The 55,250-nt window shown below is 59.2% G+C and carries 57 protein-coding genes, 2 tRNA genes and 1 pseudogene (1 of these 60 running past the window's edge); 24 read left to right on the plus strand and 36 right to left on the minus strand.

The features are described from left to right. Positions 1-586, plus strand: a 586-nt coding sequence (locus tag ACYYKW_RS14545) for an MFS transporter (RefSeq protein ID WP_464990424.1), incomplete at its 5' end; no start/stop codon positions are given. A 176-nt stretch (positions 587-762) separates the two neighbouring features. Then, positions 763-1,698, plus strand: coding sequence for a LysR family transcriptional regulator (locus ACYYKW_RS14550; protein WP_093103759.1), 936 nt, complete (start codon positions 763-765; stop codon positions 1,696-1,698). A 3-nt stretch (positions 1,699-1,701) separates the two neighbouring features. On the opposite strand, the gene ACYYKW_RS14555 is transcribed toward ACYYKW_RS14550, so the two are convergent. From ACYYKW_RS14555 to ACYYKW_RS14580, 6 genes are all read right to left on the minus strand, one after another. Beyond that, complete coding sequence (locus ACYYKW_RS14555; RefSeq protein ID WP_093103762.1) at positions 1,702-2,064, minus strand: 5-carboxymethyl-2-hydroxymuconate Delta-isomerase; 363 nt, start codon at positions 2,062-2,064, stop codon at positions 1,702-1,704. A gap of 164 nt (positions 2,065-2,228) precedes the next feature. Continuing rightward, a complete protein-coding gene (locus tag ACYYKW_RS14560; protein ID WP_093103766.1) occupies positions 2,229-3,149 on the minus strand; it encodes a LysR substrate-binding domain-containing protein in 921 nt (306 codons plus the stop codon). 86 nt (positions 3,150-3,235) lie between these two features. After that, a complete protein-coding gene (locus ACYYKW_RS14565; protein ID WP_464990425.1) occupies positions 3,236-5,332 on the minus strand; it encodes a DUF6311 domain-containing protein in 2,097 nt (698 codons plus the stop codon). Next, a complete protein-coding gene (locus ACYYKW_RS14570; RefSeq protein ID WP_093103772.1) occupies positions 5,329-5,715 on the minus strand; it encodes a GtrA family protein in 387 nt (128 codons plus the stop codon). The genes ACYYKW_RS14565 and ACYYKW_RS14570 overlap by 4 nt, the downstream gene beginning before the upstream one ends. Continuing rightward, on the minus strand, positions 5,712-6,422 hold the full coding sequence (locus ACYYKW_RS14575) for a class I SAM-dependent methyltransferase (RefSeq protein ID WP_464990426.1): 711 nt from the start codon (positions 6,420-6,422) through the stop codon (positions 5,712-5,714). Before ACYYKW_RS14575 ends, ACYYKW_RS14570 begins: the two co-directional genes overlap by 4 nt. 3 nt (positions 6,423-6,425) lie before the next feature. Then, positions 6,426-7,391: a glycosyltransferase family 2 protein gene (locus ACYYKW_RS14580; RefSeq protein ID WP_464990427.1), complete on the minus strand. Its 966-nt coding sequence runs from the start codon at positions 7,389-7,391 to the stop codon at positions 6,426-6,428. Positions 7,392-7,669: 278 nt separating this feature from the next. On the opposite strand from ACYYKW_RS14580, the gene ACYYKW_RS14585 reads away from it, so the two are divergent. Further along, positions 7,670-7,861 carry a YegP family protein gene (locus ACYYKW_RS14585; RefSeq protein ID WP_090282215.1) on the plus strand — a complete coding sequence of 64 codons (192 nt, stop codon included), beginning with the start codon at positions 7,670-7,672 and terminating at the stop codon, positions 7,859-7,861. Positions 7,862-8,299: 438 nt separating this feature from the next. Here ACYYKW_RS14585 and ACYYKW_RS14590 read toward each other — a convergent pair whose 3' ends face one another. From ACYYKW_RS14590 to dapA, 8 genes and pseudogenes are all read right to left on the minus strand, one after another. After that, positions 8,300-8,662: a response regulator gene (locus ACYYKW_RS14590; RefSeq protein ID WP_093103781.1), complete on the minus strand. Its 363-nt coding sequence runs from the start codon at positions 8,660-8,662 to the stop codon at positions 8,300-8,302. Then, positions 8,659-10,842, minus strand: coding sequence for a PAS domain-containing sensor histidine kinase (locus tag ACYYKW_RS14595; RefSeq protein ID WP_464990428.1), 2,184 nt, complete (start codon positions 10,840-10,842; stop codon positions 8,659-8,661). The genes ACYYKW_RS14590 and ACYYKW_RS14595 overlap by 4 nt, the downstream gene beginning before the upstream one ends. Before the next feature lie 399 nt (positions 10,843-11,241). Next, positions 11,242-11,758 (minus strand): annotated as a pseudogene (locus tag ACYYKW_RS14600) (DNA adenine methylase); the annotation flags it as partial. Between the two features lie 377 nt (positions 11,759-12,135). Then, a tRNA-Ser gene (locus ACYYKW_RS14605) sits at positions 12,136-12,225 on the minus strand. Positions 12,226-12,308: 83 nt separating this feature from the next. Continuing rightward, positions 12,309-13,022: a phosphoribosylaminoimidazolesuccinocarboxamide synthase gene (purC, locus tag ACYYKW_RS14610; protein WP_093103787.1), complete on the minus strand. Its 714-nt coding sequence runs from the start codon at positions 13,020-13,022 to the stop codon at positions 12,309-12,311. 28 nt (positions 13,023-13,050) lie between these two features. Continuing rightward, entirely contained in the window at positions 13,051-13,812 is a 762-nt protein-coding gene (locus ACYYKW_RS14615) for an MBL fold metallo-hydrolase (protein WP_090282212.1), read from the minus strand. A gap of 6 nt (positions 13,813-13,818) precedes the next feature. Then, on the minus strand, positions 13,819-14,934 hold the full coding sequence (gene bamC, locus ACYYKW_RS14620; RefSeq protein WP_090282211.1) for an outer membrane protein assembly factor BamC: 1,116 nt from the start codon (positions 14,932-14,934) through the stop codon (positions 13,819-13,821). 17 nt (positions 14,935-14,951) lie between these two features. Further along, positions 14,952-15,830, minus strand: coding sequence for a 4-hydroxy-tetrahydrodipicolinate synthase (gene dapA / locus ACYYKW_RS14625; RefSeq protein WP_464990429.1), 879 nt, complete (start codon positions 15,828-15,830; stop codon positions 14,952-14,954). Between the two features lie 328 nt (positions 15,831-16,158). Here dapA and ACYYKW_RS14630 point away from each other — a divergent pair, with 328 nt between their 5' ends. Both ACYYKW_RS14630 and ACYYKW_RS14635 read left to right on the plus strand, forming a co-directional pair. Beyond that, positions 16,159-16,719, plus strand: a complete 561-nt coding sequence (locus tag ACYYKW_RS14630; RefSeq protein WP_090282208.1) for a glycine cleavage system transcriptional repressor — start codon at positions 16,159-16,161, stop codon at positions 16,717-16,719. A 10-nt stretch (positions 16,720-16,729) separates the two neighbouring features. Further along, positions 16,730-17,203: a peroxiredoxin gene (locus ACYYKW_RS14635; protein WP_464990430.1), complete on the plus strand. Its 474-nt coding sequence runs from the start codon at positions 16,730-16,732 to the stop codon at positions 17,201-17,203. 129 nt (positions 17,204-17,332) lie between these two features. Here the strand turns inward: ACYYKW_RS14635 and ACYYKW_RS14640 are convergent, their stop codons facing one another. Both ACYYKW_RS14640 and ACYYKW_RS14645 read right to left on the minus strand, forming a co-directional pair. Further along, entirely contained in the window at positions 17,333-18,403 is a 1,071-nt protein-coding gene (locus tag ACYYKW_RS14640) for an AI-2E family transporter (RefSeq protein WP_090282206.1), read from the minus strand. A gap of 31 nt (positions 18,404-18,434) precedes the next feature. Further along, on the minus strand, positions 18,435-18,674 hold the full coding sequence (locus ACYYKW_RS14645; RefSeq protein ID WP_464990431.1) for a sulfurtransferase TusA family protein: 240 nt from the start codon (positions 18,672-18,674) through the stop codon (positions 18,435-18,437). Positions 18,675-18,771: 97 nt separating this feature from the next. Here ACYYKW_RS14645 and ACYYKW_RS14650 point away from each other — a divergent pair, with 97 nt between their 5' ends. Further along, positions 18,772-20,205 carry a M48 family metalloprotease gene (locus ACYYKW_RS14650; protein WP_090282204.1) on the plus strand — a complete coding sequence of 478 codons (1,434 nt, stop codon included), beginning with the start codon at positions 18,772-18,774 and terminating at the stop codon, positions 20,203-20,205. A gap of 81 nt (positions 20,206-20,286) precedes the next feature. Here ACYYKW_RS14650 and ACYYKW_RS14655 read toward each other — a convergent pair whose 3' ends face one another. The 4 genes from ACYYKW_RS14655 to rpoE form a co-directional block, all read right to left on the minus strand. Next, complete coding sequence (locus ACYYKW_RS14655) at positions 20,287-21,717, minus strand: DegQ family serine endoprotease (RefSeq protein WP_464990432.1); 1,431 nt, start codon at positions 21,715-21,717, stop codon at positions 20,287-20,289. 207 nt (positions 21,718-21,924) lie between these two features. Continuing rightward, the gene (locus ACYYKW_RS14660; protein WP_464990433.1) at positions 21,925-22,890 is read right to left on the minus strand and encodes a MucB/RseB C-terminal domain-containing protein; all 966 of its coding nucleotides are present in this window, start codon (positions 22,888-22,890) and stop codon (positions 21,925-21,927) included. 8 nt (positions 22,891-22,898) lie between these two features. Continuing rightward, positions 22,899-23,486: a sigma-E factor negative regulatory protein gene (locus tag ACYYKW_RS14665; protein WP_090282201.1), complete on the minus strand. Its 588-nt coding sequence runs from the start codon at positions 23,484-23,486 to the stop codon at positions 22,899-22,901. Positions 23,487-23,516: 30 nt separating this feature from the next. Then, complete coding sequence (gene rpoE, locus ACYYKW_RS14670; RefSeq protein ID WP_003172477.1) at positions 23,517-24,098, minus strand: RNA polymerase sigma factor RpoE/AlgU; 582 nt, start codon at positions 24,096-24,098, stop codon at positions 23,517-23,519. 557 nt (positions 24,099-24,655) lie between these two features. Between rpoE and nadB the strand changes: the two genes are divergently transcribed. Beyond that, positions 24,656-26,272: an L-aspartate oxidase gene (nadB, locus tag ACYYKW_RS14675; protein ID WP_093103802.1), complete on the plus strand. Its 1,617-nt coding sequence runs from the start codon at positions 24,656-24,658 to the stop codon at positions 26,270-26,272. On the opposite strand, the gene ACYYKW_RS14680 is transcribed toward nadB, so the two are convergent. Both ACYYKW_RS14680 and ACYYKW_RS14685 read right to left on the minus strand, forming a co-directional pair. After that, the gene (locus ACYYKW_RS14680) at positions 26,241-26,693 is read right to left on the minus strand and encodes a protein YgfX (RefSeq protein WP_464990434.1); all 453 of its coding nucleotides are present in this window, start codon (positions 26,691-26,693) and stop codon (positions 26,241-26,243) included. The two genes, nadB and ACYYKW_RS14680, sit on opposite strands and share 32 nt — an antisense overlap. Next, positions 26,677-26,931, minus strand: coding sequence for an FAD assembly factor SdhE (locus ACYYKW_RS14685; RefSeq protein WP_007911418.1), 255 nt, complete (start codon positions 26,929-26,931; stop codon positions 26,677-26,679). Before ACYYKW_RS14685 ends, ACYYKW_RS14680 begins: the two co-directional genes overlap by 17 nt. Before the next feature lie 150 nt (positions 26,932-27,081). On the opposite strand from ACYYKW_RS14685, the gene ygfZ reads away from it, so the two are divergent. Together ygfZ and ACYYKW_RS14695 are read left to right on the plus strand one after the other, a co-directional pair. Continuing rightward, positions 27,082-28,026, plus strand: a complete 945-nt coding sequence (gene ygfZ, locus ACYYKW_RS14690) for a CAF17-like 4Fe-4S cluster assembly/insertion protein YgfZ (protein WP_464990435.1) — start codon at positions 27,082-27,084, stop codon at positions 28,024-28,026. A 35-nt stretch (positions 28,027-28,061) separates the two neighbouring features. Further along, positions 28,062-28,883 carry an HDOD domain-containing protein gene (locus tag ACYYKW_RS14695; protein ID WP_093103811.1) on the plus strand — a complete coding sequence of 274 codons (822 nt, stop codon included), beginning with the start codon at positions 28,062-28,064 and terminating at the stop codon, positions 28,881-28,883. Between the two features lie 119 nt (positions 28,884-29,002). Here the strand turns inward: ACYYKW_RS14695 and ACYYKW_RS14700 are convergent, their stop codons facing one another. Beyond that, the gene (locus ACYYKW_RS14700) at positions 29,003-30,388 is read right to left on the minus strand and encodes a sensor histidine kinase (protein ID WP_093103814.1); all 1,386 of its coding nucleotides are present in this window, start codon (positions 30,386-30,388) and stop codon (positions 29,003-29,005) included. After that, a complete protein-coding gene (locus ACYYKW_RS14705) occupies positions 30,381-31,052 on the minus strand; it encodes a response regulator (RefSeq protein ID WP_090282195.1) in 672 nt (223 codons plus the stop codon). Before ACYYKW_RS14705 ends, ACYYKW_RS14700 begins: the two co-directional genes overlap by 8 nt. Positions 31,053-31,485: 433 nt before the next feature. Between ACYYKW_RS14705 and ACYYKW_RS14710 the strand changes: the two genes are divergently transcribed. From ACYYKW_RS14710 to ACYYKW_RS14725, 4 genes are read left to right on the plus strand one after another with little or no spacing between them, the layout of a single operon-like run. Continuing rightward, positions 31,486-32,463 carry a Bug family tripartite tricarboxylate transporter substrate binding protein gene (locus ACYYKW_RS14710; RefSeq protein ID WP_093103817.1) on the plus strand — a complete coding sequence of 326 codons (978 nt, stop codon included), beginning with the start codon at positions 31,486-31,488 and terminating at the stop codon, positions 32,461-32,463. 55 nt (positions 32,464-32,518) lie between these two features. After that, positions 32,519-32,977 (plus strand): tripartite tricarboxylate transporter TctB family protein, encoded by a 459-nt coding sequence (locus ACYYKW_RS14715; RefSeq protein WP_093103820.1) that lies wholly within the window; start codon positions 32,519-32,521, stop codon positions 32,975-32,977. 1 nt (position 32,978) lies between these two features. Continuing rightward, positions 32,979-34,493: a tripartite tricarboxylate transporter permease gene (locus ACYYKW_RS14720; protein ID WP_093103823.1), complete on the plus strand. Its 1,515-nt coding sequence runs from the start codon at positions 32,979-32,981 to the stop codon at positions 34,491-34,493. After that, positions 34,486-35,520: an AbrB family transcriptional regulator gene (locus ACYYKW_RS14725; protein WP_093103826.1), complete on the plus strand. Its 1,035-nt coding sequence runs from the start codon at positions 34,486-34,488 to the stop codon at positions 35,518-35,520. Before ACYYKW_RS14720 ends, ACYYKW_RS14725 begins: the two co-directional genes overlap by 8 nt. Positions 35,521-35,645: 125 nt before the next feature. On the opposite strand, the gene ung is transcribed toward ACYYKW_RS14725, so the two are convergent. Next, positions 35,646-36,338, minus strand: coding sequence for a uracil-DNA glycosylase (ung, locus tag ACYYKW_RS14730; RefSeq protein WP_093103829.1), 693 nt, complete (start codon positions 36,336-36,338; stop codon positions 35,646-35,648). A gap of 132 nt (positions 36,339-36,470) precedes the next feature. Between ung and ACYYKW_RS14735 the strand changes: the two genes are divergently transcribed. Beyond that, the gene (locus ACYYKW_RS14735; RefSeq protein WP_464990436.1) at positions 36,471-37,583 is read left to right on the plus strand and encodes an enoyl-CoA hydratase/isomerase family protein; all 1,113 of its coding nucleotides are present in this window, start codon (positions 36,471-36,473) and stop codon (positions 37,581-37,583) included. A 64-nt stretch (positions 37,584-37,647) separates the two neighbouring features. Here the strand turns inward: ACYYKW_RS14735 and ACYYKW_RS14740 are convergent, their stop codons facing one another. After that, the gene (locus tag ACYYKW_RS14740; protein ID WP_093103835.1) at positions 37,648-38,049 is read right to left on the minus strand and encodes a hypothetical protein; all 402 of its coding nucleotides are present in this window, start codon (positions 38,047-38,049) and stop codon (positions 37,648-37,650) included. 371 nt (positions 38,050-38,420) lie between these two features. Between ACYYKW_RS14740 and ACYYKW_RS14745 the strand changes: the two genes are divergently transcribed. From ACYYKW_RS14745 to ACYYKW_RS14775, 7 genes are all read left to right on the plus strand, one after another. Further along, a complete protein-coding gene (locus tag ACYYKW_RS14745) occupies positions 38,421-39,908 on the plus strand; it encodes a sensor domain-containing diguanylate cyclase (protein WP_093103838.1) in 1,488 nt (495 codons plus the stop codon). A gap of 4 nt (positions 39,909-39,912) precedes the next feature. Next, a complete protein-coding gene (locus ACYYKW_RS14750; protein ID WP_275407429.1) occupies positions 39,913-40,131 on the plus strand; it encodes a cysteine-rich CWC family protein in 219 nt (72 codons plus the stop codon). A 33-nt stretch (positions 40,132-40,164) separates the two neighbouring features. Further along, positions 40,165-40,857 carry a pseudouridine synthase gene (locus tag ACYYKW_RS14755; RefSeq protein ID WP_336355077.1) on the plus strand — a complete coding sequence of 231 codons (693 nt, stop codon included), beginning with the start codon at positions 40,165-40,167 and terminating at the stop codon, positions 40,855-40,857. Positions 40,858-41,172: 315 nt separating this feature from the next. After that, positions 41,173-42,057 carry an alpha/beta fold hydrolase gene (locus ACYYKW_RS14760; protein ID WP_464990437.1) on the plus strand — a complete coding sequence of 295 codons (885 nt, stop codon included), beginning with the start codon at positions 41,173-41,175 and terminating at the stop codon, positions 42,055-42,057. A 156-nt stretch (positions 42,058-42,213) separates the two neighbouring features. Beyond that, positions 42,214-42,287: transfer RNA gene (locus ACYYKW_RS14765), tRNA-Gly, on the plus strand. Between the two features lie 254 nt (positions 42,288-42,541). Beyond that, the gene (locus tag ACYYKW_RS14770) at positions 42,542-42,859 is read left to right on the plus strand and encodes a helix-turn-helix domain-containing protein (RefSeq protein ID WP_464990438.1); all 318 of its coding nucleotides are present in this window, start codon (positions 42,542-42,544) and stop codon (positions 42,857-42,859) included. Continuing rightward, positions 42,852-44,111 carry a type II toxin-antitoxin system HipA family toxin gene (locus tag ACYYKW_RS14775; RefSeq protein WP_464990439.1) on the plus strand — a complete coding sequence of 420 codons (1,260 nt, stop codon included), beginning with the start codon at positions 42,852-42,854 and terminating at the stop codon, positions 44,109-44,111. The genes ACYYKW_RS14770 and ACYYKW_RS14775 overlap by 8 nt, the downstream gene beginning before the upstream one ends. A 73-nt stretch (positions 44,112-44,184) precedes the next feature. Here the strand turns inward: ACYYKW_RS14775 and tam are convergent, their stop codons facing one another. Next, the gene (tam, locus tag ACYYKW_RS14780; protein ID WP_464990440.1) at positions 44,185-44,955 is read right to left on the minus strand and encodes a trans-aconitate 2-methyltransferase; all 771 of its coding nucleotides are present in this window, start codon (positions 44,953-44,955) and stop codon (positions 44,185-44,187) included. A gap of 120 nt (positions 44,956-45,075) precedes the next feature. Then, positions 45,076-46,161, minus strand: coding sequence for a type I restriction endonuclease (locus ACYYKW_RS14785; protein ID WP_090282182.1), 1,086 nt, complete (start codon positions 46,159-46,161; stop codon positions 45,076-45,078). A gap of 219 nt (positions 46,162-46,380) precedes the next feature. Between ACYYKW_RS14785 and ACYYKW_RS14790 the strand changes: the two genes are divergently transcribed. Next, on the plus strand, positions 46,381-46,791 hold the full coding sequence (locus ACYYKW_RS14790; RefSeq protein ID WP_090282181.1) for a low affinity iron permease family protein: 411 nt from the start codon (positions 46,381-46,383) through the stop codon (positions 46,789-46,791). Between the two features lie 117 nt (positions 46,792-46,908). Here the strand turns inward: ACYYKW_RS14790 and ACYYKW_RS14795 are convergent, their stop codons facing one another. The 5 genes from ACYYKW_RS14795 to yiaY form a co-directional block, all read right to left on the minus strand. Continuing rightward, positions 46,909-47,412: a DUF4142 domain-containing protein gene (locus ACYYKW_RS14795; protein WP_093103858.1), complete on the minus strand. Its 504-nt coding sequence runs from the start codon at positions 47,410-47,412 to the stop codon at positions 46,909-46,911. Between the two features lie 165 nt (positions 47,413-47,577). After that, on the minus strand, positions 47,578-48,216 hold the full coding sequence (locus tag ACYYKW_RS14800; RefSeq protein WP_464990441.1) for a LysE family translocator: 639 nt from the start codon (positions 48,214-48,216) through the stop codon (positions 47,578-47,580). 84 nt (positions 48,217-48,300) lie between these two features. Next, entirely contained in the window at positions 48,301-49,014 is a 714-nt protein-coding gene (locus ACYYKW_RS14805; RefSeq protein ID WP_464990442.1) for a PA3715 family protein, read from the minus strand. Positions 49,015-49,052: 38 nt separating this feature from the next. Continuing rightward, positions 49,053-49,778 carry a PA3715 family protein gene (locus tag ACYYKW_RS14810; RefSeq protein WP_464990443.1) on the minus strand — a complete coding sequence of 242 codons (726 nt, stop codon included), beginning with the start codon at positions 49,776-49,778 and terminating at the stop codon, positions 49,053-49,055. A 117-nt stretch (positions 49,779-49,895) separates the two neighbouring features. Continuing rightward, on the minus strand, positions 49,896-51,044 hold the full coding sequence (gene yiaY, locus ACYYKW_RS14815) for an L-threonine dehydrogenase (protein WP_464990444.1): 1,149 nt from the start codon (positions 51,042-51,044) through the stop codon (positions 49,896-49,898). A 154-nt stretch (positions 51,045-51,198) separates the two neighbouring features. On the opposite strand from yiaY, the gene ACYYKW_RS14820 reads away from it, so the two are divergent. Continuing rightward, positions 51,199-52,218 carry a DUF4917 family protein gene (locus ACYYKW_RS14820; protein ID WP_464990445.1) on the plus strand — a complete coding sequence of 340 codons (1,020 nt, stop codon included), beginning with the start codon at positions 51,199-51,201 and terminating at the stop codon, positions 52,216-52,218. A 162-nt stretch (positions 52,219-52,380) separates the two neighbouring features. Here the strand turns inward: ACYYKW_RS14820 and ACYYKW_RS14825 are convergent, their stop codons facing one another. Further along, positions 52,381-52,725: a YegP family protein gene (locus tag ACYYKW_RS14825; RefSeq protein ID WP_093103876.1), complete on the minus strand. Its 345-nt coding sequence runs from the start codon at positions 52,723-52,725 to the stop codon at positions 52,381-52,383. Positions 52,726-52,885: 160 nt separating this feature from the next. After that, positions 52,886-53,467 carry a DJ-1/PfpI family protein gene (locus tag ACYYKW_RS14830; RefSeq protein WP_464990446.1) on the minus strand — a complete coding sequence of 194 codons (582 nt, stop codon included), beginning with the start codon at positions 53,465-53,467 and terminating at the stop codon, positions 52,886-52,888. Positions 53,468-53,734: 267 nt separating this feature from the next. Here ACYYKW_RS14830 and ACYYKW_RS14835 point away from each other — a divergent pair, with 267 nt between their 5' ends. Beyond that, a complete protein-coding gene (locus ACYYKW_RS14835; protein WP_336355069.1) occupies positions 53,735-54,640 on the plus strand; it encodes a DMT family transporter in 906 nt (301 codons plus the stop codon). Positions 54,641-54,703: 63 nt separating this feature from the next. Here ACYYKW_RS14835 and ACYYKW_RS14840 read toward each other — a convergent pair whose 3' ends face one another. Further along, positions 54,704-55,250, minus strand: partial view of a class I SAM-dependent methyltransferase gene (locus ACYYKW_RS14840; protein WP_464990447.1) — the end only. The gene runs 680 nt beyond the window's last position; 547 of the gene's 1,227 nt are visible here — the last part of the coding sequence; its start codon lies beyond the right edge, outside the window; its stop codon occupies positions 54,704-54,706.

The raw sequence follows: 55,250 nt of genomic DNA on the forward strand, positions 1-55,250 counted from the left end.
TTTCGCCAGTAACGGTCGTGCCTGGTTACTGGCGATTTTCTTCGGACTAGGGACTGCGTCCTACACCTGTGTGCTCGCCTGGCTCGCTCCGTACTACGTTGAACAAGGCTGGAGCGAAGAAAATGCCGGGCTGGTTTTGGGTTTTCTGACAGCGATGGAGGTCATTTCCGGCCTGCTCGTTCCCGCTATCGCCAACCGCAGCCGCGATCGACGCGCAATCCTGGTGGCCTTGCTGGCGCTGATCATTGCCGGGTTCTGCGGACTGGTCCTCAGTCCGCAGCATTTGAGCCTGCTCTGGCCGTGCCTGCTGGGTCTGGGCATCGGTGGCTTGTTTCCGATGAGCCTGATCGTCGCGCTCGATCACCTCGACGACCCGCAGCGAGCCGGTGGCCTGACGGCGTTCGTGCAGGGCATTGGATATCTGATTGCCGGGCTCTCGCCAATGCTGGCCGGGTTGATCCGCGACCGCCTGGGCAGCTTCGAATGGGCGTGGTGGTCGCTGACGGCAGTCATGGCGCTGATGCTGCTGATGGTGTTGCGCTTCGACCCGCGGCACTACCGCCGACACTTTTCAGCAGCGAGCTGAAGGCCTCTGGCCAGCTTTATCCGCTTTGATCGATAACGTCGTGTTGCTAAAAGTTTCTGTCCCACATGTGACCGTGAAATGTCTTACAGGGCTTTCTCCTGGCACCATCGTTCCGCTAGGATCGTTCGCACACGTTTGCGCGGTTTCAGCGCAAGGAGCACAGCGAGACAGAACGGATGCTGAACAGTAACTTGCTTCGAAAGCTCGACATGCAGGACCTCATGGTATTTGTCGCCGTGTATGAGCAGAGCAGCGTCACCGATGTGTCGGAAACCCTGTTCGTCAGCCAGTCCACCGTCAGTTACTGCCTGAAAAAACTGCGCACCAGTTTTGAAGACGAACTGTTCATCAACACCCGCACCGGCATGCGCCCGACCTACAAGGCCAGCAGCATGTACGGCCATGTGCAGAAGATCATCGAAAGCATCAACCTCTGTCATGCCGGCGCCCCGACGTTCGACCCGAGCCAGCAAGCCGTCACCTTCAACATCTGCGCGCCGGAATATTTCGAGCAACTGATCCTGCCGCGGCTGTTGAAGCGCTTCGACTTCGACGATTTGCCGGTGATGGTCAACATGCACAAATTCGAGACCGACGTCCCGGCAGAGGAACTGCGAGACGGCAGCCTCGATCTGGTGATCAGCTTCGGCCCCAACTTCCATCGCCAGCACAACGACCTGAAATCACGCCTGCTGCTGGAAGATGATCTGGTTTGCGTGTTCGACAAACGCGCTACACCGCTGGAACCGCGCTTGAGCCTGCAAGCCTTCACCGAGCGCCGCCACGTTTTCCCGACCCCCTGGACTTCATCCACCAACATGGTCGATGGCTGGCTGGCGCGGCAGGCGCAGAAACGCCAGATCGTCGCGCGCTCGAACAGCTACAGCGCGGCGTTGAAGATGATTACCGGCACCGATTTCATCCTCACCCTGCCCCGCCGTATCCAGCGCCTACTGACCAACGAGGCAGTGTTCAATCACTGCGAGGCGCCGAACGGCTTGCCCGGCTTCACCCTCGACATGCAGTGGTGCCAGAGCGTCGATCAGGACAGCGCCAACGTCTGGCTGCGCGAGCAGGTGGTCAACGTGTGCAGCGAACTCGATGCAAGCTGAGTCCTACACGCCCACCACAGCTTTGCTGTAGGACTCGCGATCGATGTCGAGCAGTTCGACGCACAATTGCACTTCGACACCGGCCGGCCATTCGCAGATGTCCTGCAACGCCGCCAGCAGACTTTGCGACAACTGCTTCTTGATCTCCGGCGAACGCCCACTGAGCAATGCCAGTTTGACGTGAACGAAAGCACGCTCGGCGAGCGCGGTACCGACCTTGAATGTCGCGACCTTGACCGCACGGCCCTTGATATCGAACTCGGCAGCAAACTGACCGGAGCCCACCAAAGTGTTGTTGAGCCGGATCAATGCAACATCGGCGTTCAGCGGCAGGTTGGCGGTGTATTCCATGTGCAGATGGGGCATTGAAAGTCTCCGGTCAGTGGGGCGTAGGGCGGTACATATACCACAGTCGCACCCAGGCTTTTTGTAGGAGTGAGCCTGCTCGCGATAGCGGTGTGTCAGGCAACACTTATGCTGAATGACACACCGCAATCGCGAGCAGGCTCACTCGTAAAGGGATATGTTTATCAGAGCGGGTTTTGTGGCCGTTCGCTCATGAAGGCTTCCAGCCGCGAACGCAACCAGCGCTCGGCCGGATCGCTGTCGACGTGGCTGAGCCAGACCATCGACAGGTCCAGCATCGGCGTCTTGAACGGAAACGGTTCCTGGAACAGCAATCCAGACGCAGCCATCGCCGCCGCAGTGTAATCCGGCAGGCTGGCGATCAGGTCCGTGCCGGCCAGCAGCGCCGGCAACGCACTGTATTGCGGCACCGACAATACGACCTGGCGCGTGCGACCCAGCTCCGCCAGCCACTCATCGGCGTAGCCACTGACATTGGCCGTGTGCGAAACCAGTACATGCGGACGCGCGCAATATTCATCCAGAGTCAGCGGTGTATCGCTGGCGTCGGCGCGCAGAATGCTCGGCTGAATGTGCCGCAGCAATTTGCGCTTGGCATTGGCTGGCAGGCCGCGGGTCTGGCTGATGCCAACGGTGATATCGCCCGCCGCGAGCAGATCGGGAATCCGCCAGTAATCGGCATGTTGCACCACAAACACCACGTTCGGCGCTTCCTGGCGCAGCGCGCGCAACAGCGGTGGCAGCAGGCCGAACTCGACGTCATCGGACAGGCCGATGCGAAAGGTCATGGTGCTCACGGCCGGGTCAAAATCGCGGGTCAGGCTCAGCGCCACCGACAGCGAATCCAGCGCCGGTTTCAAATGACGAAAGATATCTTCGGCGCGGGCCGTCGGTTCCATGCGGTGGCCGACGCGGATGAACAGCGGGTCGTTGAGCATCGTGCGCAGGCGGTTGAGTGCCGAACTGATGGTCGGCTGGCCGAGAAACAGTTTTTCCGCCGCCCGGGTCACGTTGCGTTCGAGCATCAAGGTCTCGAACACCACCATGAGGTTGATATCGGCCTTGCGAAGTTCATTGCGGTTCATCCCTTGCCCCCTGCTCCCCGGAATGCGGGCAGTGTAGAAAGACGCCGAGCCCGACGTCCATCAACGTTTGCGCAGTTACCGCAGATTCAACGAACGCTCAGCGATTTCAGGCCCAGCCCCATCACGCGCGCGTCATCGTTCAAGCCGAGCTTTCGCGGGCTGGTCGCATCCGGCAAGTGGATTTGCAGGATTAACGGCTGGCCGTCCTTCACCTTGTCCTGGACCACCGCGCTGAGCGGAATTTCCAACACGTTGTCTTGCACCTGAGTCAGGCGCGTCGACAAGGCCTCGACCCCGTCGATGCTGACGATCACCCGTTGAGTCAACCGGGGCGGCATGACGAACGCCAGCACGTCCATGACGATCGCAGTACTCTGTGGCGCGACACGCACAGCGATTTGCGCCTCCTGCCCTTCACTCCAGGTCCCCCAGCTTTCCGGCGCGGCCCAGCCGTTGAGCAACTGTCGGCTCTTGCGATTGAACAGTTGCACCAGTCCCGGTTGGCTCAAGGGCAGCGCCGACATCGAGCGCCCCTCATCGACCATTGGCAGGCATTGCTCGCAACGCTTCCAGCCCGGTGCCAGCACGACAAAGTCGTCGACGCGGGTCAGCAGGTCGGTCTCGCTGCGCACACTCTTCACCGCCAGATCCAGCGCGTCATCGTCGAGGATGTACAGCGAATCGGCCGCATATTCTCCGGACGTCAGCCGGCGTTGTGCATCGCGTTGAGCGTGGTCGAGTGCGTTGGGGCTCATGCGTCCCATATACACGGCATCGGTGCTCAAGCCATGCGTTGCGGCAAACCAGGCAATTGGCTGCCATTGGTCTGACTGGTTTTTCGGCATCAGGGCGCGGATGTATTTGTAGTGGGCTGCGGCGCTTTCCCAGAACGGGTCGCGCATCGGGCTGGTCCACACCGAGGACGCTGGCAACATTTTGCTCGCGCGCAGCCCCTGCCAGGCAATGCTCGTGTCGGCGATTTGCACGGCCAGCGCCACGGCGAGCAAGCCGATGGCAATGGGCGCTCGATAGCCGCGCACTACCAGATAGATCACCAGCAATACCAAGGTGTAGAAGACCGGCCAGAACATCCGTCCCGAAGCGCGGAAAATGCTCGCCAACCCCTCGATGGTTTTCGGCAGCGGATAACTGAAGGTGTATGCGCCAACGCCGATTTGATTGGACAGCGCAAACACGGTCAGCCCGACCATTGCCAACAGCAGCCATGGCCAACGCAGCAGTATCGACTTCAGCCTGATCTTGCTTCGCCACAGTGCAATCGTTGCCAACGGCAACAGCATCAACACACCGAGGCCCAGATAGTTGAAACCTTCATAGTCGCCACCACGCTTGGCGAAGCCCGGCAACACGTACGACCAGCTGTCCGCATCGAACAGGGCCAGCAGGTTCATCCGATACCAGCCGAAACCACCGCCGCCCGCCCCATCGACGATGCTGAAATAACCCGCCTGCCAGCAACACACGCTGACCAGCGCAAACACGCCACCGAACTCGATCAGCCCCCGACGCCGACTCAGCTTGCCGGCCATGACTTTACCGAACAGGTCAGCCACCCAGATCAACGCCACCATCACTAATAAATAGGCATGCACCAACGCCGTCGCGCCGAGCAAGGTCCCCCAGGCCAGGCGACGCCGCTCAAGTGCCGGATGCAAAGCCAGATACAACGCGGCGAGAATCAGAAAGTGCGCGACAAGGGAAAGATGCCCCCCGGCTCGCAGAAACATCGGCGGCGAAAACACCAATAATCCGCAACCCAACAGGCGCAGCGCGGCGTTATCGGTGATGAGGCCGAGCAGTTTCCAGCCGAACCAGGCCTGCAAGACAAAACAGGCCAGCAACCATAAGCCGAAATACTGAAACGTCTCGGGCAACCAGCCATCGACAGTTTTGAACAGTATTGCCAGTAGCGGATTGGAATCGGAAAAAATCACCGCACTGCCCAGCTCCAGTCCATAAGACGGATTGAGCCCGAGCGGAAATGTCCACGGGCCATGACGGAAATTTACCCAGCCCAGGTAATGCGTTGCCGGGTCGCCGTCCTTGAGCCAGGCGATGTTCTGCGGGTCCAGCACATGCGGGCCGATCACCAGCAAAAACGCCAGCACACCCAGCAATACAGGCAAAAGCGCGAGGGCCGGATGCTTGTTCAATTCCCTCATCGGTACGTCCAGAAGTTATGCAGCACAAACGTGAAAGCCGGAATCGTCAGCGCTACCGCTACGATGCCCAGCAAATAATGCAGCCCCGCCATTTGCGCCGCCCAGGCGACCAACATGGCGAGGAAAAATCCGCCGACCGACACCAGCAGAAACCGCAGCAGCGTTCGGCCATGTAACCGCGCCGAAAAGCTCCAGGTGGTGTTGATCACATACGACATGACCGTTGCCACGGCGAACGCCACGCCGTTGGCCAAGGGCGGCAAAGGACTGATGAAGTTGATGAACCCGATCGCGACCAACGCATGCAACGCCGTGACGAACAAACCGGTCACGGCAAAGCGCACGCCACGCTGGATAAACGCGGCTCTTTCGCTTGGGGTCACGGTTTCTGCGCCAGTACAAATACGCTCAGACCCGCCAGACGATTCATGCCCATCAGCGGCAACTCAAGGCTGCAAAGCGTCTTGAGCACGGTATTGACCAGCGGGTGGTGACGCTTGAGTTGCGAGCGCGGCGGTTGCGCCTGAGCGCCCTGCGGCAGCAAACGCAACGCTGCAGCAATCGGGAACACCGCGCCGAAATAATAGGCACCGCGCTGCATGGTCAACCCGGCATCGCGCGCCAGGGTTTCGAACTGCGCCAGGGTGTAGCGGCGCTTGTGTTCGAGAAAGTCGTCGTGACCGCTCCACAAGAACTGGAATGCCGGCACGGTCATCAGAAAGCGGCTGCCTGACGGCACTTTGTCGACGTACATCTTGAGCAGGCCGAGGTCGTCGTCGACATGTTCGAGCACGTCCATCAGCAGCACCAGATCGGCGTCGACGTGGTCGATGTCGCGGCGATAATGCACCGGTTTGCCAGCGGCAGTACCGCTGGAATCGGCAGGGTAACTGATGTCGACGCACCACGCCTCGCGCGCCAGGGTGTGGGTCAACAGGTGGTGCGAGAAGAAACCCGAGCCGGCGCCCACATCGAGAATTCGCTGGATCGGCCCGTCGCCAAGCAAGCGTCGGGTGGCCGCGGCCTTGGAGCTGTAATACCAATGCTCATCGATGCTGTCGCCGAGGATGTCGGTTTCCTTGAGATCCATGTGTCAGTCCTTGGGGTCGTAGACGCGACGCACCAGAAAAACCGGCCGGCGTTTGGATTCGATATAGGTGCGGCCCAGGTACTCACCGAGCACGCCGATGCCGATCAATTGCAAGCCGCCGAGAAACGTCACCGCAACCATCAGCGAGGCGTAACCAGGCATGTCGACGCCATGAATCAACGTGCGTAAAACAATGAAAATGGCGAAGGCAAACGATACGAGCGACACCGCCGCGCCCACATACGTCCAGACGCGCAGCGGTTCGGTGCTGAAGCTGGTGATGCCTTCAAGCGCGAAATTCCATAGCCGCCAGCCATTGAATTTGCTCTGCCCCGCCACGCGCTCGGGGCGTTCGTAATCGACGTGCGTAGTGCGAAAACCGACCCAGGCGAACAAGCCCTTCATGAAGCGCCGGGATTCGGGCAGCGTCAGCAAGGCATCGACCACGCAGCGATCCATCAGACGAAAATCGCCGACATTTTCGGGTAATGGCTGCTCAGCGATCCGGTTGTGCAGGCGATAGAACCAATGCGCCGAGGTCTGTTTGGCCCAGGTGTCGCTGCGGCGACTGACCCGATGCCCCAGCACGACTTCATAACCTTCGCGCCAACGCTCGATCATTGGCAGGATGACTTCCGGCGGATCCTGCAAATCTGCATCGATCGGCACGACAATCTGCCCGCCCGCGATCTGCAGACCGGCAGACAACGCCGCCTCTTTACCGAAGTTGCGACTCAAATCAACGATGCGCAGGCGCGGGTCCTGTCGCTGATGCCCGAGCAGACGCTCAAGGGTGGCATCGGTGCTGCCGTCATTGACGAAGACCAGCTCGAGGTCGATCAACGGTTGCCGCTGGAAGACTTCATTGATCCGCCGCAGAAAGGTGTCGAGGCTGTCCTCTTCGTTGAAAACCGGGACCACCAGCGATAACGTCACCTGCCCGGCCTGTTGCGTTCCGTGCTCAGTCAAAGGGAGTGCTCTTTTTTTATAGTGTTTGTCGGTCGCCGATCAGTTTCGACGCCATGAGCCGTCCCGTATTAAGCAGTAGCGCTTGCAGCGTTGCAACAAGCAAACAGCGGCATATCGGCCAATCCGGACGCCTATCTCCCGCTCTATTCCGCGCCCCTCGGAAACATCCGCCAACGATTGGAAACAAATGTCCGATAGCCAAAAAAACCGTCTGCGCTAGGCTTGCGACGATGCGCCACACCCACTGACGCACATCTAAATCGCATGGAGCGAACTGAATGTATTTCGAGATTTACAGGCAATCCAGAGGCACCCCCCGCACCGGCCAGGGACAATGGCGCTGGAGGCTGAGAGCAGGCAACCACGAGACCATCGCCAGCGGCGAGTCTTATGTGAACAAGGCGGATTGTCTTCACGTGATCGGGTTGATCAAGGCGGTACAGGGAGAGACGCCGGTGAAGGAGATTTGAAGCCTCGGCCTGACAGGAATTCGTTCTCGTAAAACCAGGAAGCCCTGCAGACACATAATCGTCTGCAGGGCTTTTATCCGTATCGGGTAACGGAGCGAATCCTTGCGTAATGGCAGACAAGGTCACAGGATTTTTACGGGACGACCGGTTCCCAGGCTCTCGATGACCAATGGATTGCGCCAGAAAAAAGCGAGTTCAATGCGGAGTGTCGACCGGAATCATCGTCTATCGGTTTGTATAGGTCAGATGTGCGGACGCCGCGTACGGCCGATACCGGCTTTTGTCATCCAATGAAGGCATTCACGACCGATACTGCGCGCCTGGCTCTCACTTTCGTCTATGCGTATGCGGGTCTCACCCAGTGTCGAATTAAACATCTCCTCTTGCTGCCGCCCCCCCCTTCCAATGATCAGACACAAGCAAAAGAGCTTTACTGAACTAATATTTCAGCGTTAGTGCAATTCTTGACCGAAGATCGATGTCCGAAAACGGCTTATGCAGGACCGGACAATCCGCAAACTCTTCCGGCAGGCCGCTAGCGCCGTAGCCCGTACTGAACAAGAAAGGGATGTTGCGCGCACGCAGAGTCCGAGCTGCCGGGAAAACGCGCTCTCCAGCCAGGTTTACGTCGAGAATCGCCAAATCTACATCCACCACACTTGCCGCCTGCAGAGCCTCCGCTAGTCGGGCCACGGAGGCGACCACCGTGCACTCCCATTCCTCGAGCATCTCCTCGATCAACATGGCAATGGCGCCTTCGTCTTCAACCAGAAGCACCTTTATTCCTTTGATAGAGATCATGATGAATCCCCAGCGAGTGTGAACGAGAACCGGCAGCGAACGCCCTCACGGGAGAAGTCGAGTTCAAAAGAACCGCCTAGATCACGCTCGATGCAACGCTTCATCAACCGCGAACCCAATCCTTCTCGCTCAGGCGTGAACACGGGGGGACCACCCTGTTCACGCCAGTCCAGGCTGAGTAGAGCTCCGTTCGGTTTGGGTTGCACGCTCCACCTCACCGAAAGTGTCCCCCTCTCGGTGGACATCGCTCCGTATTTAAGGGCGTTGATTGCCAGCTCATTGAGCGTCATGGTGAGGTTCAGTGCGACGCGACTGTCAACGTTGAAGGCATCACCAGTGATCACGACGCGGCCGGGCTCTTGGCCAAATATCGGCATCAACACTTCATGGGCTAGCAGATCCAGCGGGGTAAGGCCCCAATGCCGCTTAGTCAGCAGATCGTGAGCACGCGACAATGCGAGCAACCGGGCTTCGAACCGTGTGTACCCATCATTGGCATCCTTCGCGTTGCGCGCTGTTTGCGCCGCTAGGGACTGAACCGTAGTCAGCGTGTTCTTGACTCGATGATTCAGCTCGTCGATCAGGTTTTTTTGTCGGTCTTCTGCTTGCTTACGCTCGGTGATATCCACAAGCATGTTAATGGCACCGACAAGGTTTCCGTCGGCATCATGGAGGGGGGTCGGATAAGGCGTAAATGGCACACGTGTGCCATCCGGACGCTCTGCTATGGCCTCAACGCCCCGAATCGGCCGATTTTCCTTAAGAGCTACGGCCATGGGGCATTGGTCGTGAGGAAGATAGGAGCCATCGGTGTTGAACAATTTCCAGGTTACGCACCATAATTCGCCCAGTTGCGGCGTTCGCCCCGACAACTCGACTGCCGCACGGTTATAGAATGTGATGCGCCCCTCAGCGTCAGTAGTGTAGGTGGCCGCCGGCAGCGCTTCTAGTAAATTGCGCATGTGACGCTCGCTTTCTCGCAACCGGTTTTCCGTTTTTCGGGCCAGCGTCACATCCTGGATGACGCGCACACCATAGCGGAACCTGCCGTCAGGAGCCCTTACCGACGAGCTATGAATATCGAGATAAAGCGGCTGGCCATCGAGCTTCATGGCCCTTTTGCGCAACACGTAGTTGTCCAGGTTACCTGCCACCTGCCGTGCATATAACTCTCTATCCTGCTCAACACTGTCCGGATGGGTATAGTCAAAAAAGGTCATCGCCAGCAGCTGCTCGCGAGAGCGACCTAGCATGGTACAAAGGGCATCGTTCACCCGGAGCAGGCGGCCATCCTCTCCCGCCTCAGCAATTCCGATGGTCGCCGCCTCGTAGGTAGCCGCAAGCCGATCATCGCTCTCCTGGCGCTCAACTTCAGCCTCATGCACGCGCGTCACATCAACAGTGAAGCAACGTGTGTTGAAGAACTTACCGTCTTCAAATCGCCCGTTAGAGGTAATCGCGACATGTTTGATGGTGCCGTCCTTAGCCCTCAGACGCGCCGGATAACTTTTCAGGCAATCACCGCTACTGAGTTTATTGAGGATGTCTCCGATTACCGGCTCGTCAACATGAAAATCGGTGATGTGACGGCCAATGTACTCGTTCGGGGAATAACCCAGCAGCGACAACTCCGCTTTATTGGCCCGCAGGATAATGCCCTCGCCGCTGACAATATGAAGGCCGACGGCGCTGTTTTCGAAAAAGTCTTCAAGATCGGAGCCTTGGCGTCGCAGTTCTTCGGCTATTGCGTGGTGCGCCGAGACGTCCTGAAAGCAATTGATCGCACCTTGGATTTCCCCACGCTGGTCTCTAAGGGTGCGGATGTTCATGAGCGCTACAAAGCGTGATCCGTCCGGGCGCTCGATCAAAACCTCCTGGTTACGCGAATTTAGGCCTTTGATGAGGGTGGAAGCCATGGGACATTCGTCAACAGCTAATGGCGTGCCGTTTGTCGTGTAGAGCCGGTACGAGCCGCAAAAACGGTCCCCATTCTCACCTAGGGCAGGTGTTCTTCCCCACAGATTGACCGCTTCGCTGTTGAAGCTGACGAGCCATCCGTTGCGGTCACACAAGTAGATTGCCCCCGGAATGGCATCGAGCGAATGGGGCCCCCTGGTGATCAGACTCTCGTACTCAGTGGGTTGCCCACTGTCCGCGGGGAACTCGTCAACATTCAACATGCTTCTTCCTCAATGCCTGTATTCCTAAACGCGCCATCTATCGACGTCTTGGCTTTCTCTGAGAGTATCTCCTGAGGTCGTATTCCACCTCAGATAAATTTCATGAGCACAGCAAGCTTTTTCTTGGGGCAGCAAGGGACGGATCGCTACTTGTTGCGCTAGTTCAGTAATTGGCACAAAGCCCACTGCACGTTTTGACGACGTTAAGAGCGTAGCCCTGCTGGGCGGCGTGACGAGGCCACAATGAATATGATCGCCTCCAAGAGGCACTGTCGACCAAGCGAATAGCCCGTGATATCCACCATATGAATTTCCAGATTAAGAAAGCAGCCTCACCCTGTTCATCGAAAATACCACTTGGATAACCAGGCCATCGGAATGCCATTCGCGTCATGATGATCAGAACAAGCCGCCCAACGATTCTGGCGCCCAGTTCATGATCACCCGCTCACCGCTCATCTCTGCTTTGCCTTGCCGCTGGTTGGTTGGTTGGTTGGTTGGTTGGTTGGTTGGTTGTGGTGTAGCGGATGTCTAAGGTTTCGAAATGGAAACCATCGAACACAAGGCGGATATCCGGATGGTCGTTGATGCTGATCATCACCTTGCCTTTGCAGCGGCGCATGAAGTCGGCCATCCGCTTGTAGTTCTCGAACGGAAAGTCCACGCCGTAACTGGCTGTCTGCCAGTAAGGCGGGTCCATGTAGTGGAAGGTGTGGACGCGGTCGTAACGTTCAGCGCATTCAAGCCAAGGGAGATTTTCGACGTAGGTGCCGGACAGTCGTTACCAAGCGACTGAGAGGTTTTCCTCGATCCGCAGCAGGTTAATGGCTGGGGCAGTCGTCGCCGTGCCGAACGCCTGCCCCGAGACCTTGCCGGCGAAGACATGGTGCTGCAGGTAGAAGAATCGGCATATGCGGATATGAGTCCGACAAGCAGATCGCTGGTGACACTGATCGTTGCGTCTGCACATAGAAATGCGGCAATAGCTCCGCCTTCCAAAAACTGCCACAAAGGCAACCTGAGGTTTATACCACTGCCACCAGCAGCCAACGCTCTCGTGCTTCCTGCCAAACCCACATACTTAACTCCCTGATAGGCTCCAATATCTCGCGCGCGCCCTCGCCATTAGCGCAAACCCAACAGCACACTTTCGAAATTGGCTGAAGCATACACAGGCCTAGAGCACCCTCATGATGTCATTTTTTTGCCCTTAAAATGCCCTAAACGAAAGTCCGGAAACGAAAAAGCCCCCGTAATCATCAATGATTACGGGGGCTTCGTCTTGTTCAATAATGGCGGAGAGATAGGGATTCGAACCCTAGGTACCGGTGAAGGTACAACGGATTTCGAATCCGTCCCATTCGGCCACTCTGGCATCTCTCCAACGGCGCGCATCATAACAACACTTTTACCGAAAGCAAACCCTCTTTCGAAATTTTCTTCGTGCTATCAGATGCTTGCGTCGATTAAAGCGGTACACCCAGACGATTGGCGACTTCTTCGTAGGCTTCGATGACATCACCGAGGCCCTGGCGGAAGCGGTCCTTGTCCATCTTCTTCATAGTGTCCTTGTCCCACAGACGGCAGCCGTCCGGGCTGAACTCGTCGCCGAGGACGATGGAGCCGTCGCTGAACACGCCGAATTCAAGCTTGAAGTCGACCAGCAGCAGACCTGCGTCGTCGAACAGCTTGGTCAGTACTTCGTTGACCTTCAGCGACAATTCTTTCATGCGCGCCAGTTGCTCGGCGGTGCCCCAACCGAATGCCACGACGTGGGATTCGTTGATGAACGGGTCGCCCTTGGCGTCGTCCTTGAGGAACAGTTCGAAGGTGTATGGATTGAGCTTCATGCCTTCTTCGACGCCCAGACGCTTGACCAGGCTACCAGCGGCGTAGTTACGCACGACGCACTCGACCGGGATCATGTCGAGTTTTTTCACCAGGACTTCGTTGTCAGCCAGCAGTTTGTCGAATTGGGTCGGGATGCCGGCCGCTTCGAGTTTCTGCATGATGAAGGCGTTGAACTTGTTGTTGACCATGCCTTTGCGGTCGAGTTGCTCGATGCGCTTGCCGTCGAACGCCGAGGTGTCGTTGCGAAACAGCAGGATCAAGCGGTCAGCGTCGTCGGTCTTGTAAACCGATTTGGCTTTGCCGCGGTAGAGTTCTTCACGTTTTTCCATGATGGGCTCCGCTTGCTAAGTAGGTGGGCTAGGCGATGTGGCGCCAGTCGAGCCCTGAATCTTGATCGGCCAGTTGCAGCCAGTCCGGGTCGCACCCGAGGGTGTCGACAAAACATTGCCGGGCCAGCTGCGGCAGGTTGTTCTTGCTGCTCAGATGGGCCAGGACCAGGTGTTGCAAGCCCTGCCAGCCCAACTCGGCCACCAGGAATGCCGCCTGATGGTTGTTCAAATGTCCCAGCTCACCGCCCACCCGTTGCTTGAGAAAGTACGGATAATGACCGCGCGCCAGCATGTCGCGGCAATGGTTGGACTCGATCATCAATGCATCGAGGTCCCGGTAATTGTCCAGCACCCGCTCGCAGTACGATCCCAGGTCGGTGAGCAAGCCGAAGCGCCGCTGTTCCTGATCGCTGAAGACATACTGGGTCGGCTCCTGCGCATCATGGGCCACGGCAATGACCCCGACGTTCAGCGCACCGATTTGCAGCTGCTCGCCACCGGCCAGAAAGCCTGCCGGCTCGAGCGGTTTGCGCATCCCGCGCAGTGTGCCGCGACTGAGGTAGACCGGCAGATTGTAGCGCCGAGACAGCAAACCCACGCCATGCACGTGGTCGGCATGTTCGTGGGTCACGAGTATCGCGCTCAGTTGCGCCGGGTGAACACCCAGGCGCAACAGGCGTTTTTCGGTTTCCCGCAGGGAAAAACCACAATCCACCAGCACGTACGTATCAGCACTGGCGATCAGCGTGCCGTTCCCTTGGCTACCGCTGCCGAGAACGGCAAAACGCATGATTGATCAGCCCAGATTGTCCTGAATCACGCTCAGCACTTTACGCGCCACATCAGCTGGCGCGACGGTGTTGATGTTTTTCTCGACGGTCACCTGAATGTTCTCGCCGACCTTGCTCAGGCGCACCTGATAACGCTCGGCACGGGCTTCCACTTCTTCCTTGCTCGGCGCGCTGCCGAACAGGCTGCTGAAGAAGCCAGGCTTGTCGTCTTTCTTCTCGGCTTTTTCGGCCAGGTTGATGTAGTACAGGCCCAGGCTGCGGTTGATGTCTTCAACACGCCATTCGCCCTGTTCCAATGCACGACCAACGCTCGACCAGGCACGGTCCAGGTCGGTGCCGACGTTCAATACCGGGTTGCCGCTGCCATCTTCGCTGAGGCTGACACGGCTTGGCGCGTCGAAATCACGCGAAGCCAGCATCGATACCGAACCGCCCTTCTCGGAGGTACGGCTCATGCTCGCGAGCATGTCGTCGACCAGCGCAGCGTCCAGGCCGGTGTTGACCGAACGGTTGGTGAAGGCGACATCGGCGGTGCTGCCGGCAGGACGCTCGGCGCTGACCACGTAGATCTCACTGGTGTTGCGCTGCACGCCAGGCTCGATGCGTACACGCACGCGGGTTTCGCTGTCGCTGGCGATGCCGGCCGCGCTCAGGCGCTTGGCCATCGATGCCGACAGCTCATCGGAGTGCTGCCAGGTAGTGGTGAACTCGCCGGTCTGCGGACGCTGTTCATCCAGGCGGAAACCGTTGTCCTGGAAGAACTGCAGCGCCACTGGCCAGACTTCGGCCGGCGGATGCTGGGCCACGACCCAACGCGAGTCGCCGCTCTTCTGCAGCGAGTAATCGCTGGCATCGGCCACGGCGGACAACGGCTGCGGACGCGGCACGATGTATTCGCCCTTGGCGGTGTCATCAGCAACGTTGCGCGGGATCGGCAACAGCGGATCGAGACGCTTGGAGGTGTTCACATCCGGTGGCAATTGCATCGGTGCAGTCTGTTGCGCTTGCAGGTAATCGCTACCACGGTCGCGGAAATAACCTTCCGGCCCCCAGACCCATCCGCAGCCGCTGGTGCTGGAGATAATCAAGGCAAGTGCGGAAAGTCCGGCCATTCGCTTCATGCGTTGTACTTCCTCAATTAAACCAGGACGCTGCACTGGCGCAGGGCCGTGCGAAGCGTTTCGTGACAAGGTGTGCTCAGCCAGGTCAGTGGCAGGCGGATGCCTTCGTGCATCAGGCCCATTTCGACCAGAGCCCATTTCACCGGAATCGGGTTGGCTTCGATGAACAGGTCTTTGTGCAGCGGCATCAGTTTTTCGTTGATTGCGCGTGCGGTGTCGGCATCGCCCTTGAGCGCGGCCTCGCACAGGTCGGCCATTTCTCGCGGCGCGACGTTGGCGGTCACCGAGATGTTGCCTTTGCCGCCCAGCAGGATCAGTTCGACAGCGGTCGGATCATCGCCGGACAACACGATGAAATCCTTGTTCACGCCATCGATGATCGCCTTGGCACGCGTCAGGTCGCCGGTGGCTTCCTTGATACCAATGATGTTCGGTACGGTGGACAGGCGAATCACGGTCTCGGCCTGCATGTCGCAGGAGGTGCGGCCGGGAACGTTGTAGAGAATCTGCGGAATGTCGACCGCTTCAGCGATGTGCTTGAAGTGCTGGTACAGACCTTCCTGGGTCGGCTTGTTGTAATAAGGAACAACCAGCAGGCAGGCGTCGGCACCGGCAGCCTTGGCATTGCGGGTCAATTCGACGGCTTCGCGGGTCGAGTTGGCGCCAGTACCGGCGATGACCGGAATGCGCCCGGCAACCTGTTTGACCACGGCTTTGATCACGGCGATGTGTTCGTCTACATCAAGGGTTGCCGACTCGCCGGTAGTACCGACCGCGACAATGGCATGGGTGCCGTTCTTGAGGTGGAAGTCCACGAGTTTGCTGAGGCTGTCCCAGTCAAGACGCCCTTGTGCATCCATGGGAGTGACCAGTGCCACCATACTGCCCGCAATCATGAAACCGCTCCTGCCGGAAAAAGAGAGCGGTAATGGTACTGGCGCCAAGATGCTTGCACAAGCGAAGTACTGCGCTGCCGCCATTCCCCTTGGCGCCGCTTTTCGCTACCCTTCAGACTTTGATCGGTACTGATCAGCTTGTACGCCGGGTTTCTGCCTCCCGTTTCGGCCTTCCAGACCCTGTTCCTGCGTCGCCCCAACGTGCTCGTGCGCCAATGGCGCGAGCCGCGAGCGCTGACCGGGTCGCTTTGAACGGACCGCCACAACAGGCACCTTCCGGCATTCAACGCCTCAACCTACCGACCGCTCATCGCTTTAGGAATGCTGCATGTCCACCCCCACAGTTCGCGAACAATTCCTTGTCATCAGTGCTCTCGGCGCCAACCCGATGGAGCTGACCAACGTGCTGTGCCGCGCCAGCCATGAAAATCGCTGCGCCGTGGTGACTTCGCGCCTGACTCGCCACGGTGAGTGCAGTGCGCTGGTTCTCGAGATTTCCGGGAGCTGGGACGCCCTCGCGCGCCTCGAAGGCAGCCTGCCCGGCCTCGCCAAGAAACACGCATTCACGGTCAACGTGGTGCGCAGCGCACCGCTGGAAAACCGCCCACAGGCATTGCCGTATGTGGCTTACGTCAGTTCGGCGTATCGCCCGGACATCATTAATGAGTTGTGCCAGTTCTTCATGGACCACAACGTCGAGCTGGAAAACCTGACCTGCGACACCTATCAGGCACCACAGACCGGCGGCACCATGCTTAACGCCACGTTCACCGTGACGCTGCCGGCCGGCACCCAGATCAGCTGGCTGCGCGATCAGTTCCTCGATTTCTCCGATGCGATGAATCTGGATGCGCTGATCGAGCCTTGGCGTCCACAAAACCCAATGTAAGGAAGCTTTAATGGCTGTTGTCATCGACCAACCGGTTGCCGATTTCGAAGCACCTGCCACCAGCGGGCAAGCCGTCAGCCTGGCAGCGCTCAAGGGCCAGCAAGTGGTGATCTACTTCTATCCGAAGGACAGCACCCCGGGCTGCACCACCGAAGGCCAGGGTTTTCGCGATCAATACGCCGCGTTCAAGGCTGCCAACACGGAGATCTTTGGCGTCTCCCGCGACAGCCTGAAGTCACACGAGAACTTCAAGTGCAAGCAGGAGTTTCCGTTCGAGCTGATCAGTGACAAGGACGAAACCGTCTGCCAGTTGTTCGACGTGATCAAGTTGAAGAAGCTGTACGGCAAGGAATACCTGGGCGTTGATCGCAGCACCTTTCTGATCGACAAGGATGGTGTGCTGCGTCAGGAATGGCGTGGTGTGAAGGTGCCGGGGCATGTGGATGCGGTTCTGACTGCTGCACAGGCCTTGAATAAAGCCTGATGGTTTTGCATTGAATTTACCGCCGCTTTCGCGAGCAGGCTCGCTCCCACAGGGAATCGTATTCCAAATGTGGGAGCGAGCCTGCTCGCGAACGGCCCTTGAGCCTGGCCGGGCAATTCGGATCAATCGCTAAAGCAGCGGCGCCACCACCGGCTCTTTTCGTGGCCATGCATCGAGCACAGCCTTGAACAGCGTCGCCAGTGGAATCGCAAAAAACACGCCCCAGAATCCCCACAGCCCGCCAAACAGCAGCACCGCGCAGATGATCGCTACCGGGTGCAGGTTGACCGCCTCGGAAAACAGCAGCGGCACCAGCACGTTGCCGTCCAGCGTCTGAATGATTCCGTAAACCGCCATCAGATAGATGAACTGATCGCTCCAGCCCCACTGGAACAAAGCAATCAGCAGGACCGGAACAGTCACCACCACCGCACCGACATACGGCACCACCACCGACAGGCCCACCAGCAACGCCAGCAGCGCCGCGTAGTTGAGACCGAGCGCGATAAAAGCGATGTAGGTCACGCCACCGCAAATGACGATTTCGATACCTTTACCGCGGATGTAATTGGCGATCTGCCGGTTCATTTCCTGCGCAACGCGGGTAATCAGCGCGCGCTCACGGGGCAGATACCCACGCACCCACTCACCGATCATCGCCCGGTCTTTAAGGAAGAAAAACACCAGGATCGGCACCAGCACCAGGTAGATCATGATGTTCACCAGCAGCGGCAGACTCGATAGCGAGAAAGTCAGCGCCCACTGGCCGAACTTGCCGATCTCGCCGCGCGCCGCCTCAATGGCTTGCAGCACTTGCTCATCGGAGACCAGATGCGGATAGCGCTCCGGCAGCAACAACAGCAACGATTGCCATTTGGCGAGCATTCCCGGCAGTTCGTTGAACAGGGTGATCAACTGATGCCAGAGCAGCGGCAGCACGACGACGATGAACAGCATCAGTGCGCCCATGAACAGCGCAAACACCAAACCCACCGCGACACCGCCCGGCACGCGCATTCGCTCAAGCGTGACCACCAGCCCCTGCATCAGATAAGCCAGCACCATGCCGGCCAACACTGGCGCAAGCATGCCGCCGAGGGTGAGCACCGCAGTGAAGGCGAGAAACAGCAGCACCGCCAGCACCACCGCTTCCTCATCGGAAAAATAGCGCTGAATCCAGTCGCGCAACACTTTGAACATCAATAATCCTCAGGTTTTGACGCTGTCGTTTTCAGGCTTTTTTCAACCAGTAACGGAAGATGCCGGCTTCGTCCTCTTCACGCAGTAGCGCATGACCGGCGAGTTTGGCAAAGGTGCGAAAGTCGCGTTGCGAGCCCGCATCCGTAGCAGTCACCTTGAGTACTTCGCCGCTGGCCATTTTGTTCAGCGCCATTTTTGCCTTGAGCAACGGCAACGGACAGTTCAGGCCAGTGGCGTCCAGTTCTACGTCAGGGACTACAGCGTCACTCATTGCGTCACTCCGGTTCAGGTCTTGAGCTGCCTAGAATATCTGGTCGCAGCGTTGGTGTCCGGCTACAGTAAGGTCTTTGTCTTCTAAGGCTTTGTGCATGACTTTTCTGCGCCCTACCCTGCTGACGCTCGCTTGCCTGCTCGCCTCACCAGGCTTTGCCGACGATCTGCCGTCACTCGGCGACGCCAGTTCTGCCATTGTCTCGCCACAACAGGAATATCAACTCGGCCGCGCCTGGCTGGCCATGTTGCGCAGCCAGGTGTCACAACTCAACGACCCGCAATTGAAAGACTACGTTGAATCCAGCGTGTACAAACTGGTGGAAACCAGCCAGGTCACCGACCGGCGTCTTGAATTCATCCTGATCAACAGCCCGCAACTCAACGCCTTCGCGGCGCCCGGCGGCGTGGTCGGGGTCAATGGTGGCCTGTTTCTCAACGCGCAGACCGAAGGCGAATATGCCTCGGTACTCGCACACGAACTGGCGCACTTGTCGCAACGCCACTTCGCCCGCGGTGTCGAGGCTTCGCAGCGCATGCAGGTGCCGATGATGGCTGCGCTGCTGGCCGGGATCGTCATCGCTGCGGCCGGCGGTGGTGATGCCGGGATTGCGGCGATTGCCGGTAGCCAGGCGGCGGCGATTCAGGCGCAACGGACCTTCTCCCGGCAGAACGAACAGGAAGCCGACCGCATCGGCATCCTCAACCTGGAAAAGGCCGGCTACGACCCGCGCTCGATGCCGACCATGTTCGAACGCCTGATGCGCCAGTATCGCTTCGATGCCAAGCCGCCGGAATTTTTGCTGACGCACCCGGTGACCGAATCGCGTATCGCTGACACCCGCAACCGCGCCGAACAGGCCAGACCGGGCGGTATCGAAGACTCCAAACGCTATCAACTGATCCGCGCGCGGGTGCAGTTGATCTATGAAGAAACACCGGGGCTGGGCGCCAAGCGTTTCCGCGCGCTGCTGGACGAGAACCCGAAAAACGATGTGGCGCGTTATGGTCTGGCCATCGCGCAGATCAAGGGTGGGCAACTGAACGAGGCGCGCGAGAATCTCAAACAACTGCTGGCAACATCGCCGAACGAGATCATCTACAACCTCGCTCAGGTCGACCTGGATATCACTAACAACCGCTTGCCCGACGCACAGTCACGGGTAGATCGCATGCTGACGCAGTATCCGGGCAACTATCCGCTCAATCAGGTGCGCGTGGATCTGCTGCTCAAGCAGAACCGTGCGCCGGATGCCGAGAAAGCCCTGGAAGCCTTGCTCAAATCGCGCCCGGACGATCCGGACGTCTGGTATCAAGTGGCGGAAACCCGTGGCTTGTCGGGCAACATCATCGGCCTGCACCAGGCTCGAGCGGAATATTTTGCCCTCGTTGGCGACTATCGACAGGCTATTCAGCAACTGGACTTTGCCAAGCGCAAGGCCGGCAGCAACTTCCCGCTGTCGTCCCGCATCGATGCCCGCCAGCGTGAGCTGATGGAGCAGGAGCGCATGATCAAGGACATGATGGGCTGAGGCCTGGTCGCTGAGATAAGAGCTTCAGGCATAAAAAAACCGCCTCTTTCGAGGCGGTTTTCTTTTTATCTTCCCAGCGGATTATTCGGCCAGTTTGAAGGTGATGAAGCTGGCGCGACCCTGGCGCAGAACGCGCATCGACACCGAGCGGTTCTTCGGCAGCGCCTTGGCGATATCCGTGAACTCCTTGGCCGTACCGATGGCCTGGTTGTTCAGGTGGGTGATCACGTCGCCTGGCTGCAGGCCGATCAGGGCGGCAGGACCATCCTGCACCTCCTTGATCACCACACCACCTTTAAGGTCGTAGGCTTTCTTCTGCTCAGCGGTCAGCTCGCCGACTGCAACACCGAGGCGGTTGCTGCTGCTTTCAGCGCCGGATTTCGCCAGCGTATCCAGCTCTTTGTCTTCGTCCGGGATCGCGCCGACCGTCAGCTCGACGTTCTTGCGCTTGCCTTCGCGGATCACTTCCAGATTGGCTTTGGCGCCAGCCTTCAGCGCGCCGACCAGATGCGGCAAGTCTGCGGACATGACGATCGGTTGGCCGTTCATGCTCAGAATCACGTCGCCGACCTGCAGGCCGCCCTTGGCTGCCGGGCCGTCATCCTGAATCTGCGCAACCAGTGCACCGGCTGGCTTATCCAGACCGAACGATTCCGCCAGATCCTTGTTCACTTCCTGGATCACCACACCCAGCCAGCCACGGCTGACCTTGCCACCGCTCTTGAGCTGATTGGAAACGTCCATCGCGACATCGATCGGAATGGCGAACGACACGCCCATGAAGCCGCCGGAACGGGTATAGATCTGCGAGTTGATGCCGACCACTTCGCCGTCGAGGTTGAACAGCGGGCCACCGGAGTTGCCCGGATTGATCGGCACGTCAGTCTGGATGAACGGCACATAGTTTTCATTCGGCAGGCTGCGGCCAACGGCGCTGACGATGCCTTGAGTCACGGTGTGGTCAAAGCCGAATGGAGAACCGATGGCGACAACCCACTGACCGGCCTTCAGATCCTGCGACTTGCCGAGCTTGAGTACCGGCAGATCCTTGCCTTCGATTTTCAGCAGCGCCACGTCGGAGCGTGGGTCAGTGCCGATCAGCTTGGCTTTCATCTCGCTGCGGTCAGCCAGACGCACGAGGATTTCGTCAGCGTCGGCAATCACATGGTTATTGGTGAGAATGTAGCCATCCGGGGAAATGATGAAGCCCGAACCCAGCGATTGCGCTTCACGCTGGCGACCATCACGCGGGGAGCGCTGTTGAGGCGGCATGCCACGTTCGAAGAACTCGCGCAGCATTGGCGGCAGGCCCTCCAGATCGGGCATCTGCTGATTGACCTTGCGATCCGGCAGTTTCTGCGTAGTACTGATGTTCACCACGGCTGGCGAAGCTTGTTCGACCAGTTGGGTGAAGTCAGGCAGATCGGCCGCCTGCGCAGCAGGAACTGCCTGACCGAGCACCAGCACGGTGGCAAAAATGGAAAGATAAGACTTCAAGCTAAGTATCGACATACAGCTCCCGTTACGACGAGCAGGGTTAAGCGATATGGAGCAAGCAACACCGGAAACCACAGACCGGCATTTTTGTTCCGGCAACAACAAACAAGGCCAGAGCCGTGAGGCTCTGACCTATAAAAAATTTCCGGGGTATTTGCAAATGAAAATGCTCAGCAAACATTTCCACGCCTCGTTGATGAAACGCGAATCGCTGAAATCAGCTCACTGTTTGCTGGTTGCGGCGCCATCGGTATTTCGCATCGACAAAGCAATTCGTTCGGCGGTGCCGATCGGGATCTCGCCGACCACGGTTACCATCATTTCGCCCGAAGGCGTGGTCAGGCGACGGGACACAGCAACGGTCGGGCCGAGTTGCGTGCGGGTATCGGTCACCGTCGCGCCATTCAATGGCTCGAGAAAAACCGAGAAACGCGCAAGACCGTCGTCGTACAGCAGGCTGTTGACCTGCGTCTTGGTCTCGGCGTCTTTGTGCGATGCACTGCTGGTCAGTTCGAAACCCGGCGGCAGCCAGTCCGAATGCCAGGTTTGCGCCGTTTTGACTGCCGATGCCTTGTCGCTGTCGAGCTTGACTGGCTTGCAATCGGCATTGGCCTGCAAGTCACCATCAGACGGCACTTCATCAGTGTCGAGGCTGGTGAACTGGAATCGCTCGAGCAACTGCCCCTTGTCATTCAACAGCAACGACTTGAGCGGCAGACCCGTTTTTTTGTCCAGGTGCAACTCGAATCCGTAGCGATGCTGATCACGAGGCGTCAACGCCACGATCACGGCATCTCGGCCGGCCACACGCGACTTGCCAATGACGGCAAGGTCATACCAGTTTTTCAGCTTTTTGGGATCAAGAGGACGAGCCGCAGCATTGGGCGAGTCTCCCAGCCCGGCAATCAGGGTGCCGCTGACGCATTGAGTATGCCCATCAATGCGCACGACTTCCTGTGCCGAACCGTCGAGCTGAAGCAACCGCTCGCGGACCTGGCCGTTCTGGACGCGATGCCAGATGTTGTGGGTAGAAAAGCTACCGTTACGCTCGTAAACGAAAGTACCGTGAAAGCTTTGCTGCTGCTCGGCCTGGCCCAGCCGGGTCAACCAATCCTGGGCCTCATCAGCGTGGGCTGGAACAACGAACCAGCCACTGAGCAGAAGCGAAAGTAGAGGTATGGCGCGCATGATCCTCCTTAACGGTTTTCCAGGCTTGCGGCACGTGCATAAGGCAGCGCGCTTTCAGTGCCTTTCAAAGCAGCCTGTTGGGCATGCTGACGCAGGTAACCCGGCAGACGCTGATCATGCCAGCCTGGCTGACCTTGCAGCACGCCGTTGGCCATAGGGCCAGTGGCTTCAGAGCTTTCGCTGTAGCCTGCCAGAACAGCCGGGCCCTTGACTTGCGGGGTGGCCAGCGTTGGCTGATTGGACTGCTGAGCCAGTTCGACGCCAGCGATCTCGTCCTGGTTGTACAGGCGAACACCCGCCAGCACGGCAACCGTCACCGAGGCTGCAACAGCCAGACGGCCGAGGCTGCGCCATGGGCTGCGAGATACTTTGGCCGGGGCCGTTTCGTCTTCCAGCGCAGCAGACACTGCCGCAGCGATATCCAGACGCGGAAGCAGCAGATCCTTGTGCATGGCTGCCCGAGCGATCTGGTAACGAGCCCAGGTCTCACGGGTTTCAACATCATCCAGTGCATTGAGCACTCGACGCAATTCCAGTTCGTCCGCTTCGTTATCCATCACTGCGGACAGCGATTCCTGCAGGGCTTCACGACTCATGGCGTTCCTCTCTTGGCTGTCGCCGCTGTCTCAGTTTTCCTGCAACAACGGTTGCAGGGCTTTGTCGATGGCCTCCCGAGCGCGGAAAATCCGGGAGCGCACGGTACCCACCGGACACTGCATGACGCTCGCAATGTCCTCGTAACTCAGACCGTCGAATTCGCGCAAAGTTAAAGCCGTACGCAAATCTTCTGGTAGTTGCTGGATGGTTCGATGGACAGTGCCTTCGATCTCATCCCGCAGCAACGCACGTTCTGGTGATTCGAGATCCTTTAGGCCGTGATCGCCATCGTAGAACTCTGCATCCTCGGAACTTACATCGCTGTCCGGCGGCCGGCGGCCGCGTGAAACCAGGTAATTCTTTGCCGTGTTAATGGCAATACGGTACAGCCACGTATAAAACGCACTGTCGCCGCGAAAGTTTCCAAGCGCTCGATACGCCTTGATAAAGGCTTCCTGAGCCACGTCCTGGGCTTCATGGGTGTCGTGCACAAATCGCACGATCAACCCGAGAATCTTGTGCTGATACTTCAGCACCAACAGATCGAAAGCTCGCTTGTCGCCGCGTTGAACGCGCTCGACCAGCTGCTGATCCTCTTCCTGGGTTAGCATGAACACTCCTCGATAAGCCCGGAGGAGGCTTGCATAACTAAACGACCAGACTTGCAAACATAGACTCGGGCTTTTCGCAAAAGTTCTCCCCCTCCAAGCAAGTTTCCTGCGGGCTCTGATTTGACACGCACGAAAAACGCAGCGCGGGATGAACCGGCTGCGCGAATAATCTTGTCATCGGTTTCGCGGACCGCAATCCAACCACAGATTGCATACTGAAGCCGACACGTCCCTTATCTCTGGCACCGACTATTGATCTTGGGCCTTTGGCAAAAGTTCCAATTATTTATAGCCGCTACCTACCAACATTCGACAACCCTGCGCGGAAAAACCGTGTTTCAGCGCCGATACAGTCGCCTTCACCCTTTAGGGGTGAGAAAAACTTCCGACGAAGCGTGCGGTTTTTGCGGCCACAGTAGTTTCACAATGCCATACCGGCCCGGCTATTGTGCCGTCCCACCCCTCTATATACTAGTGGGCTGTGTGGCTGTCTTGACTCGCCGATCCAGCTGTCTTGCGCCAACCCCGATCCGGGTCGCTTTGAGCGGAATCCTGAAATGAGCCAACAGTTTCAACACGATGTTCTGGTCATTGGCAGCGGTGCTGCCGGTTTGAGTCTCGCACTGACCTTGCCCGGTCATTTGAGCATTGCCGTACTGAGCAAAGGCGATCTCGCCAACGGCTCGACATTCTGGGCCCAGGGTGGCGTCGCCGCGGTGCTCGATGACACCGACACGGTCGAATCCCATGTTGACGACACCCTCAACGCCGGTGGCGGTCTCTGCCATGAGGATGCCGTGCGCTTCACGGTCGAACGCAGTCGCGAAGCCATCCAGTGGTTGATCGATCAAGGTGTGCCGTTCACTCGCGATGATCAATCCGGGACCGAAGACGGCGGATTCGAATTCCATCTGACCCGCGAAGGTGGCCACAGCCACCGGCGCATCATCCATGCCGCCGATGCCACAGGCGCGGCGATTTTCAAGACCTTGCTGGCCCAGGCGAAACAGCGACCGAATATCGATCTGCAGGAGCAGCGCGTCGCTGTCGATCTGATCACTGAGCGTCGCCTGGGCATGCCCGGCGAGCGCTGCCTCGGCGCCTATGTGCTCAATCGCAAAACCGGTGAAGTCGATACTTATGGCGCCCGTTTCGTGATTCTGGCCACGGGCGGCGCCGCCAAGGTTTATCTCTATACCAGCAACCCCGACGGCGCCTGCGGTGATGGCATCGCCATGGCCTGGCGTTCGGGCTGCCGCGTGGCGAACCTGGAATTCAATCAGTTTCACCCGACGTGCCTGTACCACCCGCAAGCCAAGAGTTTCCTGATCACCGAAGCCCTGCGCGGCGAAGGCGCGCATTTGAAGCTGCCCAATGGCGAACGCTTCATGCAGCGCTTCGACCCGCGCGCCGAGCTAGCGCCGCGGGACATCGTCGCCCGGGCCATCGACCATGAAATGAAGCGCCTGGGCGTCGATTGCGTGTATCTCGACATCAGCCACAAACCCGAAGCGTTCGTAAAAAGTCACTTTCCGACGGTTTATGAGCGCTGCCTCGGCTTCGGCATCGATATCACCCAACAACCAATCCCGGTGGTGCCTGCCGCGCACTACACCTGCGGCGGCGTGATGGTCGATCAGAACGGCCGCACCGATGTGCCGGGCTTGTATGCTATCGGCGAAACCAGCTTCACCGGCCTGCATGGCGCCAACCGCATGGCCAGCAACTCGTTGCTGGAGTGTTTCGTCTATGCGCGTTCGGCGGCGGCAGACATTCTCGCGCAACTGGACGACGTTTGCGCGCCAAGCGCCCTGCCCGCCTGGGACGCCAGTCAGGTGACCGACTCCGACGAAGACGTGATCATTGCGCACAACTGGGATGAGCTGCGCCGATTCATGTGGGACTACGTCGGCATCGTGCGCACCAACAAGCGTCTGCAACGGGCGCAGCACCGTGTGCGGTTGTTGCTCGACGAAATCGACGAGTTCTACAGCAACTACAAAGTCAGCCGTGACCTGATCGAACTACGCAATCTGGCGCAAGTCGCCGAACTGATGATCAGCTCGGCCATGGAACGCAAGGAAAGCCGCGGCCTGCATTACACCCTCGATTACCCGCAGATGCTGCCCGAGGCGCTCGACACTATTCTGGTGCCGCCCACCTACGTCGGCTGAATTTGAGCCGTACGCGCAGGCGCCGATGCACATCGGCCGTCTGCGCGTCCCGGGGCACGCAGATCGACCTGACCTGCCACTCACCCCGCAAGCGAAACCGCAGCACCACGATCAGCGGCAGCGCAAGACTGTCACGGCACAATTGGGCCGCTTGCCAGCCGTCAGCCTGATTCCAGACCTGCCAGCCATCGGCATCGCGACGCAATCCACAAAATGCCTCTGGATGGCTGAGCAAAATCTGCCGCGGCAACACCCAAACGCCATGCAGCACGCAGCCGAACGCCGCGAACAGACTGGCCCACAAGGGAATCGACATTAGAAACAAAGCGCCCAGGGCGAACGCCTGAGCCAACAGATACGCCGCCAGCAATTGCCGTGAGGCATGCCAGCGGCATTCGAACGTGTTACTTGGGCTGGACACGATCCAGAATCATCCGGACCATGCGCTGCAGCTCCGGATCTTCCGACTCGCTGCGCTCCATGAACCAGCCGAACATGTCCTGATCCTCACACGTCAACAGACGGACATACAAATCGCGGTCCACCTGATTCAGCGTCGCGTACACCTCCTGCACGAACGGCACCAGCAACACGTCAAGCTCAAGCATGCCGCGACGGCTGTGCCAAAAGAGGCGATTCAGTTCAACTTGTTCGACCATGGAGCCCTCCTCGAATTTGGCGGCAAGTATACAGACCCCGGACGGGTCGCACAGTCGGCTTTGGTCGGGCACCACCGATCCTTTATCAACTACCCATTTCACCAACGCCCCCTTATGATGTGCCCCAGTCTATTTACCCTGCGATGACCCATGGCCGATTCTGCTTTTTTCTGCACCCTGTTTCATGAAGGCGTTCTCGCGGTTCGCGGCGCGGATGCCGGAAAATTCCTGCAAGGCCAGTTGACCTGCAATATCAATTACCTCAGCGACAACCGCGCCAGCCTTGGTGCCCGTTGCACACAGAAAGGCCGGATGCAGTCGAGTTTCCGCATTCTGCTCGAAGGCGACGGCGTGCTGATGGCGATGGCCAGCGAACTGCTGGAGCCGCAACTGGCGGACCTGAAAAAATACGCCGTGTTCTCCAAATCCAGATTGACCGATGAAAGTGCTGCCTGGGCGCGCTTCGGCGTTGAACAGGGTGATGCAGCGCTGGTCAGCCTCGGTCTGGACTTGCCGGAAGAAACCGACAGTGTCGTGCGTCACGAATCACTGATCGCAATCCGCGTGTCGCCGCAGCGTGCCGAACTCTGGGTACCGGCCGATCAGGCCGACGCGATCAAGGCCAGACTGGCGGCAATGCTGCCCGAAGCCGAGCTGAATCAGTGGTTGCTGGGGCAGATCCGCGCCGGTATCGGCCAGGTCATGCCGACCACTGGCGAACTGTTCATTCCGCAGATGCTCAATCTGCAAGCCGTCGGCGGCGTGAGTTTCAAGAAGGGCTGCTACACCGGCCAGGAAATCGTCGCGCGCATGCAGTACCTGGGCAAACTCAAGCGCCGTCTGTATCGCCTGAGCCTCGCTGGCACATCCCTACCGGAGCCCGGCACGCCGTTGTTCGCACCCAGCCATAACAGCTCGATCGGCGAGGTGGTGCTGGCCGCCGTCGATGCCGGCCAGAGCATTGAACTCCTGGCGGTATTGCAGGCCGAAGCTGCCGAAGCCGGTGATCTGCATCTGGGTACTCTCGAAGGCCCGACGCTGCATGTGCTCGACCTGCCTTACGAACTGGATCGCGACCGCGAAATCCAGCGTTGATCGCAGCATTTGTCGCAACACCCTAGAGAGTTTAAATGAGCGAACTGGCAGAAAAAGTCCAAACGGATTTGGTTGCGGCCATCGATAACGATGACCTGGTTCTGCCCACGCTACCGGAAGTGGCCCTGCAGATTCGCAAGGCCGCTGAAGACCCGGAAATCAGCGTCAGCGACCTGGGCAAGATGATCGGCCGCGACACGGCGCTGTCGGCGCGCCTGATCAAAGTGGTCAACAGTCCCCTGCTGCGCGCGGCTCAGGAAGTCACCGACCTGCACACTGCGATCACCCGCCTGGGGATCAACTACAGCAGCAACCTGGCCATCGGCCTGGTGATGGAGCAGATCTTTCACGCCCGCTCCGAAGTGGTCGAACAGAAGATGCGTGAGGTCTGGCGCAAGAGTCTGGAGATCGCCGGCGTCAGCTATGCCCTGTGTCGCCGCTACACCACCCTCAAGCCCGATCAGGCCGCGCTGGGCGGGCTGGTGCACCAGATCGGCGTGCTGCCGATTCTGACCTACGCCGAGGACCATTACGAACTGCTTTCGGACCCGGTCAGCCTCAATCATGTGATCGACCGCATCCATCCGCTGCTCGGCGACAAGCTGTTGCGGGTCTGGGAGTTTCCCGAGCGGTTGGTGGCGTTGCCGGGGCTTTATCAGGACTTCAAACGCGATTCGGCTGAAATCGATTATGTGGATGTGGTGCAGGTGGCGAGCCTGTATTGCCACAAGGACACCGAGCATCCTTTCGCGCGGATCGATCCGCTGAGCGTTCCGGCTTTCCGCAAGCTCGGGATCGACCCGGAGAACAAGGAGTTGTGTGCCGATCTGCAAGAGTCGCGGTCGATGTTTTACTGATCCGCAACCGTGGTGCTGCCATCGCCAGCAGGCTGGCTCCCACAGGATTTGCAATTAATCTGCACTTTCTCCCCATGTGGGAGCCAGCCTGCTGGCGATGGGTCGGTAATGGCGCCCTGTCACCCGGCAATAAAACTCACCCGCACCTTCAACCCCGCCTGTTCGCCATCATGCAGGCTGATCTGCGCCAGGTGCGCGCGGCAGATCTCGCCGACGATCGCCAGCCCCAGCCCGGAACCCGCGACTTGCTGATTGCGCCGGTAGAAGCGCTCGAACACCCGATCACGTTCCTCCAGCGGAATGCCCGGCCCGTCATCTTCCACCTCAAGCACCGCCGGCGCGGCGACCCGCAGGATCACGTTGCCGCCGGGCGGTGTATGTGCCAAAGCGTTGTCGACCAGATTGCTCAGCAACTCGTTGAGCAACGTTGGCTCGCCGCGTAGCCACACCGGCTCGTCCGCTTCCAGCGCCAATGCCACGCCACGCTTGTGCGCCAAGGGTGCCATAGCCATGCCCAGTTCGCGCGCCAATTGACTCAGATCGAGCAATTGCGCGCCGCCCTCGGCGATCGCCCGCGCACCGTTTTCGACGCGGGCCAGCGATAGCAGTTGATTGGCCAGATGGGTCAGGCGATCGGTGCCTTGCGCGGAGGATTCCAGGGTATCGCGCCAGGTCTGTGGCTCCGTCGAGCGCAGCCCCAATTCGAGACGCGCCTTCAGCGCCGCCAATGGCGTACGCAGCTCGTGGGCGGCATCGGCGATGAATTGAGCCTGACGCTCGAACTGCGCGCGCAGGCGCTCGGTAAAGTGGTTCAGGCCACGCACCAACGGGCCGAGTTCATCCTGAACCTCCACCAGCGGCAGCGGGCGCAGATCGTCGGGCTGACGTTCTTCGACTGCCGTGCGCAGGCGCTCCAGCGGGCGCAACGCTGCGCTGACCGCGAACCAGACCATCAGCAGCGCACCGATCGCCAACATGCCCAGACGCAGCAAGGTGTCAGCAGCCAGACTGCGCGCCATGCTCACCCGTGCCTCGTCGGTTTCAGCGACGCGGATTTCCGCCATGCCGTTCATGTTCGGCTCGGACACGGCCTTGAGCAGACTGACCACGCGCACGTTCTGGCCGTTGTAAGTGGCGTTGTAGAAACGCGCCAATGCCGGATAGCTGTCGGTGCGTGGCGTGCCGGGCGGTGGGCCGGGCAGATTTTCGTAGCCGGAAATCAGCTTCTGGTGGATGTCGTTGACCTGGTAATAAATGCGCCCGGCACTGTCGTAGGCGAAAGTATCGAGGGCCACGTAAGGGACATCGGCACTCAGGCTGCCATCGCGCTGCGACAGGCCGGCGGCAATGGTCCGCGCCGAGGCCAGCAGCGTGCGGTCATAGGCGGTGTCGGCGGCTTCGCGGCCATTCCAGTAAGCGCTCAAACCACTGGCGAGCATCAGCACCACCAGCAACACTGCGAGGTTCCACAACAACCGCCAGCGCAGGCTGCTGGGCTTATGCATCGCGGCTTTCCAACAGATAACCGAGGCCGCGGAAGGTCACGATCGCCACCGGCTGGCCGTCGAGTTTCTTGCGCAGGCGATGCACGTAGATTTCGATGGCGTCGGGGCTGGCTTCTTCGTCGAGGCCGAACACTTGCGCAGCCAGCTGCTCCTTGCTCATCACCCTGCCAGGACGGGCAATCAGCGCTTCGAGCACAGCTTGCTCGCGGGAGGTCAGGGTCAACAGTTCTTCGCCAAGGGTGAAGCGCCGGGTGTCGAGGTCGTAGGCCAGCACGCCGCAGCGCTGCTGGCGCTCGCCACCGAGCACACTGCGGCGCAACAGGGCTTTGACCCGCGCCTCAAGTTCGGTCAGTTCGAATGGCTTGGCGAGGTAATCGTCGGCACCCAGATTGAGGCCATGCACGCGGTCTTTCACATCACTGCGCGCGGTCAGCATCAGCACCGGCACGTTTTTCCCACGGGCGCGCAACCGCGCCAACACCTCGAAACCGTCCATGCGCGGCAGGCCGACATCGAGGATCGCCACGGCATATTCCTCGCTGCCAAGCGCCAGGTCGGCGGCCACGCCATCGTGCAACACATCCACGGTCAGACCGGTGCTCTTGAGCGCCTGGGCGACGCTTTCAGCCAGTTGCAGATGGTCTTCGACGAGCAGAACACGCATGGATTTTTACCTCGTTCAGGGATGGCCGGCGCCACGCTTTGCCGCGGAGTTTACAGCCGCAACCGCTGCTGTGAAGCCCGAAAACCGTGAAAGCGAGCTGAAAGGTTAGCGAAAGGTTAGCGGATTACAGTCGGCCTCACGGACAGTTGCGACTGTCGTCGCTGAAGCCACACAGCGCCCGAAAAACGCCACGAAGCGTTTTCGACCCATAAGAACAATAACGGAGTACCCCAGCATGCTATCCATGCGCACCAAGGCTCTAACGCCTGCTCGCCCCTCCCGCTTCCAGCATTCCCTTGCCGGTTTTTCACCGCAGGCCTGCGTTGTTGCCCTGTCTGCGCTCGCGCCGCGAGAAAACCGCGCCTGCCGCTAAGCTCTAGCGTGTTCTTTGGTCATTGATCCATCCATAACAACAACTCCTCTGGAGACTCAAATGAACGTATCCCTGCGTAAAGTCGCTTTAGCCGCTGGCGCAATGTTGATCGCCGGCCAACTCATGGCCGAGCCGAAACGCCCGGAATGCATCGCCCCGGCCTCGCCGGGCGGAGGTTTCGACCTGACCTGCAAACTGGTGCAGAGTGCGCTGGTGAATGAAAAGCTGCTGAGCAAACCGATGCGCGTGACCTACATGCCCGGCGGTGTCGGCGCAGTGGCGTACAACGCCGTGGTGGCTCAGCGTCCGGCCGATGCCGGCACGCTGGTCGCCTGGTCGAGCGGTTCGTTGTTAAACCTGGCGCAGGGCAAGTTCGGGCGTTTCGACGAAACCAACGTGCGCTGGCTGGCAGCGGTCGGCACCAGCTACGGCGCCATCGCCGTGAAAAGCGATTCGCCCTACAAGACCCTTGACGATCTCGTTCAGGCCTTGAAGAAAGATCCGGGCTCGGTGGTCATCGGTTCCGGCGGCACGGTCGGCAGCCAGGACTGGATGCAGACCGCATTGATCGCCAAAGCGGCCGGGATCAATCCGCGTGACCTGCGTTACGTCGCCCTCGAAGGCGGCGGCGAAATCGCTACCGCCCTGCTCGGCGGCCACATTCAAGTCGGCAGTACCGACATCTCCGACTCCATGCCGCACATCCAGAGCGGCGACATGCGTCTGCTCGCGGTATTCGCTGAAAAGCGTCTCGACGAGCCGGAAATGAAGGACATCCCGACTGCTCGCGAGCAAGGCTACGACATCGTCTGGCCGGTGGTGCGCGGTTTCTACCTCGGCCCAAAAGTCAGTGACGAAGACTACGCCTGGTGGAAAGACGCGTTCGACAAACTGCTGGCATCGCCGGAGTTCGCCAAGCTGCGCGATCAGCGTGAACTGTTCCCGTTCGCCATGACCGGCCCGGAGCTGGACACCTACGTGAAGAAGCAGGTCGCCGACTACAAAGTGCTGGCCAAAGAGTTCGGCCTGATCCAGTGATCGTCTCTGTCTAGTGGCGGCGTCTCCTTCGCGGGGACGTCGCACAGGAGCTCCCATGCTTATTCAACGTATTTTCGCCGCGGTGTTGCTGCTGGTTTGCGCCGGCCTGGCACTGATGGCGTGGCCGTACCAAGCGGCTTTTTCCTACGAGCCGGTGGGCCCGCGCGCCTTCCCGCTGCTGATGCTCGGCCTGATGGGCCTGGCGCTGCTGTACATGGTGTTCCGTCCGGCGCCGATCAAGCACAACCCGGATGAGCCGCCGCTGGATCGCGAAAGCCTGACCAAGATCGGTCTCTGCGTGGTGCTGTTGCTGGTATTCGCCGGCACCTTCGAGCCCCTCGGCTTCATCGTCGCCAGCATCCTCACCGGCGTACCGATGGCCCGTCTCTATGGCGGACGCTGGATGCCAAGCGTGGTGATCATCAGCCTGATGGCGATCGGTCTTTACCTGCTGTTCGACCGTTTGATGGACGTTCCGCTGCCCCTCGGCCTGCTCAGCGTTCTGGAGAACTGATATGGATACTCTTGGCTATTTGGGTCAGGGTTTTGGCGTCGCGCTGAGCCCGTACAACCTCGTGACCGCACTGTGCGGCACGCTGATCGGTACCGTTGTCGGCCTGTTGCCGGGCCTGGGCCCGATCAACGGCGTGGCGTTGCTGATTCCGATCGCATTCGCTCTCGGCCTGCCACCAGAATCGGCGCTGATTCTGCTCGCGGCGGTGTATCTGGGCTGCGAATACGGCGGCCGGATCAGTTCGATCCTGCTGAACATTCCTGGCGAAGCCTCCACCGTGATGACCACCCTCGACGGCTACCCGATGGCCCGCAAAGGCCTGGCCGGTGTCGCGCTGTCGCTGTCGGCGTGGAGCTCGTTCATCGGCGCGTTCATCGCCACCTGCGGCATGGTGCTGTTCGCGCCGCTGCTGGCGAAATGGGCAATTGCCTTCGGCCCGGCGGAATATTTTGTATTGATGGTCTTCGCGATTGTCTGTCTCGGCGGCATGGCCGGAGATCGACCGCTGAAAACCTTTATCGCAGCGCTGATCGGCCTGTTCCTTTCCACCGTCGGCATCGACGCCAACAGCGGCGTGTACCGCTTCACCGGCGACAACATTCACCTGACCGACGGCATTCAGTTCGTCGTGCTGGTGCTGGGTCTGTTCTCGATCAGCGAAATCCTCCTGCTGCTGGAGAAAACCCACCATGGCCAGGAAGCGGTGAAAGCCACCGGGCGCATGATGTTCAACTTCAAGGAAGCGGCGTCGGTATTCACGGTCAACCTGCGCTGCGGCGTGCTCGGCTTCATCATGGGCGTATTGCCCGGTGCCGGCGCGACCCTTGCCAGTGCCGTAGCCTACATGACCGAGAAGCGCATCGCTGGCACCAGCGGTAAATTCGGTGAAGGCGACGCCCGTGGCCTGGCGGCGCCGGAAACCGCCATCGGTGGCGCGGCATGCGGTGCATTGGTGCCGATGCTGACCCTCGGTGTTCCGGGTTCGGGCACCACTGCAGTGATGATCGGCGCGCTGTCGCTGTACAACATCACCCCGGGCCCGCTGTTGTTCCAACAGCAACCGGACATCGTCTGGGGCCTGATCGCGTCGTTGTTCATCGCCAACGTCATGCTGGTGATCCTCAACATTCCGATGATCCGCGTGTTCACACGCATCCTCGCCGTGCCGAACTGGGCACTGGTGCCGATCATCGCGATCATCACCGGGATCGGCGTTTACGCAGTGCATGCGACCACCTTCGACCTGTTCCTGATGATCGGTATCGGTATCTTCGGTTACATCCTGCGCAAGCTGGACTTCCCGTTGTCGCCGCTGCTGCTCGGTTTCATCCTCGGCGGTCTGATGGAGCAGAACCTGCGTCGCGCCCTGTCGATTTCCAACGGTGCGCTGGAAATCCTCTGGTCGAGCCCGATCACCTTCGGCTGCTGGATCCTGACGGCGATCATGCTGCTGATGCCGCTGGTCCGCATCTGGCGCAAACGTTCGGCGGCACGGCGCGTCGTTGCCGATGTTTGATCGCTCTGCCCTGAAATCCTGGTGGGGAACCCCGCTGGTCGGTCTGCTTGGTGGTTACCTCGCCAGCCAGATCGGCTGGCCGTTGCCGTGGATGGTCGGCTCGTTGCTGGCGATCATTCTCGTGCGCTGTCTCACCCCCTGGCAACTCACGGAAATCCCTGGCGGACGCAAGTGCGGCCAGTGGATCGTCGGCATCGGCATTGGCCTGCACTTCACCCCGCTGGTGATGGAGCAGGTGCTCAGTCATTTCGGTCTGATTTTCTTCGGTGCGCTGGTCACCAGCCTGTCGGCGGTGGTCGGCGTGTGGTTGATGCGGCGTACCGGCGAAGATCGCGCCACCGCATTCTTTTCCAGCATGCCCGGCGGCTCGGGCGAGATGGTCAACCTCGGCGCGCGCAACGGCGCTTTGCTCAGCCACGTCGCGGCGGGGCAGAGTCTGCGGGTGTTGGTGGTGGTGTTGTGTGTGCCGGCGGCGTTCAAATACCTGCTCGGTGACGGCACGCCGATTTCTCATGCGGGCAGCGTCGACTGGCGCTGGCTGGCAATCCTGTTTCCGGCGGGCGCCCTGCTCGCCTGGCTCTGGCAACGTTTGCGCCAACCCAATCCGTGGTTGTTCGGGCCGTTGCTGGTGAGTGCGGCGGTGAGCATCGGTTGGGATCTGCACATCGGTTTACCCAATGGCGGCAGCCAGATCGGCCAATGGCTGATCGGCAGTGGTCTGGGCTGTCATTTCAACCGGGAATTCTTCCGCCGTGCGCCGTCATTCATGGGGCGGACATTGATCGGCACGGCGCTGACCATGTTGATTGCTTCGCTGGCAGCCTTGGGACTGAGCGCCCTGACCCATCTGGATCTGCGCTCGCTGACCCTGGGCATGATGCCCGGCGGGATTGCCGAGATGAGCCTGACCGCGGAGACCCTGCAACTGTCGGTGCCACTCGTGACGGCGATGCAGGTGATGCGGCTGTTGTTTGTGCTGTTTCTGGCAGAGCCGTTGTTCAAGTACTGGAATCGTCAGCCCGAATAAGACCGCGTCGCCCCTATCGCTGGCAAGCCAGCTCCCACAGGTTTTTGGGGTGTTCACATAATCTGTGGCACCCACAAAACCCTGTGGGAGCTGGCTTGCCAGCGATGGGGCACTTCAGATCCCCATCAGATGGGCGGCAGGCGCCACTCGATCGGCGTCTCGCCATTCTGCTCAAGAAACTTGTTCGCCCGGCCAAAGTGCCCGCACCCGAGAAACCCGCGATAAGCCGACAACGGCGACGGATGCACCGAAGTCAGCACCAGGTGCTTGGTGGCGTCGATCAGCTTTTGCTTGCTCTGCGCGTGCGCGCCCCAAAGCATGAACACCAGATGCGGCTGCCGCTCGCTGACCACTTCGATGATGCGGTCGGTGAAGAACTGCCAGCCCTTGTCCTTGTGCGCATTGGCGTTGGCGCGCTCGACGGTCATGGTGGTGTTGAGCATCAACACGCCCTGATCGGCCCAGCTCTGCAAATAGCCGTGGTTGGGAATGTCGATATTGAGGTCGCGCTTCAACTCTTTATAGATGTTGACCAGCGACGGTGGCGCCGGCACGCCCGGTTGTACCGAGAAGCACAAGCCGTGGGCCTGACCGGGGCCGTGATACGGGTCCTGGCCGAGGATCACCACCTTCACTTTCTCCAGCGGCGTCGAATTCAGTGCGTTGAAAATCATCGGTCCCGGCGGATAGATCTCCTTGCCGGCCGCTCGCTCCTGCTGCAGAAACTGGCGCAACTCTGCCATGTACGGCTGGTCGAACTCAGCACGCAGTGCCTCCTTCCAGCTCGGTTCGAGTTTGATACGGTCATCAGCAGTCATGGTCATACCCGGCAAAAACAATGGGGCGAACCCTAGGAAAGCCGACCACGCTTGTCAATTGATCTGACGCAGATCCGGCACTTTCCCCCACAGCGATCATACTGATCGTTCAATTTCCCGATCGAGGTCACGATGAATCTGCACTTCGAAGAACTCACCGGCACCGACGGCGCCCGTATCGGCATCGCCAGCCTGGATGCCGAAAAGTCACTGAACGCACTGTCCCTGCCGATGATCAACGCCCTCGGCGACAAACTCAGCGCTTGGGCCAATGACCCGCAAATCGTCTGCGTGCTGTTGCGTGGCAACGGCGCCAAGGCGTTCTGTGCCGGCGGCGAAGTGCGCAGCCTGGTCGAAGCCTGCCGCGCACATCCCGGCGAAGTACCACCGCTGGCGGCGCAATTTTTCAGTGCTGAATATCGTCTGGACTACCAACTGCACACCTACCCGAAACCGCTGATTTGCTGGGGCCACGGTTACGTGCTCGGCGGCGGCATGGGCTTGTTGCAAGGTGCGAGCACGCGGATCGTCACGCCGAGCAGCCGTCTGGCGATGCCGGAAATCACCATCGGCCTGTATCCGGATGTCGGCGCCAGTTGGTTTCTCGCCCGGTTGCCGGGCAAGCTCGGGCTGTTTCTCGGTTTGACCGGCGCGCACATCAATGGCCGTGATGCGCTCGATCTGGGCTTGGCCGACCGGTTTTTGCTCGACGAACAGCAACCGCAACTGATCAAAGGCTTGTTGCAGCTCAACTGGCAGGAACAGACCGACATGCAACTGAACAGCCTGCTCAAGGCCCTGCAACAGGAAGCACTGGCGCAGATGCCCGAAGCGCAGTGGCTGCCGCGTCGGCAGCAAATCGACGAATTGCTCGATGTCAGCGATGTCGCGTGTGCCTGGACCGCCATCAGCCTGCAACGCGACAGCAGCGATCCACTGATCGCCCGCGCAGCAAAGACCATGAGCGAAGGCTCGCCGCTGACTGCGCATCTGGTCTGGCAGCAGATCATTCGCGCGCGGCATATGTCACTGGCCGAAGTTTTCCAGATGGAATACACCCTGAGCCTCAATTGCTGCCGGCATCCGGAATTCAGCGAAGGGGTGCGAGCGCGGTTGATCGACAAGGATCAGAAACCGCACTGGCACTGGCCGGATATTCATCATGTGCCGGAAGCGGTGGTCGACGCGCATTTTCACAAGGCTTGGGAGGGGCGGCATCCGTTGGCGGATTTGACCCAGTACTAGCTTTTGGAAAAATCGCAGGCAAAAAAAAGCGGCGCTCGATGCGCCGCTTTTCATTTGCGGGTGATTACCAGCGATTGCCACGGCCGTTGTAATCACGGCGACCGCTGTGGCGATCGTAGTTGCCGCGACCGCGGTGGTCATTGTCCCAACCGCCGCGACGGTGGCCTTCCCAGCGTCCGCGATCATTGCCGTGCCAGCGGCGGCTTTCGTAATAACGCGGGGCCGGTTGGTAGTAGCGCGGCGCCTGGTAGTAACGCGGTTGCTGGTAATAACGTGGTGCGGGCTGATAGTAACGCGGCGCCGAATAGTATGTGCTGCCGCCCCGGTAATACGTGCCACCTGTGTTGTAGTAGGCCGGCGCGGGTGATGTGTACACCTCGGAGTAATACGAGTCCGCGTAGGAGTACGGGACGCAACCGGCAACGGAAAACATCAACGCAGCAAGCAGAAGAATTCGTCTATACATGGCGGCCTCCTGGACCGCGGGTGGGCCACACCAGCGACGCTGGCAGGCATCAGTCGTTTATCGGTGACTGACGAAAAATCAGACAGCGATTTCGGCATCTGGTGCGTTCCTGCAACAAGTTGAAACAAGTGATCGATGAAAGGTTTAATTTTTAAAAGGTCGCCGTTGGCTGATACCGAGCCGATCACAAACGTTGCCATCACCAAAATGAGCTCCCTCTCCTTCCGGGAGAGGGCTGGGGTGAGGGGCTGCGATTTTTCCTGTCACTTCGCTGAGTCAGATCCCCCGCCATTTCCGGCACAAATCCCGCAGTCTTTTCCTGGCCATCCCACTAAAATGCTTGCCATCGGGCCACTGCCAACGGATCTGCCATGCCGCTTCGTTCACCGCTGTACTCGCAACGCTCACTGGTGCTGACCCTGGTCGCGCTGCTCGGCGCCGGTTTCCTCGCCACGTCGTTGCTGAGCTATTACGCCTCGCGGGCGTCGATCCGCGACAACATCGTCAACACCGAACTGCCACTGACCTCCGACACGGTCTATTCGGAAATCCAGAAGGATCTGGTCCGGCCGATCCTGATTTCTTCGATGATGTCCCGCGACACGTTCATGCGCGACTGGGTGGTCAACGGTGAGCAGAACCCGGAGCAGATGACCCGCTACCTCGACGAGGTCATGACCCATTACGGCGCCTATACGGCGTTTTTCGTCTCCGACAGCACGCACACTTATTACCACGCCAAGGGCGTGCTCAAGCAGGTCAAGGTCGACGAGCCGCGAGATGCCTGGTACTTCCGCGTGCGCGACATGAAAGACCCGTACGAGATCAACGTCGACCCGGATCTGGCCAACAAGGACAACCTGACATTTTTCATCAACTACAAGGTTTACGACTACCACGATCGGTTCATCGGCGCGGCGGGTGTCGGGCTGACCGTCGACGCGGTGATCAAGCTGATCGACAAATATCAGCAGCGCTATCAACGCAGCGTGTACTTCGTTGACACCTTCGGTCGCCTGGTCCTGACCGGCGCCGAGGGCGGACCGCAAGGTGCACACATCGGCCAGAGCCTCGGCGAGCTGGACAGCATGAAGAGCCTGATCAGCCAACTGCCGAAACCGCACAGCGGCAGTTATGAATATTCCACCCACGGGCAGGGACATTTCCTCAACGTGCGGTTTATTCCAGAGCTGAACTGGTACCTGTTCGTTGATAAACGTGAAGACGGCGCGTTGAGTGAAATCCGCCAGTCGCTGTACCTCAACCTGCTGATCTGCCTGCTGGTGACGTTGATCGTGCTGGCGCTGCTCAACCGGGTGATCAAACGCTACCAGAACAAAATCCAGGCATTGGCCACGCTCGACAGCCTCACCGGCCTGCCCAACCGCCGCGGCTTCGATATTCTCGCTGCGCAGGCGTTGCACGAAGCTCAGCGCGAGACTCGACCGCTGACTGCGCTGTTGCTCGACCTCGACCACTTCAAGGCGTTGAACGACACCCATGGTCATATGGCTGGCGATCAGGTGTTGCTCGGCTTCGCCCGCGATCTGCAAAGCTGTCTGCGCCACGCCGACATTGTCTGTCGCTGGGGCGGTGAGGAATTTATCGTATTGTTGAAGGACACCGACGGCGACACCGGTCAGAAAATTGCCGAGAAGATCCGCCAACACGTCGAGCAACACGAATATGCCTACAACGGCCACAGCCTGAATCTGACCGTGAGCATCGGCGCCACCACCGTGCAACGCGATGACACCTTGCACAGTCTGCTGTCGCGGGCCGATCATGCGATGTACCGGGCCAAGCACACCGGCCGCAACCGCACCTGCGTGGAAATGCCTCACTCGACTTATGCCTGATGACATTGCAAAACCCGACCTTTGCCCGGCCTGCGGCGCTCGCAACGACTGCAGCCTGGCTGATCCGCGCACGGCCGACCGCGAATGCTGGTGCTACGGCGTGACGATCGACCCGGCGGTGCTCGAGGCACTGCCGCCAGCGCTGCGCAACCAGTCCTGCCTGTGTCCACGTTGCGCGCAGGTCGAGGCGCAACTGCAAGCAGGCCGGCGCCCGATCCCGTAAGATGCGCGGCCGTTCATCCGTTGAATACTGACCATGCGCGTCGACCGTTTCCTCAGTAACCTGCCCCGCTATAACCGTCAGCAGGTTCGTCTGTTGCTGGTGGAAAAGCGCGTGCGTGTTGACGGAAAAGTCGTTAGCGACCCGCACAGCGAGGTGCTGGAATTCAGCCGCATCGAAGTCGATGACGAAATCCTGCAAAGCGGTAAACCGGCGCGCTACTTCATGCTGCACAAGCCACCGGGCTGCGTCAGCGCCACCCGCGATCCGCAACACCCGACCGTGCTCGACCTGCTCGATGAACCGGACAAGGCCGACCTGCACATCGCCGGGCGTCTGGACTTCAACACCACCGGGCTGCTGCTGATCACCAACGACGGCGCCTGGTCGCGGCGCCTGACTCAACCGCAGACCAAGCTGCCGAAGGTCTATTACGTCGAGACCGAGCAAGAGATTGACGCACGCTATGCGCCGACCTTTGCCGAGGGTATCTATTTCGCCTTTGAAAACCTGACCACCCAACCGGCACACCTGCAGATACTAGGGCCGCATTCGGCGCGGCTGAGCATCGTCGAGGGCCGCTATCACCAAGTGAAGCGCATGTTTGGTTTTTTCGACAACAAGGTGCTGCGCCTGCACCGCGAATCGATGGGCGAACTGGCCCTCGATAGCGCGCTAAAACCGGGCGAGTACCGCGCTTTGCGCACCGAAGAGATTCATTTGTTCTAAGCCTGCGACCGCTCAGCCGAAGTTGTCGAACAATTTCCCAACGGCACTTGCGCGATCCAGACTCCCCTGCTTGAATCAGGTCGTCGGCCGAAATGTGACCGATGAGTCACCACATACTTCCAAGAAACTTTTTGTCGGTCGCACGCCCGCGGGGCTGCACTGCAACCGGCAGACTGCCCGCCAATAACAACACCCGTCGACCTGCCTTACCGGATCGACATGGGCCAACACATTCCAGGCGTATGCCTACCTGTCACAAAGCTCGTGCAATCTTCGTTGCGCGCATACCCGCTTGCTTGCCAGGAGTCTTACGACATGAGGCCAGAAATCGCTGTGCTGGATATACAGGGTCAGTATCGGGTTTACACGGAGTTCTATCGCGCAGACGCCGCAGAAAAGACCATCATTCTGGTCAACGGCTCGATGGCCACGACGGCGTCGTTTGCCCAGACGGTGAAAAACCTGCACCCGCAATTCAACGTGGTCTGCTACGACCAGCCCTACGCCGGTCGCTCAAAAGCCCACAATCGCCACGAGAAACATCTGACCAAGGAAGTCGAAGGGCAGATCCTGCTGGAACTGATCGACCACTTTGCCGCCGAACACGTGCTGTCGTTCTCCTGGGGCGGCGCCGCGACGCTGGTCGCCCTCGCCCAGCAGCCACGACGCATCGAAAGAGCGGTGATCAGCTCGTTCTCGCCGGTGATCAACGCGCACATGCTCGATTACCTTGAGCGCGGCGTCGACTACCTCGGCAATCTGGATCGCGACCGCGTCGGCCATCTGGTCAACAACACCATCGGCAAACACCTGCCGTCGCTGTTCAAGCGCTTCAATTATCGCCACGTCAGCAGCCTGGCCGAACATGAATACGGGCAGATGCATTTCCACATCAACGATGTGCTGCACAGCGACCGCCAGTGCTACTTGAACGCGGCGAAGAAGATCAACGTACCGGTGCTGTTTCTGAACGGCGAATGGGACGAATACACCGCCGCCGAAGACGCACGCCTGTTCGGCAACCATGTGGCGCAAAGCACGTTCACCACCCTGCAAGCCACCGGGCATTTTCTCGACATGGAACATAAAGCCGCGTGCCGCGACAGCCAGAATGCCTTGCTCGGCTTTCTGAAACCGGCGCAGCAGACCAATCGAACGCGCTACTCGTTTGTGCAGGGCCAACATGCATTGGCTATTTGAAAGGATGTCAGCGCGGGCAAGGCTGCGGGCGGGATGCGTTCGTCTGACCTTTGCAGCCCTTGCTCGCGACTGACCGGTTTCTACGTAAAAAGCCGCTGAAAAGAAAAGAAAACTTCAAATCCGTGGCCGAGTCTGGTACAAAGTCAGCCGCTCTGAGCGGGTATAGTTTAGTGGTAGAACGAAAGCTTCCCAAGCTTTAGATGAGGGTTCGATTCCCTCTACCCGCTCCAACCAAATTTGGTCTCACGTCGTGCTTTTTGGACGGGGGACGCGGGAATGAAAAAACCGGCCTATAGGGCCGGTTTTTTTGTGTCCGGGATTTGTGAAAAGACAATTTCAAGAGTATCCCCTCGATATTGACCAAAACATCCCCCCCAACATAAATCCATTATTTGGTGTTTTATATCGATAATTTGCGGATAAAATCCATTAAAATGGTTTTACGCTACACTTCAGAAATCAGACTTCTTCAAGAGACATTGCCATGCTGGAGCTTAATCTCAGCACACCCGCTGAAATCGTCAAACGCCTATGCGGTCGGCTTCGTACAGAACGGCTCGCTCTGGAAATGACCCAGGCTGATGTGGCTGCACGGGCTGGTATCGGAATCAACACCGTGTCCAACCTGGAGTCTGGCCGCAACGTCGGGTTCGAGAATCTGGTGCGCGTTGCGATGGTGCTTGGCCGAGGAAAAGAACTCGACGACTTGTTCCAGCCCAGGCTCGAAACCCTGGACGATATCCTGCGTTATGAAAACAGCGCCAAGCGTCAGCGCATCAAAAGGAAACCTGACAATGCTTGAAAGGGTTGACGTTTATTACGAGGGCTGGGGTGAGCGCTGGCTTTGGGGCTCGCTTGTTTCCACTACAGCGTTGACCGGGCGCCCATTGATAGTGTTTGAGTACAGCGATGAGGCGAAGAAAAAAGGCCTGGAACTGTCCTCCCTTCGCCTCCCGTTAGCGGGCGGGAAGCTGAGGCGAGATTTCCCATCGCATCAAATGGGTCTTCCCGGCCCGGTCTATGATGCGTTGCCGGATGGTTGGGGCATGCTTCTGATGGATCGCTTGTTCAAACGTCGCGGCCTCAACGCCGCACGCATCGGCCCCCTGGAGCGTTTGGCCTACGTCGGCGCGAACGCGATGGGCGCCATGTCGTTCGAGCCTGTCGCTCCTGAGTTAATGGTACCGGCCACCCATGGCTCGATTGAGCTGCTGGCGGCTGAAGTACGCGAAGTGCTCGACGGCGACGGTGCACAGTTGCTGCAGAAATTATTGCTGGTAGGTGGCTCGCCGCAAGGTGCCAGACCCAAGGCGTTGATCTATCGCGATCCCAGAACCGGGACATTTACCACGGCGACGGTCTCTGGATTCGAAGCCTGGCTGGTGAAATTCCCCGGTCAGAGCGAGCATCCCGAAGTCTGCGCAGTCGAAATGGCCTATTCAGAATGCCTGCGTTTGTGCGGCATCGAGACGCCCGACAGCCAGCACTTCCGCCTGTCTGATGGAATGGCCGCTTTCGCCAGCAGACGCTTCGACCGACAAGACGGTCTGCGCATCCCCATGCAGAGCCTGGCAGCCTTGACGGGAGCCGACTTTCGATCCCCCGGCGCATTGGATTACGTGAGCTTTCTCCGTGCGACCCATCACTGCACTAACGACGTGCGCGAGAAAGCGCTGGCCTTCGAACGAGCGGTTTTCAACGTCGCGTTCAACAACCGGGATGATCATCCGAAGAATTTCGCCTATCTCATGTCGTCTTCCGGCGAGTGGAAGTTGTCGCCTGCCTTCGACGTGACCTTTTGCGAAGGGCCCGGCGGTTATCACCAAATGGACATCATGGGTGAAGCTTTGGAAATTGGCCGCAAGGAGATGCTGAGGCTTTCGCAGGAAGCGGAAATATCAATCGATAAAGCGGAGGACGTGATAGATCGAATATGCGCCGTTGCCAGCCGGTTTTCGGCAATCGCTGCCGAACTGCTTCCGAACGAGATAACCCCAGAGACTTTGCAAGTCATCCAGGGCAGGATCGATAGCAACATCGCCCTCCTTCGTTGAACCGGCCCATTCCTCCGGCCAGCAAACTGAGCCTGCATGCAGGACATAAAAACGAGCCTGCTGAGGGGGTGTTTCAGCGGGTCGCAACAATAAACAAACGTGGAAACGGCAACAGCACCGAGCCATCCGCCAATGCCGGATAAGCCTTTTCGATGTCTGCGAGATACCGCTCCAGGTACTGCGCTTTTTCCGCCTCATCCAGCGGACTCAAAAATGGAATCAACCCGCTCCCCTTGAACCACTCTACGACGCCGGCCGCCCCGCCAGACAACTGATGGTGATAAGTCGTACGCCACACGTCCACTCGCGCACAGTGCGGTCGCAGCATTGAAAAGTATTCGCTGGCGCTGGCCATGTCGGTGCGCTGCCCTGCCGCGCCAGCGAGCTTGCTCGCCCATGGGCCATTGGCGGCGACTTCGCGCATCAGTCGGTGAGAGGGTTCATTGAGATTGTCGGGCATCTGGATCGCCAGACTGCCACCCACTGACAGCTTGCTTGCCAGTGCCGGCAGCAACGTCGCGTGATCAGGCACCCATTGCAGCACGGCGTTGGCGAAGATCACATCGAACGGACCTGCCTCCGCCCATTCATTAATCTCAGCAACATCGAACCGCACTTGCGGCAAGCGCTGGCGTGCCGCATCGATCATGTCCGCCGAGCTGTCGAGTCCACTGACCTTTGCCGCAGGAAACCGCTGCACCAGCAACTCCGTGGAGTTACCGGGACCGCAACCGATATCGACCACGGTTCGCGCATCAGCCGTGGGAATCGCCGCCAGCAAATCACGGGCCGGGCGGGTGCGTTCATCTTCGAAAGCGACGTATTGCTTGGCAGACCAGCTCATTGCGTTCTCCTGTCGGGGTGTTCAAATTGCTTTTCACGATACAGGCAGCGTGAAATGCAATTCCAGTGTGAACGTTGCAAGAATGTCCGACTAAACGACAAGCCGCAGAGCGACTCTCCATCAATCGTAATAGCCGACAGTTTTTTTCAGGTGATCAGAGAACTCATAGATGTCATCCACCGAATTGATCGCATGACGCGTTTCGTTTTTTTCTTCATCGAATATGCCGAGATACTTTTGGGACCGATTGAAATGCAAACGGCAGATCGGTTTGCGATTGTTGTCATCCAGCAAAATACCGAAATAGCTTTGCGTATCGCGCTGAACAATGCGCTTGGCATCAACGACTGATCGGACCAGCGCTCGAACGATGTGGTAACCCTCCAATTCTTCCAAGGTTGTCAGAACTTTGTCATCCGACTCATCGCGCGGATCTACCGGATCAGTTCCGACAGGAACCGAAGGCAAGGACGCCAGCGCGGGCTGAATAGCGCCGCTCATGGCCGATTTGAGCCGATCATTGATCTGGTCATTCAAGAATTGCACGACAGCTTTTCTGGTCAATTCGTGAAACTGATCTCGCACTTTCTGCGTGATCACGCCGTCATAAACCCGGGAAGCGAATACCTTTACAAAGTCATCATCTGGCTTGCTGACCTGCGCGGCGAGAACCTTTTTGATTTGGCTGACATATTTCAACTCACCCGCCGCATTGATGATGGAATCAACGTCAAAGGCCGACTTGGTCAGTTTCACCAACTCGGGGACTGAATATTCATCAATGTCCAACAGATCCAATTCAAGGAACGGTTTCTCATCCATTTTGTTCGGCGCATCCAGATCGGTGAAGAATTTATAGACCTGGCCGTTGGTGAGGATGGAGATTCGAGCACTGGTGACATGGAAATAGCGGAACAACTGTGAGGCATGATTGATATGCAACGACTCACCGATTTTTTTGCACTCAATCAGAATCTGCACCTCACCCTCTTTCATGATCGCGTAGTCGATCTTTTCGCCCTTCTTGGTGCCGATATCGCAGACGAATTCGGGCGTCACTTCGGTCGGATCAAAAACGTCGTAACCCAGAACGGTACTGATAAAGGGCATGACGAACGCATTTTTCGTCGCCTCTTCCGTCTGGATAGCTGCGCTCTGCAAGCGGACTTTGGCGGCTAGGCTGGCTAACTTTTCGAAGAATTCCATGAGTGGCCTCTTGCGGGTTTCGATCCGTGGAACAAGCTGATGGCAGTTTGACTGCCATTTGATACTAGACCCAAACCTGCACAATGAAAGGCCAGCTAATAAACGAACTGAATTGGCGAGTCCTGACGAGGCATCAAGTGCGTGGGAGAAGTTGTAAACAGAATTTTCAGCGCAACGCCGGTGTCTGAATTTCAAGCTCCCAACAAAAGGACTTCCATCATGAAATTTGCAAAAATCGCCCAAAAACTCGCACTCTGGGCCGGTAGCCCGAAGACGTTCATGGGCGCGTTGATCCTGATCGGGTTATGGGGTTTGAGCGGACCGATTTTTGGTTACAACGATACCTGGCAACTGATCATCAACACCTCGACCACGATCATCACATTCCTGATGGTTTTCCTGATCCAGAACACGCAAAACCGTGACACCGACATCTTGCACCTCAAGCTCGATGAGCTGCTGCGGGTCAACAAGGAAGCGCAGAACGCAATGCTCGGGCTGGAAGCGCTGGACCTCAAGCAACTGGAGGAATTGCGCAAGCACTATCGCTCGCTGGGGGAGAACCAAGTGTTCGAGCTTGAGGGGCTCGGTGACAAGAGCAAGCCGAAGCAGGATTTGAATGAGTGCTGAGCAATCTGCATATAACCCCTCCCACACGAGACGCGTCGCAGGCGTAAAAAACCTTCGCAATGCCTGCATCAAGCAGGCCCTGCGAAGGTTTGGGGATGCAGGGATCAGCTTGAGAATTTAGCGACTGGCCTGTAGAGCCCGGGCCTTCTCCAGATGGCTTTGCAGTTTTGGCAAAGTCTCATCGGCAAACGCTTTGATTTCCGGCACGTCGGTGGTCTGTGCCTGTTGCTCGATCTGGGTGATGGCTTCTTCGGTGGCTTTGACCTGACTGGCCGCGTAGGCCTGATCGAAGGTCGCGCCATCCTTCACTTCCGGCATCAATTCCTTGGCCTTGTCGGCGAGCTCTTCGCGGGGCGCGACCGGCAAGTCGAGCTTCCTGGCGATTTTCGCCAGGTGCTGGTTGGCCGTGGTGCGGTCGTTGATGACGACGATGGTGTAATCCTTGACCTCTTTGGATTCGGTCTTGCCGTGGGCCTGACGGCTGGCTTCGATGTCGGCCATGCCTTTGGCGGAAGCATCATTGATGAATTCGGCAGGCGACTGGGCGAACGCACTGCTGGCGCACAGGCCCAGCAGCGTTGCAAAACTGACGGTACGTATACGGGTGGCCATCCGGCTCATGGTCGCGCCCTCCTTCGTTGAAAATACTCAAGCGGGCAGTGATTCGCCCGCTGCTTAAATACACGTGGCGGACAAACGTCCGCCTCAGTTAGGAATGTTTTAACGGTCAAAGGTTTAGAAAAACTGGCCCAGGCACGACGAACGGTGCGTCCGGCAGATCCCGCATCAACTCTTGGTCGGCATCAAACCCGGCAGCGCATGCATCAGCGCGTTGATGGCGAAACCGATGAACATCACCCCGCACAGGCGTGTGATCAACAGTTCGTGACGCTGATAAACCCTGCGCACGCGATGGGCGCCGACCACGCCCACCAGAATCGCGTAAGCCAGCGCGCCGCCAACGAAACTCAGGGCAATCAGCGCCGGCAGCATCGACCAGTTGAGCAGTTCGGCGCGGCTCGACAGCAGCGCAGTGAACGTCGCCACGGCCACCGGGTAGGCCTTGGGATTGGTCAGACCGAAGACAATGCCGTGCCAGAACGGCTGACGCGCGGCGCCTTGCGCTTCGTCGCCATTGCGCCGTTGGGCACGCACCGCACGCCAGCCGAGCCAGAACAGATACAGCGCGCTGAGCACACCGAGCACATCGAACGCCGTGCTGCCGATTTCACGGGCGCCGACAATCGCGATCAACGCCGTGCTGCACCAGACCACATCACCGAGCAAATGCCCACAGAGAAACCCCGCCCCGGCCCGCCGCCCATGCGCCGCACCGATGCCGAACACCGCCAGCACGCCCGGTCCTGGAGTAATGCCGTAGATGAAACCCGAGGCCAGCACGGCCATAAGCAACGATGGAGTCATGGGGAACCTGCAAGCGCCAGAACACGTGGCGGCCAGTCTATATCAGCCGCGAGGCGAGGTCGCCGACCGGTGAGAAATCATGAATCAAAACCCCCTGAAGTCCTCAGGAACGACATATTGCTCACCGTCGTAAGTCAGTGTGATACGGGTCTGTTTCAGTTGGGTCACGCTGGATACACATTGCTGACCTGACCGGGTGTTTTTCGTCTTGCTGCCACGGGTGGTGACGATGAGGTCGGCCAGACCATGGTGGCTGGTGGGCCCCACTTCGACGCTACGGCGAATCTTCTTCTCGTAGCCTTCGCAATCTACGAACTCACCGTTGCTCTTGGCAATCACCAGCCCCTCCAGCACCGGGCGCAGCGCATTGCCTTCGCGCACATACAGGGCCAGATCGGTTTTTTCGTAGGGGTTGGCCTGGGAGCTGTGCGAAAACCTCGAGCGCAAGCCAAAAGCCCGAGTCTCGGGCGCCAGTCGATAACGGGCCGTGTCGATCCGCAGGTCCTCGAAGCGCACGGCATCGGAGTTGTACGCCCCCGGTTTGCGGTAGGTGGCGATGGGTTTGGCGCTGCTCGCGTCGACGATCGCCAGATCCAGATCGAACACACCGGCCTCATCGTCACCGGGGTCGGCCAGATACGTCGAGGTCACCGCGATCGCCTGGTTCTGCACCGCAGGCCAGACCTTGCAGCGTGACAGGGACTTGCCGTCGAAGGCCTTGATGTCGCACGCGGCCTGGGCCTGGAAGGCACAGGCGAGAAAACCAATGGCAATCAGCAATCTGGTGGGTGGGAGCATGGTTCTTCCTTGATGACAGTCGTGTGAATGCAGGTCGATTACAGACCTTTGAAACCTTGTGGCAGAACGTAAGACTTGCCGTCATAACGCAAGGTTGTCGAAACGGGTTTGGACTCGGTGATCTTATCCTTGCAAGCGTCGCCCTTGCCCACACTTGAAGTACCTGTTTCCCTCGTTCTCACGATAAGGTCCGCGTAGCCATGGGAGCTGGTTTTGGCGATCTCAACGGTTCGGGTAATTTCACTGCGCTCGCCCTCGCAATTTCCGTCCCATTCGCCGCCATACTGATAGACCAATAACTGCTGCAGCACAGGGCGCAGCGTTTCACCTTCTCTGACGTAGAGGGTGAGCTGTGTCTCATCCAATGGATTGAGTCGAGAGCTATTGGTAAAACGGCTGCGAACACCAAAGGCGCGGATATCGGGAGCGACCGAATAGCGAGCGGTATCCAGCGTCAGCTCGTGCAAAGCGACGCCGTTTGATTCGAAGGCGCTGTCCTGATGCAGGGTGGCGATTGGCCCGGCTTGGCCGTCCTGCCCAATAGACAGGTCGAGATCATAAAAGCCGCTCGTCCCCACATCAGAGCCGGCTGCGCGCTCAAACGTGGCTTTGGCGCTGATGGACTGCCCCGGATGAGCCGGCCAGTCCTTGCATACAGAAAAATCCGCATCCCCGCTGACGGCAGGAGGCGTGCAATCAGACCAAGCCTGGCCAGCCATCAACCACCCGCAGAACACTGCTGCGCTGATCCACATGGACTTCATTGTCACTTCCCGCTCCTTGATGACATTTCCAGTCGCGCACTATCCCCTTCTGAACCGGACGATTCAACAAAAGCAGACCAAATTGCCATTACGTAGACAGTCGCTGCTGTACCGTTCTCAGAAAGCGTTGCGAAAGATCTCCTCGATCTGGCGCTGATCCGCCGCCCGTGGATTGGTCAATCCGCAAGCGTCCTTCAAGGCGTTGGCGGCGAGCAGCGGAATGTCGCTGAGTTTGGCGCCCAGCTCACGCAGGCCGCCGGGAATCTCAACGTCTCTGGCCAGGCTACGGATCGCGTTGATCGCGGCTTGCGCGCCCTGCTCCGCGCTGAAGCCGCGAATGTCTGCGCCCATCGCATGGGCGACGTCTCTCAGTCGCTCAGCACACACCTGCGCATTGAACGCCTGCACATGAGGCAGCAACACTGCGTTGCACACACCGTGGGGCAAATCATAGAAGCCGCCCAACTGGTGCGCCATCGCATGGACGAACCCCAGCGAGGCGTTGTTGAAGGCCATGCCCGCGAGAAACTGCGCATAAGCCATGTTCTCCCGTGCGGCCAGGTCGCTGCCGTCGCGCACGGCCAGGCGCAGGTTGTTGCTGATCAGGCTCATGGCCTTGAGTGCGCAGGCATCGGTGATCGGGTTGGCGGCCGTCGAGACATAAGCTTCGATGGCGTGGGTCAGCGCGTCCATGCCGGTTGCCGCCGTCAGGCCTTTGGGCATGGCGACCATCAATTGCGGGTCGTTGACTGATAGCAGCGGCGTGACATTGCGATCAACGATGGCCATTTTCACGTGGCGCGATTCGTCGGTGATGATGCAGAACCGGGTCATCTCGCTGGCGGTGCCGGCGGTGGTGTTGATCGCGACCAGCGGCAGTTGCGGCTTTTGCGATCGATCGACGCCTTCGTAGTCGCGAATGTGCCCGCCATTGGTTGCGCAGAGAGCGATGCCTTTGGCGCAGTCGTGGGGCGAACCGCCGCCCAGCGAGACGATGAAATCGCAGCCGCTGTCCTGCAAAAGCACCAGCCCGGCCTCGACATTGGCGATGCTCGGGTTGGGTTTGGCGCCGTCGTAAATCACCGAGTCGATGTCCTGCATCGCCAGTTTCTCCGCCACCATAGTCGCAACGCCAGCCTTGGCCAGACCGCTGTCGGTGACGATCAACGCCTTGCCGAAGCCATAGTTGCGGATCGCGTCCATGGCTTCGTCGAGGCAGCCGCTGCCCATGATGTTGACCGCCGGAATGAAGAAGGTGCTGCTCATCGTGTGTCTCCTGTCTAGGGCCGGCTCGAGCGCTGCGCTCCGGCAGATGCACACAGGATCGACCGATCGGTCACGACGGATGTTGATCTGGCTCAATGCCCGCTCGTGATAAAGTCGCCGCCCATCTGCCCCTTTGTTTTGAGACGCCTGCGCAATGACTGATTTTCTGAATGTCGACGCCACCCTCGAAGACTGGAACGCTCTGCGCGCCGCGACCGATTTCAACGGTTTGCTGGTGGGCAATGGCGCCAGCCGCGCGGTATGGGACGACTTCGGCTACGACTCGCTGTTCGAAAATGCCCGCACCGTGGAAGAAAAACCTTTGAGCGCCTCGGAGCTGGCGGTGTTCGATGCGCTGCAAACGCGCAGCTTCGAGCAGGTACTCGGCGCACTGAAAACCACCAGCCGGGTCAACAAGGCGCTAGCCGTCAGCTCGGCGGCGCCGCGCAATCGCTACTACGCGATCAAGGAAGCGCTGATCAACACCGTGCACGCCATGCACATCCCGTGGCGGCTGGTGCAGCCGTCAACGCTGGCGACGCTGAGCGAAGAACTGGCGCGCTATCGCACGGTGTTCACCACCAATTACGATCTGCTCAACTACTGGGCGCTGCAACACGACAGCGCAGTGATCGACGATCTGTTCAACGGCCCGAACGCCAGTTTCGACCTGAGCGAAAGCACCACTGACAAACCGCGCTTGCTGTACTTGCACGGCGGTCTGCATCTGGTGCGTAACCAGGACGGCACGGCGCGCAAACTGACCTCGACCGAGGGCACGCTGCTCGGCAGTTTCGCCATCAACAACACCCTGAAAACCCTCGATGACGTGCCGCTGTTCGTCAGCGAAGGGCCAAGCGCGGACAAGCTCAAGACCATCCGCAGCTCGGATTACCTGTCGTTCTGTTATCAGCAGTTATTGGGACACGACGGCAGCCTGTGCATCTTCGGCCATGCCTTGGGCGAACAGGATGCGCACATCATCCGCGCGCTGCGCCTGGCCAAACCGACAAGCGTGGCGATCTCGATTTACCCGCGCAGTGCGGCGTTCGTCCAGCATCAGAAGCGCCATTACACCAGGGTGTTCGACGGCACCGGGGTCGAGTTGCGGTTCTTCGATGCCAAGAGCCACGCGCTGGGCGATCCGAAGTTGTCGGTGCCGGTCGAGGTTTAGCGGCGAGGCTACCGACGCCATCGCGAGCAGGCTCACTCCTACAGGGGATCGCATTTCAACTGCAGGAGTGAGCCTGCTCGCGATAGCGGTCTATTGTTCGGCATCTCTTTCGAAGCTGATGGCCTCATCGCGAGCAGGCTCGCTCCAGGGAAGGTGGTGTGTTCAGAGGACCGGCAAGGTCTTGTCCTTGATCACCTTGGTCGCGCCGTTGCTTTTGACGCTGGCGATGCCTTTATCGCAAGCGGCGTCCGAGGAGTACGCCTCGCTGCTGCCAATGACCTGATGGTTGGCCGCTTTCAGATTGAAATAGGGATGGCCGTCCTTGGTCGACTTTTTTTCGTAGCGCTCGTCCACCGCGCTGTTGCTCTGCACGGCGGCGATGCCACCGTCGGCGCCGGCGCGTGTGGTGTACAGCTCGCTGGTCAGAATCGTTTCGGCATTCGCTGCTTTGAGCACGAACCTGAATTGGCCGTTGCTGCTTTTGCTGACTTCGTACCATCCGGACATGCGCGTTGCTCCTTGGCGATTTAGGCAGAGTGCGCTTCAAAGTAAAGACCAGCGCGAGCTATCTGTCGCCTGTTGCGGCCCCATCGCCAGCAGGCTGGCTCCCACACTGGAATGCATTCTCGTGGGAGCAAGCCTGCTCGCGAACGGGCATGACCACTCATTACAAGATGATTTGCGTGCCGAGCAACCCGAGGAACCCGGCCAGCCATTTTGGGTGCGCGGGCCATGCCGGTGCCGTGGCCAGATTGCCCTGGACGTGGCCGTCGGTGACTGCGATGTCGATGTAGATACCGCCGGCCAGCCGCACTTCCGGCGCACAGGCCGGGTAGGCGCTGCACTCGCGTCCTTCGAGTATGCCCGCCGCGGCCAGCAGTTGCGCACCGTGGCAGACCGCGGCGATCGGTTTGCCGGCGTTGTCGAAGGCGCGCACCAGTTCAAGGACTTTCTCGTTCAGCCGCAGATACTCCGGCGCGCGCCCGCCGGGGATCAGCAGCGCGTCGTAATCGGCTTCGCTGACCTTGGCGAAGTCGAAATTCAGGGCAAATAGATGGCCGGGTTTTTCGCTGTAGGTCTGATCGCCTTCGAAGTCATGAATCGCGGTGCGCACGGTTTGTCCGGCGGCTTTGTCCGGGCACACGGCATGCACGCTGTGACCCACCATTTGCAGGGCCTGGAACGGCACCATTACTTCGTAGTCTTCGACGTAATCGCCGACCAGCATGAGGATTTTTTTTGCGGGCATGGGGAGCACTCCTGCGGGAAAGGTCTGGAAGTATTCAAGGTAGACCGAATCTGGATGTTTGGTGGTGGGGGTTATAGACCGAGCCATCGTTCATCGCGAGCAGGCTCACTCCTACAATTTGGAATGCATTCCCCTTGTAGGAGTGAGCCTGCTCGCGATGGCGTCGGCAAACTGTACGCCTCAATTTGTGTCTGTCTGTAACAGCCTGAAGCGTGCGGTTTATGGCTAGATGGAGGACTTCCCGCCACCTCAAATCCGGTGCCTCTCATGTCCTCGCGCGAAAACACCGGCATGGCCCTCGGCCTGCTCGGTGTAGTGATTTTCAGCCTGACCCTGCCCTTCACCCGCATCGTGGTGCAGGAACTGCATCCGCTGCTCAACGGCTTGGGGCGGGCACTGTTCGCGGCGATTCCGGCGGCGCTGCTGCTGTTGTGGCGTCGCGAGAAGTGGCCGAGCTGGCAGCAAGTCAAAGGCCTGAGCCTGGTGATCGCCGGGGTGATCCTGGGTTTTCCGGTGTTGTCGGCGTGGGCCATGCAAACGTTGCCGGCGTCCCACGGTGCGCTGGTCAATGGTTTGCAACCGCTGTGCGTGGCGCTGTACGCGGCGTGGCTGTCCCATGAGCGCCCGTCGAAAGCTTTCTGGGCTTGCGCCGCGTTGGGCAGTGCGCTGGTGCTCGGTTATGCCTTGTACACCGGGGCGGGCAGCATTCAGGCCGGGGATTTGTTGATGCTCGGCGCGATTGCTGTCGGCGGGCTGGGTTACGCCGAGGGCGGCCGCCTGGCCAGAGAGATGGGCGGCTGGCAGGTGATCTGCTGGGCGCTGGTGCTGTCGACGCCGCTGCTGATCGGGCCGGTTGTGTACCTGGCGTTGCAACATCAGGGCGCAGTGTCGGCCAGGGCCTGGTGGGCGTTTGGGTATGTTGCGCTGTTCTCGCAGTTTCTCGGATTTTTCGCCTGGTACGCCGGGCTGGCCATGGGCGGCATCGCCCGGGTCAGTCAGATCCAGTTGCTGCAGATTTTCTTCACTATCGCCTTTTCTGCGATGTTCTTCGGCGAACACGTCGAGCCGATCACTTGGGTATTTGCCTGCGGCGTGATTGCCACGGTCATGCTCGGGCGCAAGACCGCAGTGAAAGCCAATGTGGGAGCGAATCTGCTCGCGAAGGGGTCTTAGCAAGCGACTTCATTGTCGCCTGTCAGTCAGCTTTCGCGAGCAGGCTCGCTCCTTGGGTCAGCGTCAGGCCAGGTAGCCGTCGGCGCGCAGCAGGGTTTCCAGGCAGTGCTCGCTGATGTGGTAGAACGCTTTAAGTTCCTCAATTTTCGCCAACAGCTGCGCTGGGTCGACCGGCTCGGCGCGTTTCACCGCCAGGATCATTTTGTTCTTGTTGGTGTGTTCCAGCGAAATGAACTCGAACACTTTGGTCTCATAGCCGCAGGCTTCGAGGAACAGCGCACGCAGGCTGTCGGTGACCATTTCCGCTTGCTGGCCCAGGTGCAAGCCGTATTGCAGCATCGGTTTGAGCAGCGCCGGGCTCTGGATCTGCAGGCGGATCTGCTTGTGGCAGCACGGCGAGCACATGATGATCGACGCGCCCGAGCGGATGCCGGTGTGGATCGCGTAATCGGTGGCAATGTCGCAGGCATGCAGGGCGATCATCACGTCCAGCTCGCTCGGCGCGACGCTGCGCAAGTCGCCGCACTTGAACACCAGCCCCGGATGCTCGAGTTTGGCCGCCGCGGTGTTGCACAGGTTGACCATTTCCTCGCGCAACTCGACGCCGGTG

The organism is Pseudomonas sp. 15C, from assembly GCF_055484735.1.

Excerpts from the sequence above, each read along its gene's own strand:
- ygfZ (WP_464990435.1), top strand. The coding sequence starts at position 27,082 with ATGGCCGATTCTGCTTTTTTCTGCACCCTGTTTCATGAAGGCGTTCTC.
- ACYYKW_RS14715 (WP_093103820.1), top strand. The coding sequence starts at position 32,519 with ATGCTTATTCAACGTATTTTCGCCGCGGTGTTGCTGCTGGTTTGCGCC.
- ACYYKW_RS14775 (WP_464990439.1), top strand. The coding sequence starts at position 42,852 with ATGCTTGAAAGGGTTGACGTTTATTACGAGGGCTGGGGTGAGCGCTGG.
- ACYYKW_RS14755 (WP_336355077.1), top strand. The coding sequence starts at position 40,165 with ATGCGCGTCGACCGTTTCCTCAGTAACCTGCCCCGCTATAACCGTCAG.
- ACYYKW_RS14560 (WP_093103766.1), bottom strand. The coding sequence starts at position 3,149 with ATGAACCGCAATGAACTTCGCAAGGCCGATATCAACCTCATGGTGGTG.
- ACYYKW_RS14835 (WP_336355069.1), top strand. The coding sequence starts at position 53,735 with ATGTCCTCGCGCGAAAACACCGGCATGGCCCTCGGCCTGCTCGGTGTA.
- yiaY (WP_464990444.1), bottom strand. The coding sequence starts at position 51,044 with ATGAGCAGCACCTTCTTCATTCCGGCGGTCAACATCATGGGCAGCGGC.
- ACYYKW_RS14820 (WP_464990445.1), top strand. The coding sequence starts at position 51,199 with ATGACTGATTTTCTGAATGTCGACGCCACCCTCGAAGACTGGAACGCT.
- ACYYKW_RS14630 (WP_090282208.1), top strand. The coding sequence starts at position 16,159 with ATGTCCACCCCCACAGTTCGCGAACAATTCCTTGTCATCAGTGCTCTC.
- ACYYKW_RS14830 (WP_464990446.1), bottom strand. The coding sequence starts at position 53,467 with ATGCCCGCAAAAAAAATCCTCATGCTGGTCGGCGATTACGTCGAAGAC.
- ACYYKW_RS14740 (WP_093103835.1), bottom strand. The coding sequence starts at position 38,049 with ATGTATAGACGAATTCTTCTGCTTGCTGCGTTGATGTTTTCCGTTGCC.
- ACYYKW_RS14785 (WP_090282182.1), bottom strand. The coding sequence starts at position 46,161 with ATGGAATTCTTCGAAAAGTTAGCCAGCCTAGCCGCCAAAGTCCGCTTG.
- ACYYKW_RS14685 (WP_007911418.1), bottom strand. The coding sequence starts at position 26,931 with ATGGTCGAACAAGTTGAACTGAATCGCCTCTTTTGGCACAGCCGTCGC.
- ACYYKW_RS14695 (WP_093103811.1), top strand. The coding sequence starts at position 28,062 with ATGAGCGAACTGGCAGAAAAAGTCCAAACGGATTTGGTTGCGGCCATC.
- ACYYKW_RS14585 (WP_090282215.1), top strand. The coding sequence starts at position 7,670 with ATGTATTTCGAGATTTACAGGCAATCCAGAGGCACCCCCCGCACCGGC.
- ACYYKW_RS14635 (WP_464990430.1), top strand. The coding sequence starts at position 16,730 with ATGGCTGTTGTCATCGACCAACCGGTTGCCGATTTCGAAGCACCTGCC.
- purC (WP_093103787.1), bottom strand. The coding sequence starts at position 13,022 with ATGGAAAAACGTGAAGAACTCTACCGCGGCAAAGCCAAATCGGTTTAC.
- ACYYKW_RS14805 (WP_464990442.1), bottom strand. The coding sequence starts at position 49,014 with ATGCTCCCACCCACCAGATTGCTGATTGCCATTGGTTTTCTCGCCTGT.
- ACYYKW_RS14705 (WP_090282195.1), bottom strand. The coding sequence starts at position 31,052 with ATGCGTGTTCTGCTCGTCGAAGACCATCTGCAACTGGCTGAAAGCGTC.
- ACYYKW_RS14575 (WP_464990426.1), bottom strand. The coding sequence starts at position 6,422 with ATGGATCTCAAGGAAACCGACATCCTCGGCGACAGCATCGATGAGCAT.
- nadB (WP_093103802.1), top strand. The coding sequence starts at position 24,656 with ATGAGCCAACAGTTTCAACACGATGTTCTGGTCATTGGCAGCGGTGCT.
- tam (WP_464990440.1), bottom strand. The coding sequence starts at position 44,955 with ATGAGCTGGTCTGCCAAGCAATACGTCGCTTTCGAAGATGAACGCACC.
- ACYYKW_RS14795 (WP_093103858.1), bottom strand. The coding sequence starts at position 47,412 with ATGAGCCGGATGGCCACCCGTATACGTACCGTCAGTTTTGCAACGCTG.
- ACYYKW_RS14735 (WP_464990436.1), top strand. The coding sequence starts at position 36,471 with ATGAATCTGCACTTCGAAGAACTCACCGGCACCGACGGCGCCCGTATC.
- ACYYKW_RS14665 (WP_090282201.1), bottom strand. The coding sequence starts at position 23,486 with ATGAGTCGTGAAGCCCTGCAGGAATCGCTGTCCGCAGTGATGGATAAC.
- ACYYKW_RS14615 (WP_090282212.1), bottom strand. The coding sequence starts at position 13,812 with ATGCGTTTTGCCGTTCTCGGCAGCGGTAGCCAAGGGAACGGCACGCTG.
- ACYYKW_RS14720 (WP_093103823.1), top strand. The coding sequence starts at position 32,979 with ATGGATACTCTTGGCTATTTGGGTCAGGGTTTTGGCGTCGCGCTGAGC.
- ACYYKW_RS14825 (WP_093103876.1), bottom strand. The coding sequence starts at position 52,725 with ATGTCCGGATGGTACGAAGTCAGCAAAAGCAGCAACGGCCAATTCAGG.
- ACYYKW_RS14650 (WP_090282204.1), top strand. The coding sequence starts at position 18,772 with ATGACTTTTCTGCGCCCTACCCTGCTGACGCTCGCTTGCCTGCTCGCC.
- ACYYKW_RS14800 (WP_464990441.1), bottom strand. The coding sequence starts at position 48,216 with ATGACTCCATCGTTGCTTATGGCCGTGCTGGCCTCGGGTTTCATCTAC.
- ACYYKW_RS14645 (WP_464990431.1), bottom strand. The coding sequence starts at position 18,674 with ATGAGTGACGCTGTAGTCCCTGACGTAGAACTGGACGCCACTGGCCTG.
- ACYYKW_RS14700 (WP_093103814.1), bottom strand. The coding sequence starts at position 30,388 with ATGCATAAGCCCAGCAGCCTGCGCTGGCGGTTGTTGTGGAACCTCGCA.
- ACYYKW_RS14590 (WP_093103781.1), bottom strand. The coding sequence starts at position 8,662 with ATGATCTCTATCAAAGGAATAAAGGTGCTTCTGGTTGAAGACGAAGGC.
- ACYYKW_RS14810 (WP_464990443.1), bottom strand. The coding sequence starts at position 49,778 with ATGAAGTCCATGTGGATCAGCGCAGCAGTGTTCTGCGGGTGGTTGATG.
- ACYYKW_RS14710 (WP_093103817.1), top strand. The coding sequence starts at position 31,486 with ATGAACGTATCCCTGCGTAAAGTCGCTTTAGCCGCTGGCGCAATGTTG.
- ACYYKW_RS14725 (WP_093103826.1), top strand. The coding sequence starts at position 34,486 with ATGTTTGATCGCTCTGCCCTGAAATCCTGGTGGGGAACCCCGCTGGTC.
- bamC (WP_090282211.1), bottom strand. The coding sequence starts at position 14,934 with ATGAAGCGAATGGCCGGACTTTCCGCACTTGCCTTGATTATCTCCAGC.
- dapA (WP_464990429.1), bottom strand. The coding sequence starts at position 15,830 with ATGATTGCGGGCAGTATGGTGGCACTGGTCACTCCCATGGATGCACAA.
- ACYYKW_RS14745 (WP_093103838.1), top strand. The coding sequence starts at position 38,421 with ATGCCGCTTCGTTCACCGCTGTACTCGCAACGCTCACTGGTGCTGACC.
- rpoE (WP_003172477.1), bottom strand. The coding sequence starts at position 24,098 with ATGCTAACCCAGGAAGAGGATCAGCAGCTGGTCGAGCGCGTTCAACGC.
- ACYYKW_RS14555 (WP_093103762.1), bottom strand. The coding sequence starts at position 2,064 with ATGCCCCATCTGCACATGGAATACACCGCCAACCTGCCGCTGAACGCC.
- ACYYKW_RS14655 (WP_464990432.1), bottom strand. The coding sequence starts at position 21,717 with ATGTCGATACTTAGCTTGAAGTCTTATCTTTCCATTTTTGCCACCGTG.
- ACYYKW_RS14790 (WP_090282181.1), top strand. The coding sequence starts at position 46,381 with ATGAAATTTGCAAAAATCGCCCAAAAACTCGCACTCTGGGCCGGTAGC.
- ACYYKW_RS14550 (WP_093103759.1), top strand. The coding sequence starts at position 763 with ATGCTGAACAGTAACTTGCTTCGAAAGCTCGACATGCAGGACCTCATG.
- ung (WP_093103829.1), bottom strand. The coding sequence starts at position 36,338 with ATGACTGCTGATGACCGTATCAAACTCGAACCGAGCTGGAAGGAGGCA.
- ACYYKW_RS14640 (WP_090282206.1), bottom strand. The coding sequence starts at position 18,403 with ATGTTCAAAGTGTTGCGCGACTGGATTCAGCGCTATTTTTCCGATGAG.
- ACYYKW_RS14760 (WP_464990437.1), top strand. The coding sequence starts at position 41,173 with ATGAGGCCAGAAATCGCTGTGCTGGATATACAGGGTCAGTATCGGGTT.
- ACYYKW_RS14595 (WP_464990428.1), bottom strand. The coding sequence starts at position 10,842 with ATGTTGAATGTTGACGAGTTCCCCGCGGACAGTGGGCAACCCACTGAG.
- ACYYKW_RS14770 (WP_464990438.1), top strand. The coding sequence starts at position 42,542 with ATGCTGGAGCTTAATCTCAGCACACCCGCTGAAATCGTCAAACGCCTA.
- ACYYKW_RS14660 (WP_464990433.1), bottom strand. The coding sequence starts at position 22,890 with ATGCGCGCCATACCTCTACTTTCGCTTCTGCTCAGTGGCTGGTTCGTT.
- ACYYKW_RS14565 (WP_464990425.1), bottom strand. The coding sequence starts at position 5,332 with ATGAGGGAATTGAACAAGCATCCGGCCCTCGCGCTTTTGCCTGTATTG.